General features: G+C 65.1%; 23 protein-coding genes and 1 pseudogene (2 of these 24 only partly in view). 13 read left to right on the forward strand and 11 right to left on the reverse strand.

The genetic code is table 11. The features are described from left to right. A protein-coding gene (locus ACRXBZ_RS05555) for a WXG100-like domain-containing protein (protein ID WP_433878104.1) crosses the window boundary here: on the reverse strand, window positions 1–16,877 show its 5' portion. The gene continues 6,739 nt to the left of window position 1, outside the view; the window shows 16,877 of its 23,616 coding nt (coding positions 1–16,877); the start codon lies at window positions 16,875–16,877; its stop codon lies beyond the left edge, outside the window. Between the two features lie 72 nt (window positions 16,878–16,949). Between ACRXBZ_RS05555 and ACRXBZ_RS05560 the strand changes: the two are divergent. From ACRXBZ_RS05560 to ACRXBZ_RS05570, 3 genes and pseudogenes are all read left to right on the forward strand, one after another. Next, window positions 16,950–17,194 (forward strand): annotated as a pseudogene (locus tag ACRXBZ_RS05560) (transposase); the annotation flags it as partial. A gap of 496 nt (window positions 17,195–17,690) precedes the next feature. After that, the gene (locus ACRXBZ_RS05565) at window positions 17,691–17,864 is read left to right on the forward strand and encodes a hypothetical protein (RefSeq protein ID WP_433878105.1); all 174 of its coding nucleotides are present in this window, start codon (window positions 17,691–17,693) and stop codon (window positions 17,862–17,864) included. Window positions 17,865–18,306: 442 nt separating this feature from the next. Then, entirely contained in the window at window positions 18,307–18,924 is a 618-nt protein-coding gene (locus ACRXBZ_RS05570; protein ID WP_433878106.1) for a helix-turn-helix transcriptional regulator, read from the forward strand. Between the two features lie 265 nt (window positions 18,925–19,189). Here ACRXBZ_RS05570 and ACRXBZ_RS05575 read toward each other — a convergent pair whose 3' ends face one another. The 4 genes from ACRXBZ_RS05575 to ACRXBZ_RS05590 all read right to left on the reverse strand — a co-directional run bounded on the left by ACRXBZ_RS05575 (window position 19,190) and on the right by ACRXBZ_RS05590 (window position 34,892). Further along, the gene (locus ACRXBZ_RS05575) at window positions 19,190–25,675 is read right to left on the reverse strand and encodes a beta-ketoacyl synthase N-terminal-like domain-containing protein (protein WP_433878107.1); all 6,486 of its coding nucleotides are present in this window, start codon (window positions 25,673–25,675) and stop codon (window positions 19,190–19,192) included. Window positions 25,676–25,680: 5 nt separating this feature from the next. After that, window positions 25,681–31,749, reverse strand: coding sequence for an SDR family NAD(P)-dependent oxidoreductase (locus ACRXBZ_RS05580; RefSeq protein ID WP_433878108.1), 6,069 nt, complete (start codon window positions 31,747–31,749; stop codon window positions 25,681–25,683). Window positions 31,750–32,028: 279 nt separating this feature from the next. Continuing rightward, window positions 32,029–32,367 carry a hypothetical protein gene (locus ACRXBZ_RS05585; RefSeq protein ID WP_433878109.1) on the reverse strand — a complete coding sequence of 113 codons (339 nt, stop codon included), beginning with the start codon at window positions 32,365–32,367 and terminating at the stop codon, window positions 32,029–32,031. Window positions 32,368–33,608: 1,241 nt separating this feature from the next. Beyond that, window positions 33,609–34,892 carry a helix-turn-helix domain-containing protein gene (locus ACRXBZ_RS05590; protein ID WP_433878110.1) on the reverse strand — a complete coding sequence of 428 codons (1,284 nt, stop codon included), beginning with the start codon at window positions 34,890–34,892 and terminating at the stop codon, window positions 33,609–33,611. A 538-nt stretch (window positions 34,893–35,430) separates the two neighbouring features. On the opposite strand from ACRXBZ_RS05590, the gene ACRXBZ_RS05595 reads away from it, so the two are divergent. From ACRXBZ_RS05595 to ACRXBZ_RS05605, 3 genes are all read left to right on the forward strand, one after another. Then, window positions 35,431–35,616: a hypothetical protein gene (locus ACRXBZ_RS05595; protein ID WP_433878111.1), complete on the forward strand. Its 186-nt coding sequence runs from the start codon at window positions 35,431–35,433 to the stop codon at window positions 35,614–35,616. Between the two features lie 220 nt (window positions 35,617–35,836). Continuing rightward, a complete protein-coding gene (locus tag ACRXBZ_RS05600) occupies window positions 35,837–36,136 on the forward strand; it encodes a hypothetical protein (RefSeq protein ID WP_433878112.1) in 300 nt (99 codons plus the stop codon). Window positions 36,137–36,563: 427 nt separating this feature from the next. Next, a complete protein-coding gene (locus ACRXBZ_RS05605; RefSeq protein ID WP_433878113.1) occupies window positions 36,564–36,836 on the forward strand; it encodes a hypothetical protein in 273 nt (90 codons plus the stop codon). Between the two features lie 164 nt (window positions 36,837–37,000). Here the strand turns inward: ACRXBZ_RS05605 and ACRXBZ_RS05610 are convergent, their stop codons facing one another. The 3 genes from ACRXBZ_RS05610 to ACRXBZ_RS05620 are packed head-to-tail and all read right to left on the reverse strand — an operon-like array spanning window position 37,001 to window position 43,879. Further along, window positions 37,001–38,569 carry a PfaD family polyunsaturated fatty acid/polyketide biosynthesis protein gene (locus tag ACRXBZ_RS05610; protein WP_433878114.1) on the reverse strand — a complete coding sequence of 523 codons (1,569 nt, stop codon included), beginning with the start codon at window positions 38,567–38,569 and terminating at the stop codon, window positions 37,001–37,003. A 5-nt stretch (window positions 38,570–38,574) separates the two neighbouring features. Further along, a complete protein-coding gene (locus tag ACRXBZ_RS05615; RefSeq protein ID WP_433878115.1) occupies window positions 38,575–42,087 on the reverse strand; it encodes an FAD-dependent oxidoreductase in 3,513 nt (1,170 codons plus the stop codon). Then, window positions 42,080–43,879: a fatty acyl-AMP ligase gene (locus ACRXBZ_RS05620; RefSeq protein ID WP_433878116.1), complete on the reverse strand. Its 1,800-nt coding sequence runs from the start codon at window positions 43,877–43,879 to the stop codon at window positions 42,080–42,082. The genes ACRXBZ_RS05615 and ACRXBZ_RS05620 overlap by 8 nt, the downstream gene beginning before the upstream one ends. Window positions 43,880–44,370: 491 nt before the next feature. Here ACRXBZ_RS05620 and ACRXBZ_RS05625 point away from each other — a divergent pair, with 491 nt between their 5' ends. Beyond that, a complete protein-coding gene (locus ACRXBZ_RS05625; RefSeq protein WP_433878117.1) occupies window positions 44,371–45,885 on the forward strand; it encodes a flavin-containing monooxygenase in 1,515 nt (504 codons plus the stop codon). Between the two features lie 793 nt (window positions 45,886–46,678). Here ACRXBZ_RS05625 and ACRXBZ_RS05630 read toward each other — a convergent pair. Then, window positions 46,679–48,526, reverse strand: coding sequence for a hypothetical protein (locus tag ACRXBZ_RS05630; RefSeq protein ID WP_433878118.1), 1,848 nt, complete (start codon window positions 48,524–48,526; stop codon window positions 46,679–46,681). A 16-nt stretch (window positions 48,527–48,542) separates the two neighbouring features. Next, entirely contained in the window at window positions 48,543–48,854 is a 312-nt protein-coding gene (locus ACRXBZ_RS05635) for a hypothetical protein (RefSeq protein WP_168584162.1), read from the reverse strand. Between the two features lie 1,594 nt (window positions 48,855–50,448). Here ACRXBZ_RS05635 and ACRXBZ_RS05640 point away from each other — a divergent pair. Further along, on the forward strand, window positions 50,449–50,574 hold the full coding sequence (locus ACRXBZ_RS05640) for a hypothetical protein (protein ID WP_433878119.1): 126 nt from the start codon (window positions 50,449–50,451) through the stop codon (window positions 50,572–50,574). A 941-nt stretch (window positions 50,575–51,515) separates the two neighbouring features. Here ACRXBZ_RS05640 and ACRXBZ_RS05645 read toward each other — a convergent pair. Beyond that, window positions 51,516–51,935 carry a cold-shock protein gene (locus ACRXBZ_RS05645; RefSeq protein ID WP_168584165.1) on the reverse strand — a complete coding sequence of 140 codons (420 nt, stop codon included), beginning with the start codon at window positions 51,933–51,935 and terminating at the stop codon, window positions 51,516–51,518. A gap of 700 nt (window positions 51,936–52,635) precedes the next feature. On the opposite strand from ACRXBZ_RS05645, the gene ACRXBZ_RS05650 reads away from it, so the two are divergent. From ACRXBZ_RS05650 to ACRXBZ_RS05670, 5 genes are all read left to right on the forward strand, one after another. Continuing rightward, window positions 52,636–52,830: a hypothetical protein gene (locus ACRXBZ_RS05650; protein WP_168584166.1), complete on the forward strand. Its 195-nt coding sequence runs from the start codon at window positions 52,636–52,638 to the stop codon at window positions 52,828–52,830. Window positions 52,831–52,924: 94 nt separating this feature from the next. Continuing rightward, complete coding sequence (locus tag ACRXBZ_RS05655) at window positions 52,925–53,542, forward strand: helix-turn-helix transcriptional regulator (protein ID WP_168584167.1); 618 nt, start codon at window positions 52,925–52,927, stop codon at window positions 53,540–53,542. Window positions 53,543–54,069: 527 nt separating this feature from the next. Further along, window positions 54,070–54,315: a hypothetical protein gene (locus ACRXBZ_RS05660; protein WP_433878120.1), complete on the forward strand. Its 246-nt coding sequence runs from the start codon at window positions 54,070–54,072 to the stop codon at window positions 54,313–54,315. 729 nt (window positions 54,316–55,044) lie between these two features. After that, window positions 55,045–57,114: an acetolactate synthase large subunit gene (locus ACRXBZ_RS05665; protein WP_433878121.1), complete on the forward strand. Its 2,070-nt coding sequence runs from the start codon at window positions 55,045–55,047 to the stop codon at window positions 57,112–57,114. After that, window positions 57,077–57,671: the 5' portion of an alcohol dehydrogenase catalytic domain-containing protein gene (locus ACRXBZ_RS05670; protein ID WP_433878122.1), read on the forward strand. 539 nt of this gene lie beyond the right edge of the window; the window shows 595 of its 1,134 coding nt (coding positions 1–595); it begins with the start codon at window positions 57,077–57,079; its stop codon lies beyond the right edge, outside the window. The genes ACRXBZ_RS05665 and ACRXBZ_RS05670 overlap by 38 nt, the downstream gene beginning before the upstream one ends.

The following is a 57,671-nucleotide window of genomic DNA, read 5'->3' on the forward strand; positions in this document are numbered from 1 at the left end:
TCCGTCGGGGCCGTAGACACCGTCTGCGGATCGGCCGGAGTAGTCCCCGGTTCGAGACCACTCCGACGAACCGATCCCCGATCGGTTTCCCCGCCCCGCTCGGCGGTTCCGCCATCGGTGGTGCCCGTGTCCGTCCGGTCGTCCGCCCGCCACGACGCACGGAACACCCCGTCCCGGTTCTGGCGGGTCCACCCGGATCCGCCAGTAACCGGCTCGCCTGCGCCGGCCACCGATGCCGTCTCCGGCCCCGAACCCGCACTCACGGCCGATTCCGCGCGCCTCAGACGCTGCAGTCGCCGCAGAAACTCCCGCGCATCGTCTAACTGATCTCCATTCGTCAGCAGCCGATGCGCGACCGCATCCCGCAATTGAGTATCATCCCATATTTCCCTGAAGTGCTGACGGAACGTGCTGACCACACGATTTAGACCGTACTGACCTTGCAGATTCGCGAACCCGCCGCTCACTATAGCGTAAATCGCCTGCAATTCCTGTGTCGCGTATTCTGAGTACTCCCTCTGCAACTTCTCAACATCAGCGGCAGCCTCCGATACCCGACCACGGATCGTTTTGATCTGCACCGAATCTAGATACAGCAACCACATCCTAATCTTGGCTTTATATTTGTCCCGCAGGCCACTGTTCATCTCCGGCTCCGCCAAAATCTGCTCCAGCGACTTCACCGTAGCCTTCAAATCGGAGGCCAGCTGCTCCCGGACCTTCTTTAAAACATTGCTACCCCAAGTCCTAGATCTCGCGAACCGAGCTGCCAAACGGGCGGCGGTGTATTCCGTGCGAAGCGCCTCCGCAATCGCCTCGTTTCGCAGCACCCTGTTGGCAGCATCCGTGTCCCCCAAACCACTAAGCTGCGCGCCAAGCTGCACGCCCAGCGCATAAGACTGCCGTCCGTCAACTCGATCGGCTCTAGGCTCTGAGGTCACCGTGGTGTCGGCAGTGCTCGGTTCCGGACGGCCACTCAGGTCACCAACCAGGTAACAGATCAGTTTCCACCGCAACTCCTTCACCTGCTGATCAGCCGGCGGTTTCATCAACTCGCGTGCCATCACATGCCGGAACGGGATCGACTCCGCGAGAGGCCCCAAGACCTCCTCCGCATCAGCATACAAACCGTTCACGCGAGCTCGATCTTGTTCGCTGGCCAAAGCTTGATCGTCCAACGCTTGACCGGCCTCCGCGAATTCCCGCATTATCAGGTTTCCCTGCTCTTCCGTTCTCACCGCCTCGATCTCGTCGTGAGACAGACCACTCACCACCACGCCAAGGTCACCAAGGTCACCGGCCAGGTAATCGGCCATTTCCCCCCGCACCGCCTCAGCACCGCGCGGGTTGCCCGGATGCTCATCCAACCAGTGCGCCAGCACATACCGGAACCGCCCCGACCTACTCAACGGCCCCAAAATCCTGACCGCATCAGACAACAACCCGGCCGCACGATCATGACCGGCGCTCCCGAGCCACTCACGCAACTGCGCCTCGGCCCGGTCGTATCGCTCGTTCCAGTCCCGCACCGCCAACTCACGTAGTTCTTGATACAACTGCGGGTCCCGCACCACGAGATTACGTAGTGTTTGATGCCTCTCCTTGATGCCGGCGTGATTCTCCGGGTGACTCATAATGTAGTGCGCCATCACACGCCGGGCTCCGTCATGGACCCCAATAGCTCCCATGCTCGGCTTCACTCCATCGATCAGATCGTCTACTGATTGCCCCTTCTTATCGCGCATCCTCTTCAGCCCAGCGTCCGCCTCAGCGATCCACGCCCTCAGCTCGGCCACCGCAGAAGACTCCCCTGAGCCTGCCACCTGATTCAATCCACCGGAGCCGAGCGGCTGCGACGGATCCTCGCCATGAAGCCGCTCAAGCTGCTGTTCCGTCTCGTCAACGATCATCTCGTCGACGATGGTCTCGTGGTCATCGGCATCCGCATTTCCCCACACATAGTCAGACTCCGGCTGCATGTCCCTACCCGGCTCCGGCCCCGCGCCCTCATTCACGGCGAGGCTCGGAAGATTCGGTCGCTGCAGGAACTGCTGCGCATCCGCTATCCGATTCTCCTGACCTCCATGCGTCACGAGCGCACCTTGCAACCGTTGAAGAGCATCAGCAGCTTCCGATGCCCGATTACGGACCGAGTTGGTATACGCCGAATCTATGTTATTCAACCACTCCTCGATCTTGGGATCATATTCTCTCTGCAGGTCAGTGTTCTCCGGCTCCGCCAAAATCTGCCGCAGCGACCCCACCGTAGCCTTCAAATCGGAGGCCAGCTGCTTCCGGACCTCCCTTAAAACACTGGAAGCCCAAGACTCAGATCTCGCGAACCGAGCTGCCAAACCGGCGCGGTTGGTGTTGGTGTATTCCGTGCGAAGCACCTCCGCAATCGCCTCCTCCCGCAGCACCTTGTTGACATCCGTGTCCCACAAACCACTAAGGCGCGCGCCAACCCACACGCGGTGCGGATAATCCTCCCGTCCGTCAGCTCGATCGGCTCTAGGCCCTGAGGTCACCGTGGTGTCGGCAGTGCTCGGTTCCGGACGGCCACTCAGGTCACCAGCCAGGTAACAGACCAGTCTCCACCGCAACTCCTGCACCTGCTGATCAGCCTGGGGGTTCGTCATCAACTGCTGCTGCTCCTGCGGTTTATCCCCCAGGTTCTCCAGCTTCTTCAGCAACGCGTGTGCCATCACATCCCGGAACGGCTTCGACACCGCGAGAGGCCCCAAGACCTCGCCCGCGGCAGCGTACAAACCGTTCACGCGATCTTGATCTTGTTCGCTGGCCAACGCTTGACCGGCCAACGCTTGACCGGCCTCCGCGAATTCCTGCTTTATCAAGCTTACGGCCGCAACCTCCCCCTGACGCCGAGCAAGATCCGCCTGCCAAGGCTCCTGGACGCTCGGCCACACCAGGCCCCTACCCGGCTCCGGACCCGCGCCCGCACTCACGGCCGACGCCGCGAGCCTCAGATCATGCAGTCGCTGCAGAAACGCCTGCGCATCCTTTAACTGACCGCCATTCGCCACCAGCCGATGCGCGACCGCATCCCACAATTGACTATCATCCTGCAGTTCCCTGAAAATCTGGTAGAACTCGCCGTCCTCAACCTCTCGACCGTACCGAACTTGCAGTTGCGCGAACCCGCCTCTCGTTGTCTCGTAAATCCACCGCAATTTCTGCACCGCGTAGTTCCGGTACTCCCCCCGAAATTCCTCAACAGCAGCGGCAGCTTCCGATGCCCGATCAAAGACTGTCTTGGCGTGCGCCTTATATGTATTATTCTCCCACTTCTCAATCTTGGCGCGATAAGCATTCCGTAGTTTAGTGATTGTCACCGCCGCCGCCGCCGCCTCCGCCGCCTCCGCCGCCGCCGCCGCCGCCTCCGTCTCCACCTTCGCCAAAATGTGTCGCAGAGAATCCACCGAATTTTCCAAATCGGAGGACAGTAGCTTCCTGACTACCTCAAGAACACTGGCACCCCAACTCCTGGCTCTGTTGTACCGTTCTCCCAAACGTTCGGAGGTGTACCACCTGCGACGCGCCTCCGCAATTGCGTCGTCCTGCAGCATTTTGTTGACAGCAGTATCGTCCCTCAAACCACTAAGCGCCTTGCCGACCGCTATGTTCCGCTGATAAATCCTCAGTGCTTCAGATCGATTTTTTTTAGGCGCCCGGGTGGCCGCAGCGGGGCGCGAGTTGTCGGCAGTGCTCGGTTCCGGACGGCCACTCAGGTCACCAGCCAGGTAACAGACCAGTCTCCACCGCAACTCCTGCACCTGCTGATCAGCCTGGGGGTTCTTCATCAACTGCTGCCGCTCCTGCGGTTTATCCCCCAGGTTCTCCAGCTTCTTCAGCAACGCGTGTGCCATCACATCCTTGAACGGCTTCGACTCCGCGAGAGGCCCCAAGACCTCGCCCGCGGCAGCGTACAAACCGGTCACGCGATCTTGATCTTGTTCGCTGGCCAACGCTTGACCGGCCTTCGCGAATTCCTGCCTTATTTCGCTTTCTCGAGCGTGCCACTCTGCATCACCATCGACCCCGCCATCTTGACCCGCGATCTTGCCTCGCTCAGACAACTGCTCTGCGGCCCGCTTGGACGGCTTTCGGCCCAGCGACTCAACAGCAGCCGCAACTTCCGCTGTCCTACGACGGATCGTTCTGCGCTGCGCCACTTTTAGATCCAACCAGCTTTTGATCTTGGCTTCATATTCTTCCCGCAAGTTAGTGTCTGCCTCGCCCTCCAAAACCTTCTCCAGAGACGCCACCGAATTTTTCAAATCGGAGATCAGCCGCGCCCGGGCATCACCAAGAACTTTGTCACCCCATGGCCGGGATCTGTTGTAACGCTTCCCCAACTCGCTAGCGTCGTAATCCTTGCCAAGCGCGTCCTTAAGTGCCTCGTTTCGCAGCAACTCTCTGATTTCACTGCCCTTGAAGCCACTCAGTGCCGTGCCCACCGCCACGTGCCGGTAATCCATCTGGCTCGCTGTAGACTGAGTCACGCCGATTCCAGTCGTCGGAGTCACCGTGGCGGAAAGCAATTTTTCGGCATATTTCTGGTTCTCACCGCCACTTGTGTCACCAGCCAGGTATTTGACCAGTCTCCACCGCAACTCCTGCACCTGCTGATCAGCCTGGGGGTTCGTCATCAACTGCTGCCGCTCCTGCGGTTTATCCCGCAGGTTCTCCAGCTTCTTCAGCAACGCGCGTGCCATCACATCCTCGAACGGCTTCGACTCCGCGAGAGGCCCCAAGACCTTGTCCGCGGCAACATACAAACGGTCCACGTCATCTTTATTTTCTACGCTGGCCAACTCGTGACCGGCGTCCGAGAATTCTTGCTGTACCGAGCTAATCCGAGAAATAACTTCCAGCGCTGATTCATAAGCGTCCCCGCGCACCATCAGGGCCACAGCCTCCGCCTGGTTCCCAGCACGAGCTGCCTGCTCTTGTGCTCTCGCCGCCTCGAACGCGTCGCGAGGCAAACCACTCACCGCCATGCCAATGCCAGAGTCACCGCCCAGATAGCCGGCCATTTCCACCCGCACCGCCTGAGCACCGCGCGCGTCATTCCGATGCTCACCCAACCAGTGCGCCATCACAACCCGGAACCGCCCGGACGCCTTCAGCGGCCCCAAAATCCCGTCCGCATCAGCCGACAACCGGTCCACAACATCAAAACCCACGATCTCGGCCCACTCACCTAACCGCTTCTCAGCCCGCGTGTATCGCTCATCCCAGTCCCGCTCCGTAAGAAGCGTGTCCACCTCCGCCTGCACCGTCTCGATACGCTCCTGCAGGGCCTCCAACTCCCGGTGCTGAACCGGATCCCACTCCCGCCCCTCCAACATCGCCTCTCGGATCGGATCGAACTTCTGCCCCGGGAACGACTTCTCCAACTCCGCCTTCTCAGCGTTCAACTCCGCCAGCTCCGCCAGCCCTGCCGCAATCCGCTCAGCCCGCTGCTCCCGCTCCGTCTGGTGCCCGGCAACACCCGCGCCCTCATCCACCGGCACCGCAGCATGTGGCTGTGAAAGCCCGCCCGCCTGGCCCGAACCCCCACCCGCCGCAGAAGACTCCCCGGACTGTCCCGCTGCCTGACCCCCCGGCCCCGGCTCCGGACCCGCGCCCGCACTGATATGCGCCAGCCCGATCACCTGGCGCTCCCGCTCTACACGCAGTCGCTCCGCAACAGTTCCGTCATCCGGGGACATCAGGTACTGATGCGCCATCAGCACCCGAGCCGTCAGACTCTCCCCAGACAGCTCGCCCAAAACCCGGTCCGCGTACGCATACGCCTTGGCCCGGCTGCCCGGGTCAGCCCCCTTCAACTCACGCAGCGCAACCCCGAAAGCACCACCGTCCACACCAGACCCCTCGACGGGCCACGTGCCCCCCGACGGCGAGGCTACGCTTAAGCGACTAAGCCGAGCCAGCAGCGCTGCCCGTGCCTTCTTGCCGAGACCGCCCCCAGCGTCATCGGTCCCCGCATCACGCACATCCACAGCGGACTCTGGCCGCAAGCCCCCACCCGTTCCGCCCACGCGCTTAAGCCGCTCCAGCAACCCTGGCTGTTCGTTGTTCATGACGGTATCGAATTCGTCGCTCACCGCTTTATCGATCGCGGCACCGTCAGTGGGTGTGCCAGCGCTCGACTCGGCATCCCACGCAGAAGCCCTCGGGCCGTCGACCTGACCACGCAGCACCCCGCCACCATCACGGCCCAACGCCCGACGGAGACCATCACCACGGAGAAAGGCGATCTCAGTCAGCCACGATTTGAACCGCTCCTCGGAGTCCGGACTCCCGCGCCCGAACGTCCCCGCACCCCCACCACCATCGCTCCCGGTGGAACCCACCACATCCTCGGTGGACTCCGACCGCGGAGCGGTCGCCGGATCACCCGACGCATCCCCAGTGAACTCCGGCCGCACATCCCCACCCAGTGCGGGCACCACGCCCGCATCACCGACCGATTCGGACCCCGCACCCCGGCCCGTCCCCGGCTCGGGCCCGGCCCCCGCACTCACCGCCGTCAAGGCCACCAACATACGGGCCAGTCTGTTCCGTACCCGCGCGATCTCACCGTCCCCGACACCACGCATCATGTGATAGGCCAGCACGCTTACAGCCCGCTGCGAGCCATTAAACGGCTCCCCCAATGCTATGGATGCGCGGTCCAACAAGATTTTCCGTGCCGGGCCAGACAATTCCTCCAACGCCACATCGGCCTCATCGCTCGACCAAAGCAGTTCCCGCTCCGCAGCAGAACGACTCGACAAGCTCGCCAGGCCACGCCATTTCTTCTCGACCGCCCGCATCCCAGGCAACCCGTCCTTGACCCACTGCAAATCCTCTGCGGTCCAGGCCCCCTGCCGTACCATGCGTTTCGCAACGTCGACGTTCCGTTTACGCTCACCGTCCGGATCGAATCCCGGCATCGCTTCCAGATGCTGCTCCATCCGGCCCGCCAACTCGGCCACCTCCGCGATCCCGGCGAGGTTACCGAGCCGCTCCCGCCGCACCGACTCCGGCAAATCAAGCACTCGCGGCAACCCGCCATCCAACGCCGCCTGCACCGGCCCACCCAGAATGACGTCGCCGGCCGCAGGCTGCAAACCCTCCCCCAGCAACGCGGACGCTGCCGGACCACCACCGTCGCTGCCCCCCGCAGGGGCGTGCAGTCGGCCAGGCCACCAAGCCACAGCATCGCCCGCGTCCGCCATCACACCCAGCGTCAACGTCGACCCGGGATGGATCCTTCTGCCATCACCCTGGACCGCGTCCACGAAATAATGCGCCGGACCGTTCTTAAAGAAATAACCAGAGGCCAGGAACGCATTCGTCTCGTCGTTGCCGTTCACATACTCTGCCCGCGGGACATCCTGCGAGGTCTCTGGCACCTTCAGCACAAGGAAATGAACGTCGTCCCCCGCCCACTGGCCCATGAACTCCCGCACCGCAGCGGGGCCACCGGTCAGCCGGGGCTGCGGGACAACACCCCCGGTCGCGGCCTGGAACAGCCCACTCGCCGCACCTCCCACAACCCGCCGCAACACACCAGAGTGCAGCATGCCGTCCGCGGCACGGACGCTGTCGGCGATCTGATCCAGCAACTCCGTGGCCGCCTTCGGACCCGGGGCGGGAACCACGATGCCCGAGCCCGCCACCATGGCCTTCGCGATCTCATTGCCCAGCAGAACCTGAACAACGATGTAGTTGACCGAAGCCCTCAGCGACTTCCCCAGCCCATCCATGACCGCTCGCGATTCGGGCCGCAGAGACCGAACTGAGTCCTTCACCTCTTTCCACTGTTCCCAAGCCTCGGACGGGAACTCGCTTCCCTTCTTGGCATCGGCCCACGCGAGACGGCGCTCAGCCTCCCGTATCCAGCTCTCGCTCCAACCCAACCGCCTGAACGGCGCTGGCGGGACGAACCCATCCCGGATAGCCCGCAGAACCTCCAGGCGCAGCTTCCCGGCTTCCCCCGCGCGGGGCTCGACGAACCCCATCAGCCACTCCCATACATCCGACTCGTCTCTAGCAAGCCAGCCGGTGTCGGTCACCTCGATTGCTCGGCCCGGACCGAGGTAACGCACCACCTCCGAGCTCGGGAGCCGGACATCCTCGCGCATCCGCTGCAGATGCTCCGGCTCGGGCTGTTGCCTGCCGTCCAGCCACCTCTGAGCCGTGGACTCGGAAACTCCGGTCACCAAGGCCGCTCGGGCCGTGCCGAGGCGAGACACCAATTCCCCATCCGGGACTCCCGCCGGAACAGCACCCCCGGCGACGTACTCCACCAGATCGCCCAGATTCCACGGCAACGAATCATCCATCAGCAAAAAGAGAACCGTCTTCGCGGTTTGCGGGTCCGGCTGCCCTTGCGAGGCCACCTGCACGCCCCTCCGGGGGTCCAGCTCCCCCTCCAAGGCCATCTCCCAGCCCAGCTGCTTCAGGGGACCCCGGCCCAGCTCCCGCAACCGGTCAGCCAGCGCGACCGCCCCTTCCGGCCCGCCGAACGCCTCGACAAACAGGTCGAGCAAGATCCCGCGCATCACCGCACGATCGCCGCCGCGACGCCACTCATAATCGCCGATCGCATCGCCCACCATGGCGTCCGTACCGAAGAAGCGCAGGAGGTAGTCAACCTCACGACCGTCCAGGGCATGCACCAACTCCTGCAGCACGTTCAGCTCCCGCTGGCTGGGCTGCCCGTCCCGCTCACCGGCACGCTGCGGTGGCGGACCCTCGAGCACCGGCACCTCCACCTCCACCTCCATGTCCTGGTCCAGGCCACCGAGCCCGGCCACCATTTCCCGCAGCTCGGCGCGGTACTCAGCTGCGCTGCGGGGGACACCCAGTTGGGCACGCCGTTCCTCGCCCCACCTCCCCCGCAGACGGCGGCGATCCGCCAGGCGCACCATGAACTGCCCCAGAACCTGCAACCGCCCGTCGTACGGCGGACCGTCCGGCAGCAGGTCTTTGACCAGATTCTTGACCTCCTCCCGCCCGCCGTAGGTGCTGACCGTCGACCCGGTGATCGCCCGGCGCAACGCCGCGGCATGTCCTTCGGGCAGGTAGGACCACATCCGCCACACCTGCGCCGTGGCCTCATCCACCCCCAACGCCTGAGCCAGATACCGGCTCTCACGCACCGCCGGGTTGACCCTATTCATCAACTCCGCAGGCCGCCCCTCATCCTGCACAGCCGCGAACAACCCACCCCATTCGACCTCACGGCCACGACGCCACAGCCCCGGATCCGCCAGCCCATACTCCACCCTGACACCAGCCGAATCCACCACATGCACGAAGAACTCAAACGACTCCCCGATGTTCTCCAAGTCGGCGTCATCGGACGAAAACTCCCTGTTCGGGTCCAGCTCCGAAACCGTCGCCTGATCCGGCGCCCCCAGGGTCAGGGGCCCCCACAAGTCCTCCGGCCGCATGGCGCCATCCGGCCTCGCCCCTGGCGCGTACTCGCCCATCACATACCAGGCGTCGATGCCCTCCTCCACCAACTCCCGACCGTCCAGATCCGACCACGTGTGGACTCTCCACGTCGTCTTCCGCTTCCTCACCACCACCGCACGGTCCGCAACGCCCAACAAGTCCAGCCGCATCCGCAGGTGCGCCAAGACGTTGTGACCATCAACGTCGGCCAGCCTCGGCTCCGCAGCCACTCCGGTCGCCGCCTGGAAAGCCTCCAGCGCCGCGCGCCCCTCCTCAGAAAGCCCCGCCAAATCCTCCGCGCCCAGCACCACACGCCGGCCATCCACCACATCCGGCAACGACCCCCGCGACCCATCCCGCCCGTACTCCGCGTCGCCGCCACGCAGCTCAGACCCCCCATCCACCAGAGGCGTCAGCGGCGTCAACGGCTTCAGCTCACCGAAGGGCACCGGGGCGGGCTCCACACCGGACGGCTGTGCCGGTCCGGCTCCGGCGTGGATGACCGGTTCGCTACGCCGCGTACGCAGCAAGTCCGCCAGCGCCCCGGAAAACTCCACCACCTCGGCCCGGTGCTCCGGGCCGACGTCGTGGTACTTGGCCGCGACCAGCGCAACCACATACCTCAGCGGCACGACGGCATCCCCGCGAGCCAACCGCTGGACGTCATGCGTGCTCTGCACAATCTGCCCGGCTTTCTCCTTTTCGTCGCTGGACAGGTCCAGCTTCTTCGCCTCGGCGATCGCGCGGTCCAGATCCTCCTGCGTCCACTGCCCCACCGGTATCTCACTGGTATCCCGTACCGTGCCCGCCCCGGCACCGGGCGTGGTCGCCGCAGGCTGTACCCCCGCGGCCACCGACCGCGCCTGGGCAGACCCCGTCCCGGTAGCCGATGCCTCACCCCCGGCCACCGTCGTGCCACCAGAGGCGGCCGGAACCAACACGGGCTGCAACAGGGGCGCCGGTTCGATCGCATCCGGAACCGGACCCGGCTGCCCCGTAGGACTGGAAGCGATGCGGCCGGGTGGGGGGCCGCCGAGGCGAAGAAGGGTCGCCCGTTCCAGGCCCGCACCACCAGGTTCGTTGCCAGCGGCGGAGGCGGAAGCGACCTCCTCCGGCACCACACCAGGCCAGGCCAGGCGACGACGACGTTTCCCACCACGAGCGGAATCATCAGGGTCAGCCGGATCAGCGGAGGTGCGTCGCTTCCCCTCGCCGGTCGCTTCCCTTGCCCGGGACGCCAGATCGCCCCAGATCTTCTCGACCTTCCGCATCTCAGGCAACCTGTCCGCGACGGTCTGCAGATCCGTTGAGGTCCAGGCTCCCCGCCGTACCATGCGTTTCGCAGCTTCGACGCTCAAGGCGCGCTTACCGTCCGGATCGAATCCCGGCGCCGTCAGATGCTGTTCCATCCGGCCCGCCAACTCGGCCAGCTCCGCAATCCCCGCCAGGTTACCGAGCCGCTCCAGCCGCTCGGACTCCGGCAAATCAAGCAACTCCGCCACCCGCGGCAACTGGCCATCCAGCCACGCCACCTGCTCCGGCCCACCCAGAATCGAACTCTTCCCCCGCAACACAGGCGCCGCAAAACCACTGTCATCGCTGCCGCCTGCGCGAGCGTGTAGCCCGCCATGCTGAACCCACCAGGCCACATCGGCACCCGCGTCCGCCACCACCTCCGACGGCACCGACTTGGGGTCGATCCTTCTGTCATCACCCTGGACGGTGTCCAGGAAATAGTGCGCCTGCCCGCCTTCAAAGAAATCACCCGAGGCCACGAACGCATCCGCGTCGGCGCCCTTCACATACGCTGCCCGCAACGCATCCCGCGAGGCCGCCGACGGCACCCTCACCACAAGGAAATGAACCTCGTCCCCCGCCGCTGTCTGCCGCATGAACTCCCGCACGGCACCGGGGCCACCTGTCAGGCGAAGCTGCGGGACAACACCACCCGTGGCCTCCTGGAACCGCTCACTCGCCGCACCTCCCACCATCCGCCGCAACACACCAGAGTCCAGCATGTCCTTCGCCGCGCGGAGATGGTCGGCGATCTGCTCCAGCAACCCCGTGACCGCGCCAGGATCCGGGTCCTGACCCGGGTCAGGAATCACGATGCCCGAGCCCGCCACCATGTCCCTCGCGTACGCATTGCCCAGCAGGACCTGAACAACGATGTAGTTGACCGAAGCCTCCAGCGACTTCCCCAGCCCATTGAAGACCTCTCGCGATTCGCGCGGCAGAGACGGATCTGGGTCGTCCACCTTCTCCCACTGTGACCGTGCGTCAGACTTCCACTGTTCCCATGCGTCGGACGGGAACTCGTCTTCCTTCGTGGCATCGGCCCACGCCAGACGGCGCTCAGCCTCCCGAATCCCGTTCCCACTCCACACCACCCGCCACAACGGCTGCGGCCCCTGCATGAGCCCATCCCGGATAGCCCGCAGCACAGCCAGGCGTAGCTTCCCAGTGTCCTCCGCGTCGGGTTCGGGGAAGCCCTCCAACCACTCCCATACCTCCGACTCGTATACAGGCCCCTGGTCGGCGTCGGTCACCTCGAGTGTCCGGCCTGGACCGAGGCAGCGCACCAGCTCCGAGCTCGAGAGCCGGGCAGCCTCGCGCATCTCGTGCCGTTCCAACGCGGTGGGCTGGCTTCTGCCGTCCAGCCACTCCTGAACCGTGGACTCGTCAACGCCGGTCACCAAGGCCGCTCGGGCCGGACCCAGGTGACGCACCAATCTCTCGTCCGGGACTCCGGCGGGAACAGCATCACCGGCGACGTACTCCAGCACCTCGGGAAGAGTCCACGCCCCCCACTCCTGCATGATCGGCAAACCGAGCACCGTCCGCGCGGCGATAGCTGCCTCCTCCGGCCGCCCGTCCGCGAACATCCGCAGTCCCATCTCGATGCCCAGCTCCCGCAATCGGTCCGCCACCGCGACCGCCCCTTCCGGCCCGCCGAACGCCGCGACAAACGCGTCCAGCAAGATCCCACGCACGGCCGCACGATCACTGCCACGGCCAAGCCGCAACGCGCGCACGTCCCCCAAATAAACGCCGACCGCCCGGGCAACGTCAACAACGTCGCCGAAGAAGCGCGTGAGGTAGTCAAGCTCACGACCGTCCAGGGCATGCACCAACTCACGCAGCACGTTCAGCCCCCGCGGACTGGGCCGCCTGCCCAGCTCACCGGCACGCTGCAGTGCCGGACCGGCGAGACGGGTCGCTTCCACCCCGGGCTTACTCTCGGCCATCTGATCCAAGCCACCGAGCTCGTCCACCTTGTGCTGCAGCGCGCGGCGGTAGTCAGCCGCGCTGGGGGTGGCACGCGTTACCTCGTTCCACCTCTCCAGCCGACGGCGGCGATCGGCCAGGGTCATCATGAGCTCACCCAGTGCGCGCAACCGCTTCTGGTACCGCGGACCGTCGGGTACCAGGGTCTCGACCAGTGTCTTGACCGCTTCTCGCCCACCGTATTTGCTGACCACCGACCCGGTGATCGCCCGGCGCAACGCCTCGGCATGCCACTTTTCGGGCAGGTAGGACCACATCCGCCACACCTGCGCCGTGGTTTCGTCCACCCCCAACGCCTGAGCCAGATACAGGTCCCGGTACACGTCCGGGTTGACCATATTCATCAACTCCGCCGGACCTTTATCGTGCAGGGCCGCGAACAACCCCTCCCATTCGGCCTCGCGGCCACGAAGCAACAGCCCCTGATCCGCCAGCCCGTACTCCACCCTGGCACCCGCCCGGTCCAGCACATGCACGAAGAACTCCACCGACTCCCCGCGGTTCGCAAGCCAGGTGCCCGGCGGAAATTCCCCGTTCGGATTCAGATGCGGCGGCACCTCCTTCAACGCGAGCGGCCCCTGGGTCAGCGGGCCCCGCAGGTCGTCGGGCCGTTTGGCGTTATCCGGCCTTTCCCCTGGCGCGTACTCGCCCATCACATACCAGACGTCGGTACCCTCCTCCACCAACTCCGGACCGTTCAGATTCGGCCACCTCATGTGGCGGGCACTCCACGTCGTTTTCCGCTTCTTCACCACCACCGCATGGTCCACAACACCCCACCGGTCCAGCATCCACAGGAACGCCAGGACATGGTGACCATCAACCTCGGCGTGACCATCCACCCCAGCCAGCCTCGGCCGCGCGGCCACTCCCGTCACTCCCACGAAAGCGTCCAGCGCCCCGCGCCCCTCCTCAGAAACCCCCGCCAAATCCCCCGCGCCCAACACCACACGCCGACCATCCACCACATCCGGCAGCGACCCCTCCCCGCCACGCTGCTCAGACCCCCACGCATCCACCGGATCCCTCAACGGCTTCAGCTCACCGAAGGGCACCGGGGCGGGCTCCACACCGGACGCGGACGGCCGTGCCGGTCCGGCTCCGGCGTGGATGACCGGTTCGCTGCGCCACGTACCCAGCATGTCCGCCAGCGCCCCGGAAAACTCCACCACCTGATCCCGGTGCTCCGGGCCGAGGTCGTGGTACTTGGCGGCGACCAGCGCCACCACATCCTCCAGCGGCACAACAGCATCCCCGCGAGCCAACGCCGCGACGTCATGCGCGGACCACACAATCTGCCCGGCTTTCTCCTTTTCCTTGCTGGACAACTCCAGCTGCTTCGCCTCGGCGATCGCGCGGCGCAGTTCCGACGGCGTCCACTGACCCACCGGTATCCGACTGGTATCCCGTACCGTGCCCGCCCCGGCATCGGGTGCAGCGGCCGCGGGCTGTCCCTCCCCAACCACCGACCTCTGCTGGACAGCCGGTGCCTCACCCCGGGCCACCGGCTCCCCACCGGAGGCCGGGACCGTTGCCGAGGCGTCCGCCAAGCCGGCCACGCCCCCACTCCGCCCGGCGGCGAGCACCGCGGCACCAGGCCCAGCCAGCGGCTTGGGACGAGAACCATCCGCGGGGAATACCGTTAACTGCGGCTCGCGCCCGGCCTGTCCCGGCGTCATCGCGACAACGTTGCGGCCCAGATACTGCGCCAGTGCCGACCCTTGACCCGATGGCACCACCACACCCGCGTCCGGATCACGTTCGGACACCAGCAGCACAGGCCCGCCCGGGGAACCCGCGACACCCTGCACGAACTCCGCCAACCCATCACCAGCAACCACCTCCGCGGACACCGGCACCCGCACCGTGTCCGCCGGCAAGCCCGCCAGCAACACCGCCGCCGGATCCCGATGCAGAGACGACGCCGCCTGCGACCCCTCCCCCGACAGCGTCACCGAATCCGGCGACACCACCGCCTCGTCCACAGCGGGATCCCCATCACGGCCGGCCACCCCACCCTGCGACCCCGGATGCCCCCCAGGCACACCACTGCCAGAAACAGACCCGGACCCGACAGCCTCCGATGCCGGATGCCCCGCAGGCACACCACCGCCGGAGCCCACAACAGACCCAGACCCGACAGCCCCCGACACCTGATGCCCCGCAGGCACACGACCGTCGGAGCCCACGACAGACCCGGACCCGACAGTCCCCGGACGCGCGGCATCCGCAGGCACACCACCGGGGCCCACGACAGCCTCGGACCTGACAGTCTCCGGGCGCGGGGCATCCGCGGGCACATCAGAAGCATGTGGGGTCACCGTCGGGGAATCCGGTGTCTTCGAGGCAGACACCTCCAGCGGCCGCTTCCCAGGCACGGCCTGATCGCCACCGGCAACCGGACTGTACGGCGGCGGCGGTGTGCCCGGCCGGTCCGAACCAACACCCGGTACCCCACCGAAATGTGCGGGCAGCGGTGTGCCCGGCCGGTCCGGGTCAACACCCGACACCCCACCGGAATATGCCGGTGGTGGTGTGCCCGGCCGGTGCTGCCCGGAACCCGGCACCACCGGAACATCACGAGCCGGGGTCCCGCCCGGCACACCGCCATCGGCACCCCGCTTAGCGTCCGTGCCGTCCGTGCCGTCCTTACCGTCTGTGCCGCCCACAACAACGGCAGACACCACAGCGGAACCGGGCACCACCAGGCCCTCACCAGAAGACACCGACACCGCAGCCGAATCCACCGACCCGGTACCCGAGAACACAGAGTCCACATCAGACACACTCGAAGAATCCGAGCCAGCCCCCGAATCCGAGCCAGCCCAGCCATCCGATCGCGAGGCATCCGAGGCATCCGATCGCGAGGCATCGGAGGAAGCCGATTGTGAGGTATCGGATGGGATGAACGTGCTGTCTTTGTCTAAGGAGCCAGGGATGTTCCCTGTCTGCGACCCGGACCCTGCCCCCAGCAGCGGGGCCTTTTCCCCACCGGACCCGCCACCATCGTCGCTGCCGTCCCCGCCCCCGCCGGTGCCCTCGAGGTACGGGCTCGGGCCTTCCGGGTGCAGCTTGCCCCGCAACGCCAAACCCGCCAGGTTGCCCACACCGCTGAACACCGTCTCGAACAAACCCGCCGTCAAACTAAACGGGTTCCAGGTCACCTCCTGGCCCGTGGCCGCCGCATACAACGCCTCCCCGAAAAACTCCGACAACGAGCCCGCCACCGCCTCCCCCACGCTATGCCCGAACCGCGCCAGCCACATCGCCCCCACCGACATCCCCGCATAGTCATCCAGACTCTTGCCCACCGCGTCCGCGAACTTCGCCATCGCCGACACCGGATACAACTCCGCGTGCTCGGCCACCGCTTTCTTCACCGCCGCCTCCAGAATCGCCGCATCCACGTCATCGCCCAGGCCCTTCACCAGCACCTTCGTCAACATGTTGCTGACCAGACCGCCCACCGCCGACATCGGCAGCGCCACCAACGCCGAGAACGCCCCCATCCCCGCCGCCTGCTCGGTCAGCGTCCTATCCCACTTCTCAGCCGATTCCTCACCCCACATCTGCAGCTGGGCCTGCACATCCGGCAGCACGTTGAACACCACACCACCAGCCGCCATCATCGCCAACCGCATGAACAACTGCCTCCACCAGCTCGTCAACAAAAACCGCATCACCGCCATCCGCGCCGCCAGCCACGCCAGCGACGCACCAGCGGTCGCCCCCGCAAACTGCATCGCCCACGACATCTCCACCGCCAGCAATTCCAGGCTATAAATCGTCACCAGCTTCAGATACCGCACCTGCTGCGACGTCTTCCGCACGAACACCGCTAAATCCAGTAACCCCGCCTGGCCCGAGGACAACAACCCATCAAAAATCCCCAACCCGTCCGCGAACCGGTCCGCCGCCTTCCCCGAAAACTCCGTCCGCACCTTCCCCACCAACTCCGCCACCAACGCCCGCACCTCACCCAGCCCCGCCGCACCCGCCTCCAACGCATCCGCCACCGCGAACAACACACCCTCATCCGCATCCGTCATATCCTCACCGGTCAACACCTGAAAAAGCCGCCTCACCCCCTCCGGCACCATGATCGACGAAAACATCACACCCACCCAACCCTCAAACCAGCGACTAGAAATGCCCCGGAGCGGTCAGCCATGCAGACGCTGGCCGATCCACCAGGTGTCGGGACAGCCGAGACGGTGCGCAGATGGGTTCGCCACAGCGAGACCGACACCGCGGCGCGTGCGGGTGTAGCGTCCGAAAAGTCAGCGGAGTCGCAACGGCTACGCCGGGAGAATACGGAACTCAAGCGCGACAACGCGATTCTCACGGCGACGTCGGCTTTCTTCGCCGTCGAGACCGACCGGCCACATCGCTGATCACGGAGTTCATTGCAGACCACCACGACCTCCGCAAGACGCGCCTGCGGTAGCGCGTCGAGTCGACCCGTGCCGCGCTCCTGAACTTGGTGCGAAAGCCCGACGCCCCGCACAGCTGTCCCACAAGTAAAGGTCTCCAGCCCCACCTGGGCGATTCGCCCTGAGCGAGGTTGGCGAATCCAGTCGAGAAACCTGTCCGTGACATCAGGAAGCGGATGTGGGGCTGCCAGCAGAAACCAACGTTCCTGACCAAGCATCGCCCCTCACCACTTCTCGTCATGCGCGATTCAACATCGCACACGCAATCGGAGCGATGTTGCCAGACAACACGGCACTCCACCACGGAAGCCCGACAAGTGTGCCCCTTTTAACCCGGGCGATAGAAGAAAAGAGGCATCGGCCTCGCTCCGACACCGAGCTTGTTCGTGACCTCCATCGCGACCGGTACAGGGTGCCGTTGCCGCAGGCCGGGTGTCGTGAGTGCAAAAACGGGCTCCAGCCCGTTTTCGCACTCACGACTGGTGACCAGGCACGATGGCTCTACACGTGGGCTCACCCACCGCGCAGGCCGGTGATCTCCACCTGCCCGCCCACCACACTGGTCATCGCCTAGCCTTCTCCCGCAGCCGCGGCGTGGCTGTAGGGCGCGCGGCCGCCGCCGAGCTCCGCCGCGCGGGGACGGTCGTTGAGACGGTCAAGCGGCTGTGACAGGCGTCTCGCCACAGGCCGACCTGGGTTGAAACGGGGGCAAAGAGGGTTACACGAAAGGTCAGTTCTCCTTGCGAGGGCCACAGTCGGCACGATTTTCGGGCATGGTTGGTTGACGGCGCCGAAATAGAGAGGGAATTCTTGGTGATGCCCGACCTGCCAAACGAAGCCGGGTACGCGGTGCAGCAGCGGTCGGAGTCCGAGGTCACGGATGCACATGAGCATGGCCGATGCTGCCATACGTTGGGGAGGAACGCGCGGCCCTGCTCATAATGCCCGGATGACCTTTTGCCGGATGAGCAGAGGCGTTGTGACCTAGCGGCACAAGACCTCTGAACAGGCTGTTCGGTTGTTTAGACGCCATGGAGACGACGTAGAGAATTCGTGAAGACAGCCTTCGCACACTGAGACCACATTGTCACGGAGCGTGTGGGAGATCCTGATGGACCAAGTGCGAGTGGCTGTGCAGGCAGCAGACCCGATCACCGTGGCCGGCCTGACGAGTTACCTGAAGTCGCGGTCGGAGTTGTTTCTTGTTCCGAGCCCAGCCGAAGCCGACGTGATCGTATTCGCTGCGGATCCCGTCAACTCGAAGATGTTGGCTGAGCTGCGAAAGTCGGCACAACAGGTGCCGGTTCCTCGTGTGCTGGTGACCAATGAACTCGACCCGTCCAATGTGCTGAGGGTGGTCGAAGCCCGCGTGGTGGCGGTGTTGCCGCGAACCGCCGCGACCGGGACGAGACTGGTCAACAGCGTGATCGCCGCGGCAAGAGGCGGCGCCATAATGCCGCCCGACCTGCTGGGGGAGTTGCTGAAGCAGGTCGACCACCTGCAGCGCGAAGTGCTGACGCCGAAGGGTTTGAACGCTTCCGGGCTGACCAACCGCGAAGCCGACGTGCTGCGCTTGATGGCCGGCGGTCTGGACACCGCGGAGATCGCGCAGAAGTTGTGCTATTCGGAACGGACGGTCAAGAACGTCATCTACGGCTTGACCAGTCGCCTCAACCTGCGCAACCGGCCGCACGCGGTGGCCTTTGCGATGAGAGCCGGAGCGATCTGATGAGGGTACGGGGATAAGGGCAACTGCCGATTGCGTCCCCCGTGACGGCACGCTTGCAGAACACCAGGCCGTCTAGACGAAATCGGGCCGTCTCGGGCAAAATCGGGCTTTCTTGGGCAAAATCGGGCCGTCTCGGGCGAAATGGGCGGGTCCGGCTAAGCGGGAAACGGCTGAGAATTGGCATCGGTCTCGCTCGGGTCCAAGGCTTGGGGCCGGCCAGTAAGCCGTGAATCTTCTGGGCTCAGTTGTAAAAACGCCCAAGGGCTCACGGGTTCTGCTCAACGACGCGGAGTGCGAGTTCTGGGACGTGGTAGATGCGGGCGCCGTCGACCCACAGCGAAGCGTCGGCCACCGCGAAGCGGCCGTCGGGGTCCTCGCCGAGTTCCAGCACGTCCAGCTCGACCGTCACCGTTTGGTTGGCCGGCGTGACCTGTCCCCGGTATTTCCAGGTCAGCGGCCGATCGGTCACCAACGAAAACCGCGGGTCGGTCAGGCCGTCGCCCAGCCCGCGGTCGATCATGTAGAACCTCAGCAGCTGGCACATCGCTTCCACCCCCAGCGAGCCCGGTTGCACTGGGTCCTGGAAGAAGTGGGCCTTGAAATACCACTCGCCGGGCCGGACGTCCTTCTCCGCCACCACTCGGCCGAGCCCGGCCTTGCCGCCGTCGGGCCAGTACCCGGTGATGCGATCCAGCACCAGCAGCATCGGACCAGCCAGTCGCAGCGAGCCGTGCCCGTCACAGGGAACCAGCTCTCGACACGAGTCGCCCGAGAGTCGCTCGCTGCTGGCAGAGGGCAGGCCGATTTGCTCGGCGAATGCCTGTGTGGGAAAGAAACCGAACACGCTCGAAGCATGCAGCAACCGTTGCCCATCGGCCTCGACGTCCACAGCGAACGAGACGATGATCGTCCCGGAATACCGGGAAATGTCAAGCAGGGTAACCGTCGTGCGTAGCGTCTGCACCGACCGGTCCACCTCGCCGAGAATAGTGGCGCTGCCGTCCAGATTACGGAAAAGAAGGTCCTCTTCGGACGACAGCGTGCATCCCGCGTAGGAGGCGAACCACCCGCACGGCTGCAGCGCCACTTCCATCAATACCGCCAACGGCATCACCGGATACCCGTTCTCCGCCCAGTACCAGGCATCCGCCGGCAGGTCGTATTCGGCGACGGCTTGACCGCCCGCGGTCATCGCGCCCTGCGGCGCGTCGACCGAGACGATCCGCGAGATGAAGTGGTACGGCGGCCCCGGTAACCGCGCCGAACGCCGGACGCCATCGAACGGGGCGAACGCGGGGCCGAACGCATCGGTCGGCTTGCCCCAGGCCGATGCGAGAAGCCCGGAATGGCCGAAGATGCCGCTGCCGACTTCGGCATCCTGAACGGGAACCAAGGTCGCCAGCGGCCAATCCGGCACTAGGCGCAGCCCGGCTCGTCTCGCGTGGAATGCCTTGACCCCGTCCACCGTGCACAGCACGTCGGCGATCAGGGTCGGTACCGGACCCGCCGAAACTTCGGTGACGAACACTTCGTAGGTGATCGACCGGCTGTCCGGGGTCACCTGGCCGCGACAGCGCATTGCCACCGGCTCGCCGGTCACCGGCTCGAACCGCCAGCCGTCGGCGTCCACGGTGTACCCGAGTGCCGCAAGGTAGAAGGCCATTGCCTGCAGGCAACCTTCGTACATCAGGGTGCCGGGCATGCACGGGTCGTCCTTGAAGTGGCCTTCGAAGAACCAGTCGGCAGCGGAGACCGGTGTTTCCGCCCGCAGATAACCGCGTTTCCACGGACCGCCGGCCGGATTGAACTCGGTGACCTCGCGCAGCAGCAGCATCTTTCCGCCGGCGATGCGCGGGGTGCGGACGTGCGCCTGGGTGCACAGCCATTCTGGGCCGAAGCAGTCGTCCGGCCGACCAGCCGCAAATGCGGCGACCTGCTCGGCGGCGAAGCTGCGCGCCGAGCACACCACCTGCGGTTCATCGAGCCAGCGAGCGGGTTCCGGGGTCTCGCCGGCCGGATCCCACAAGACGCCGCTGGTGTCGGCAAGCTCATGGTCGCTGAAGAACCCCGCCTGGCCGCCGCGCACGCTCAGCCTGAGTTCGCCGTCGACCCGGCAGTCGTAGTGAAAGAAGAAAAGGCGCGTGCCACCGTGGTCGCCGTGCCCGTCGATGTGGATGTCGAAGTCGAGCATCTCACCGGGCGCGGGTGGGCTACCGTGAAAAGTCAGCTCGCAGCCCAGCAGCCGGTAAACGCGTTCGCCACGGTTGAGCAGATCCACCCCCATCCAGCTGATCAGGAGCAAGTCCGCCTGTCCTGCCTCGATCACCAGACCGGCCGGCATGCGCCCAGCCGGATCGAGATACCACGCATCGGCGGCCACGTCGGTCTGGGTCCAGATCGTGCCGGTCCCCAACCGCCCGCGCGGCGCATCGATCGCGGTCACCCGGTCGGCCAGCAGCATCGGAGGCTGGGGCATCCGGACCTGACGCCGAAACCCGTCCTGCGCCCGGAACTCCGGCCCGAACACCTCCGAAATCCGCCCACTCGCCAACTGCACAAGCTGCTCCCGACCGAAAAGCGGGCCGCTCAACTGCCCGGTCGGGTGCTGGGTCAAGGGCGCCTCTGACCAACGTGCTTGGTCAACGGTGCCCTGCACCTCGCCCCGACCGGGCGTACCGGGGCGGCGCATCAGGACCATGCGTGATTTCTCGAGCAGGGCGAGGTATTGCTGATGCACCTGGGCATGGCTTTCGAGGAACTCCTGGTGCATCGAAGCGACGATGCGGTGCCATTCGCCGTCCGCGTGGAGTGCCGCCCTCTCGACCGGAGTCCGGACGGGTGCCGGAGTCCGGACGGGCAGTAGCGGCTCACCCGCCGGATCCGGGACCGGTGCCAACATCTCGCCCACGGGAGGAAGCACCGGTGCCGGATGCATTCGCTGCTCCGGGTGCGGTTCCGGTAGCACGATCGGCGGTGGATGTGCCGCGGTGGCGAAGGCCTCGACCACGGGGCGTGGCGCGGGCCGACCGGTCGCCAGCGCGCCGAGGAGCCGTTCGTGGTCGAGGATGACACCCGCTGCGACCAGTTCCGCGACCGCGCGTGTTAGCTGGCGCAAACTCCGGCCGTCAGCCGAATCCAGCGCTACGGCCACATGTTCGCGGTCGCCGAGAATCCGCTGGATCCATCCCGTGCACAGCCCGCGCGGCCCGTGCTCGATGAACACCCGGACCCCGTCGCGCCACGCCCGCTCGACGGTCCCGATGAAATCGATTGTGCCGGCCGCCTGCGCGGTCACGGCGTCGGCGGCATTCTGCGCGGTCACCACGTACGGCTCCGTGGTGGCGCAGGAGTAGAAGCGCACGTCCGGCAGATCGAAGGTGGGCCGGCGGTGCAGCTCCCAATACTCTCGCCGTACCTCGTCGACCTCTGGGACGTGCGCGGCAATGTCGTAGTCGAGCCGCAGAGCGTTCGGTTGTCCCAGCCGCCGCAGCACCCGCCGGCACCCCTCGGATTCGCCGCCGAGAACACTAACCCCGGGCGCGTTCATCGCCATCAGGTGCACGGCGGGTTCGCCGGCGACGGCCTCGCGGACGGCTTCCGCTGATGCGCTGACGATGTAGGCGGCCCATTTCTCGCCCGTAACGCCGTGCCGCCGCCACGCCCGGCGAACGGCGGCGAACTCCCCGGCGAGCGCGCTGGTCAACACCACGGAGTCCTCGACCTCCGCAACCAGCCGCGGTACGTCGCGCCATGCGCCCATCGCGACCAGTGCGCTGGACTCTCCCGAGGAATAGCCGATGACCGCGGTGGGTTTCACGCCGAGCAAGCCCCGCGTGATCTCCGTGTGCAGCTGGCCGAGTACTGACGCGCCCCAAATCTGGTCCAGCGCACGTGGTGCCGTCCCGGCGTACGCCCATCCGATCAGTTCGGTCAGCGACCCACAACGCTGTTCGACTCGTTGCCGGATATCCGGCAGCGCGAGCATGACCTCCCGCCCCATCCGCGGGTAGCTGGCGGAACCATTGGAGAACACGAACGCCGTTTCGCCCGCGATCGGTTCGTTCCGGAACGCCACCCCTTCCGGCTGGAGGCCGTGCCCGTCCAGCCAACGTTCGGCGGCCCCGATCCGATCGTGCAGCTGAGTCCGGTCGGAAGCCAGGATGACCAGTCGCGCGGGTCCCGTGTCGGTTTCCCGGCCTGCCCGCGCGGCAGCGAGGGCTGTGGCTGCATCGGTGCCGGAAAACACGTGCAATCTGCCGACGTCATCGGCGATCCACGCAACCGCGGAGTCAGCCCGGAGTCCGAGATGTCGCTCCTGCGACCCCAGCGTCGACACCGCCACAGCCGCGCTCCGACGGCCAACGGACGGATCGGCCGACTGGTCGACACGCGGGCCAGCCGACTGGTCGACACGCGGGCCAGCCGGCTGATCGACACGCGGGCCAGCCGACTGGTCGACACGCGGATCGGCCGACTGGTCGACACGCGGTATCGCCCCGTGCCGCACGGCCACGGCGGCGCACGCCACGGCCAGCAACCCCTTGGCCGCATGCGGCACCCCGAAAACCCCGGCGGGGTCGAAGGATTCTCTGCAGCGATGAGCCACCTGGTTCTGCTGGTCCGCAATTTCAATGGAAATCGAATCCCCGATTTCCATTGAAATTGCGCCGTCACCCACGACGAGGCTGACATCCGGTTGGGGGTCCGTGAGGACGGCGAATATGTCGTCGCCGTCTCGGCGCGCGTCGTCGAGGCGTTTGAGGACCAGCACGACGGCTGCATCGCCGGGTGGGACGTCGATGTTCAGGTCTGCGAGAGCCTTGCGGTGGACCTGCTCGTGGGAGAGGTCGACGGCACCGACCAACACCGCGTCGGCCTCCCGCGTGCGCAAGGCTCGCTCACCGATTTCGAGCGCCACCAGACCGGATGCTTCCTCCGCCGAGACGGTAAAGCTCGGTCCGGCCAGGTCCAATTGGGCATTGATCCGGTTCGCCACGACGTTCGGCATCGTGCCGACGACCACGGAAGCGTCGAGTACCGGCGCGAAAGCGTCCGGATACCGCTCGCGAAGGTCCGATTCGCCGAGGTTGCTCGCCACGCGGGTGCGGGTCGGATAGCGGGCCACCTCGGCATCGCAACCCATGCCGACCAGCACCATCGTCCGATCCCGGACCAGACTGACATCGCGCACCGCCTCGCGGGCGGCCTCCAGAATCGACACCTGCTGGCCCAGTGACTTCTGCAGGTCCGCTGGTGGCACGCGAAGTTCCGGGACGGCGACCGCGTAGTCGACGGCAGGGCTCAGGCGGGGGGTCCCACGCAGTAGAGCATCGCGGAACTCGTCGAAGTCCGCGCAGTCGGCGACTCGCGCGCCGATCCCCACGATCGCGACCTCATCGGGTCGTGAGTGCGAAGACGGGCCAGAGGCCGTTTTCGCACTCACGACCACGTTGTCACCTGTCCATTGTTCGAGGACCAGGTGGGCGTTGTTGCCGCCAAAGCCGAACGCGCTGATCCCGGCACGACGGCGGCCTTCCCACGCTTCGGCTTCGTGCAGCAGGCGCAGCGGGGTGTCGCGCAGCGCTTCGACCGGCTCATCGGCTCCGAGCGTTGGAGGGCGAATGCCGGCGTCCATCGCGGCAAGCACTTTCAGCACACCGGTGGCTCCTGCGGCCGTGATGAGGTGGCCGGTGTTCGACTTCGCCGAACCGATCGGCAGATCCCGCGCCCCGGCGAAGGCCCGCGAGGTGCTGCGAACCTCGACCGCATCGCCGAGGCTGGTGCCGGTCGCGTGGCACTCGAGAAGCGACACCGACTCAGGCGAGATCTCAGCGTCGGCATAGGCCTGCTGGAGCGCGCGAACCTGACCCTCCTCGGTGGGCACCAGGATGCCCTTCGACCGTCCGTCGTTGGACAGTCCGACACCCCGAATCACGCCACGAATCCGGACCTCCTCGGCGAGGGCGTCGGACAACCTCATCAGGGCGACGAAGGCCGCGCCTTCCGCCGGGACCAGGCCGTCGGCATCGCGGTGGAAGGGACGGCTGCGTCCGGTAGGGCTCAGCGCGGACAGCGCACTGAACGCCTGGTGGATCGCGAGATCGTCGGTCCGGTTGACCGCGCCCGCCACCATGAGATCCGCCGTGCCATCGTGCAGGCGATCGCACGCCAACTTGATCGCGTAGAGCGACGATGCGCACGCCGCGTCCAACGCGAACGCGCCCGCACCCAAGCCGAGCGCGGCGGCCGCGAAATGCGCCGGGATACCGGAGGAAAACCGGTTCAGCGCGCTGGGTTCGGGCCCATCGAGCAGGCCGGACAAAACCGCCCGGACAGCGGGCGTCTGGTCGGACAACCACACGCTCTCGGCAAAACGCACCATGCCGTCCGTGGGCAGCGACAAATTGCCGAGCACCAGTCCGGCACGTTTGTGGGGCTGGCCGACGCCTGCTTCCCCCAGTGCTTGAAGCACACCGTGCAGTACCCAGCGATACGACTCGTCCAGCACGCCGACCCGCGCGGCATCGACCTGCAACCCGTCAGGATCGAAGACATCGGCGAAGCCGGAGACATAACCGCCGACGTCACTGCTGATGCCAAGTGGCACGTCGCCGGCGGGCAGTCTCCAGCGGCCTTCGGGAACCCGGGTGAGGCTGACACGGCGTTCGATGATGTTGTCCCAGAACGTATCCGGGTCAAGTGCGCCCGGTAGTACGCACCCACGACCGACGATGGCGATCGGCTCGAACACGCCCGTCACCTCCCGCTCGGGGCGCCATCGGGGCGGGCCACCAGGCGAAGCCGGTGCAGCTCCGCGACGGGTGTGCCGTCGGCGGCGCAGAGCTGGAGATCGCACTCAGCATGAGCGCTGTGCACCTCGCCCGCCCGGATGATGCTCGTGCCCGCACCGTCTAGCATTCCCGGACGGTGCAGCCGGAATTCGCCGACGCCCATGGGCAGCGCGGCGGTCCCCAGCGCCCGCTCAGCCCACAAGGTCGCCAACTGGATACCGCCGTCCACCGCCGCCGGATCGGTGTAACGGTGCTCATCTGGCCAGCCCAGCACACGCGCGCCGACAACCGTCCCAACCGCTCCGGCCGCGGAGACCCCGTCGACGCCGCGGAGGGCCTGGAACGCCGGACCGTGGAACAGCAGGTAGCCGTCGTAGATCGGCCTGTCGCCGAAGGCGTCCAGGCGCGCCGGGATGTCCCATCGGCGCGGTGCGCCGACCGCGGTTTCAATTGTTGTTTCAGTTGTTGTTTCAGTTGTTGTTTCAATTGTTGTTTCAGTCGAAACCGCGGTCCGTCCGCAGTCCAGTTTCGCTCGGTAATGCGGCAACTCGCCCGTGCCATGCAGGACCAGGGATCCGCCGGGCTCGCAGGTGATGCGCACGATATCGCCGTCTCCGGCAAAGTGGTCGAGGGTGATCTTGCGGAGTACGTCGAGGTCGCGAAGCGCGGCGGTTTCGCACGTTCCGGCCAGGTGCGCCGCGGCGGTGAACCACTCCAGCACCATCGCGACCGGAACCACCGTCGTGCCGGCAACGGAGTGGTCCGCCAGATACGGATGCGACCGGTCGGTGACCACGATCTCCCCGGCTGCGCTGGGCTCGGCTTTCGGGAAGGTGCCCGCGGCGCACACGACATGCACAGGCTCGTGCGCGCCCAGTACCTCGTCGACGAACGCTTTCGCCCCTGCTTCGATCGGGATCAGCTGGACTCCGGAGGCCCGCAAGCGGTCGGCCAGCGACGCATCCACCATCCCGCCGTCCCACGGGCCCCACGCAATGGTGCGGACCAGGCACCGCGGTCGTTTCGCGCGCTCTGCCGCGGCGATCTGGGTGATGACCTCGTTGGCCATCGCGTAGTCGCTCTGCCCCGCGTTGCCGTAGCAGGCGGCGACCGAGGAGAACACGCAGAGGAGATCAAGGGGATCGTCCGCTGTCACGTCGAGCAGGGTGCGCAGACCGCCGACCTTCGTGCCGAAGACGTAGTCGAGCTGTTCGTCGGTCTTGTCCTTGATGGTCTTGTCCGCCAGCACCCCGGCCCCGTGCACGACCCCAGTGATAGGCCCCCACCGCGCGCGCACTTCCGCCAGAGCCTCGGTCAGCGCCGCGCTGTCGCGGACATCCACGGGAAGATAGCGGGCCGGCGAACCGCAGGATTCGAGCGCGTCGAGCGTCGCCCGGATTTCGCGGCAGGAAAGCACTCTGGCGGTTTCGGACCTGATCCGCTGCGGTGCGGTTGACTCACCACTGGTCCGCAGGTGCTCGGCCACCGCCTCCCGCACCGCTGCCTCGCCGGACACGCCACGCAGGTAAGACGGCTCTTCCGCCAAGGGCGTGCGGCCGAGCAGGACGACCTTGGGTTTGCGTGCGGCGGCGAGGGCTCGCGCCGCCATCGCGGTCACACCGCGCGCTCCACCGCTGATGACGATCACGGACTCGGGGCCGATCACATCGGTCCACGAGTCGCCGAACGGCGCCTCGGCGTGGTGGAGCACGGTGCGGGCGCCGTCAGCGGTCAGTCCCACATCAGTCACCCCGCCGCCGGTGAGCAGCTCACGAGCGATTGCCCGGGCCAGCTCGACGCTGCTGCGCCCACCCCGCTCGCAGTCGATCGCTTTGACCGCCGTGCCCGGCCATTCCTTCGCGGCGGTACGCGCCAGCGCCGCGACCCCGCCGAGCCACACGCGTTCCGGCGCGGAGCCGGACAGCCCGAAGTCACCACCGGTGTCCTGCACCGTAACGAAAACCCCGGGTGTTTCCGGACGACCAGCGACCATCGCGCGAGCCACCCGCAAAGCGTCCCGGTTGACCCCGATTGCCTCATCTGCCGAGCCAGAGCGCAGGCCCCCGAGGAAGATGACGCCGTCGGTGTCGCCCTGGACGTCCGCGGTGACGAACGCGCGCACACCGTGCTCGACGAGTTCGGCCGCCAGCGGCTCGGCCACGCCGGTTCCGTCCTCGGTGATCGCTATCGACGCGCCGATCAACCCGGACAGCGCGAACCCGGCCGCCGATGCCCGCCGGGCCGAAATGGCCAGTCGCGTCAACTCGGTTGGCTTGTCACTCGGCGTTATTTCCTGGGATACGGCAGGTTCGGCTCCGACGGGCACCACGCCGCTGTCCCCGGCGCCGAGCAGTTCAGCCACTTCGCCCAGCGTTCCGGCGGCACCCAGCAGCGCCGGATCAACCTCTGCCAGACCGGGAACCCGTTCCCGCACCGCCGAAAGAATCTCCACCCGCTTGATCGAATCAATGCCCAGATCCGATTCCAGCTCCATCCCCGCATCAAGCACGCTCAACGGATAACCCGTCTTCTCCGCGACCACCTCCAACACCAACCCCACATCAACACCACTCGACTCCGGCTCCGCAGCCGGGTTCTCAACCGGGTTCTCAACCGGGTTTCCAACCGAAGCCGGGTATGCGTCGTATGCGTCGTATGCCGGTGCTACAGAATCAGCAGCGGGAACCGAATCAGCAGCCGGAACCGGAACACCCACGGGTTCCGGTGGAGGCGATGGCGTTTGGGGCACGGTGTAGCCGGCATGGCCCCACGGGGGAACCGCGGGCTGCACGGCAGCCGCTTCCGGCACGCCGCCGGAAGACAATCCACCGGACGCTGCTTCCGGCACGCCGCCGGAAGAGAACCCGCCGGACGCTGCTTCCGGCACGCCGCCGGAAGACAATCCGCCGAGAGCCGCTTCGGACATGCGGAGGAACGCCAGGTGCGTCTCGGCCATCACGCGCTGGTAGGTGGCATGCGCTTCGCTCGCCTGCCGCTGCGTCTCCCGCAACGCATCCAGCCAGGGGTCCGAAACGGGATGCGGGGCACTCCTGACCAGGTTGCTTGGTGAAGGATGCCCCTCACTCGGCACCCAGTCGGGGGGAGGTCGATGTCCGTGGACGACAGGTTCGTCCACGGGTTCGGGAACTGGGGTGGTGATCTGGGCCTGCTGTGGTGGGTTGGGCGGCGGGAGTTCGTGGGCACCGCCGGGCGGCGGATACGGTTTGCCGTAGTTCGCGCCGAGCAGGTCCACTGTCATGCCGGGTTTTTCGTCCATTCGGGGTTCCTCGATCGGCGTGAACGGGCACCACAGTGCCTCGAAGTTCAGGGGAATGCCGCGCACGGCGAGCTGGGCCAGCCCTTCGTGCAGGGCGGTGACCCCGTCGGTACGGGCGTGATCCAGGCTGACCGACAGGTGTTCGCGTCCGGCCAGGATGTCGCTGGTCAGTCTCGCGAGGGTCGCTCCCGCACCGACCTCGACGAACGTACGGACACCGTTGGCGTGCATGGTCTCGATCTGGTCTACGAACCGGACCGGCCGCTGAAGGTGGTCGGCGAGGCGGTCCCGGATCGCGTCCGGGTCGGACGGGTAACGGTCGGCTTCCGCGTTCGAGTACGCGTCGATTCGCGGCGGCTCGACGTCCACTGCCGTAAGGAATTCCCGCAGCGGTGCGCGGGCGGAGTCCATGAGCGGGCTGTGAAAAGCGGCGGCCGTGTTCAGTTTCCGGGCAGCTCGGCCGGTTTCGGCAAGCCATTTCGCCAGCCGGTCGATCGCCTCGGTGGTGCCGGACACCACGACCTGTTTGGGTGCGTTGTGGTTGGCGAGCCACAGCTGGTCGCCGAGATCCGCAACGACCGGGCGGACGTCGTCGATGGAGCCTGCGACCGCGAGCATAGCTCCTTGTGAAGTGGCGGCGTCCCGCATCAGTTCGCCGCGCTTGCGTGCCAGCCTGATGAGCGTCTCGGCGTCGTAGCAACCGGCGACGTGCAACGCGACCAGTTCTCCGAAGCTATGCCCCGCAACGGCATCCGGCGAGACCCCCAAGGTGCGCAGAACTTCCAGCAACGCAAGGCTTTGCACAGCGAGAGCCGGTTGTGCCCACTCCGTGCGGGTCAGCAGGCGGTCTTGCGCACCCCGCTCGTCCTCGGTGAAGGCGGGAGGCGGGAATACCAAGCGGTGCAGCGCGACACCGTCGAAGCAGGTTCCAGCGGCCGAGTCCCACGCACTCCTGGCGGCCGGATGAAGCATCGCGACCTCTGCGCCCATCCCGACGTACTGGCTGCCCTGCCCGGAGAACAGGAGTCCCAGCTTGCCGGGATCGATACGACGAGGCGCATAGTAGACACCTCGCGGGGCGGACAACGCCGTCTCCGGATCCGCTTCGATCCGGGCCGCTGTCGCTGCCAGCTTCGCGGTCAAATCGGCTTCGGTGGTCGCCACGATTGCCAGTCTGGACTGGGCGGTGTGGTCGAACGCGCCTTGCGTCTCCCGCGCGATCGCGGCCAGCGGGCGGGAGACACCTGTGCTTGCCCGGCATGCGCTCACGAGCGCCTGCGGGGAATCGGCCGAGAACAGAACCAGCTCGGAGGAGGCGGCCCTGGTCAACTCGGGCGCACGGCTCTCCGACCCCGGCGAGGGCCGGTACTCCTCCAACGTGACGTGGAAATCTGTTCCGCCGAAGCCGAAGCTGGACACCGCAGCGCGCCGCGGATGGCTGCCGTCGCTGATCCACGGACGTGCCTGGGTGTTCAGGTAGAACGGGCTGCCAGCGAATCCGAGTGCCGGATTGGGGCGGTCGACCTTGATCGTCGGAGGCAATGCCTTTTGACTCAATGCGAGCGTGGCCTTTAGCAGACCGGCAGCGCCCGCCGCGTTCTTGGTGTGGCCGATCTGCGACTTCACCGAGCCAAGCGCGCACCACTGGGCGTCGGAGCGTCCGGCCGCGCCGAACACGGCCCGAAGCCCGGCGAACTCGGCAGCGTCCCCGGCGGCAGTTCCAGTGCCGTGCGCCTCGACGAGCTCCACCGTTTCCGGACCGTAGCCCGCTGCGTCGTAGGCCCGGCGCAGCGCCCTGGCCTGTCCTTCGGGCACCGGCGCGTAGATGGAGCTGCCGCGCCCGTCCGAGGCAGTGCCGATGCCACGGATGACCGCGTGAATCCGGTCGCCGTCGCGCTCGGCATCTTCGAGGCGGCGAATCGCGAACAGGACAATCCCTTCCCCGAGAACCATGCCGTCGGCCTGGTCCGAGAAGGGACGGCAATCGCCAGTTGGAGAAAGCGCGGGTGTCTTGCTGAAGCAGGTGTACATCACCGGATCGTTGAGTGTGTCCACCCCGCCCGTGATCACCAAGTCAGCCTGACCGGTGGCGAGTTCGTTCGCCCCGCTGGACAACGCAGCCAGCGAGCTCGCACACGCGGCGTCCGTGGTGTAGTTGCTCCCGTGCAGATCGAACCTGTTGGCGATCCGCCCGGCCACGACGTTGCTGAGTAAGCCGGGCAGGCTGGCCTCCTGCCACGGGACGTAGCTGGCTGCTATTCGATCGCAGATCGCCTGCGCCTGGTCCTCGGCGATGCCGCTCTCCCGCAACGCCTTCAGCCACACCGGCCGCTGGATGCGACTGCCCATAGTGGTCAGCAGTTCCAGCGACGACGTGCCGAGGATTACGCTCACCCGCTCGCGATCCACACCCGACAGGCCGGTAAGGCCGGACAGCAGTTGTTCGGCTGCCACGAGTGCGAGCAGTTGACTGGTGTCGGTGGCTTCCAACACCTTGGGGGGAATGCCGTGAGCGAGCGGATCGAACGGCACCGGCGAGAGGAACGCGCCGCGATGCGCATAGGTCTTGTCCGGTGCCGCCGGATCCGGGTCGTAGTGGTCCTCGACCAGCCAGTGCGTCGCCGGTACCTCGGTGACCTGGTCTTCTCCCGTCACGACGGTGCGCCAGAATCCGCCCGGATCGGAAGAACCCGGCAGCAGCGCGCTGACCCCGACAATCGCGACCGGCGGCATGGTTCTCGTTCTCGCCTCGGGCATGGCCTTGTCCTCAGTGTCGATGGTCCCGTGAGTCTATTGGGGTGCTATAGCGAGTGGTCTTTTGTTGCACCACTGTTATCCAGCGACTTCCGGTAGTGCGGCTTCAGCAGTCTCTCACCGTAGGTAGTTCTTACCCACGGTGAGAAGGGCGGCGTCCACATCCCGTCGACCCGCTTCGCGCTCAACGCTTGTGCGGTCCAGCTGAGTGCAGGCGGTTCACAAGAAGCCCTGCTTCGGTCGAACGTTGAGCCGAAACAGGGCGAAGCGCTGTAGAGGGTGTCAGACTTCCTTACTGTGATCGATTTTCTGGTCAGGCTCCCAGAATTCCATCACCTCGGTGTCGCCTTTCTTGTCGGGATCCCAATATTCGATCACTTCGTCGAGATCGTAGCCGAAATAGATCGGCTTGTATTCGAGATTCTTCAACTTCGAGAAAACTTCCTGTGCGATCTGTTTGTGTTTTCCGTCATCTCCGCGCGGGCCACGTACTGTCAAGCCGCGAGGCATTTCCCTGAACGGTATCCCCGCGTCTTCGTCTGTATCGCGGTCAAGATTGTTCCTGATGGCCAACGAGATTCCGGCCTCCAGGCAGGTCTGGTTCACCGACCCGGTGAGCACGTAGGCCGCTTGTCAACATCGGCACTTTTCCTTTCAGCGCAACACGAATCGCGGAATCCATCCCCAGCGGATCCGGTGCAAGAAAAATCCCCTTGATCTCCAGGGTAAGGCGGAATCAAGGGGCGAAGTAGTTGATCAGCGGACGGCTTTCGCTGCTACTTTTTCCGGCCACCGCGGTGGCCGGGATGTGTCTTCCTGGTGAGGTACCAACCCACGGACACCTGTTGGACAGGACGTGGCAGGCCCGTACGTTCCCCGGTCATGGGTGGGGCGTCAGCCCCCGTTGTTGCCGGGTGCTGTGTAGTCCCGGGCGATGCGGTGAATCTCGGTGTCGTCGGTATAGCCCGCGAGAGCCCGCAGAGGCTCCCGGATCCCTTCCTCGATGACGTACCCCAGGCCCGGGCCAGGGCGTGTGCAAGGTTGACCTGTCCGGTTTAGGTAGTTTCGGATAGGGAGGTGGGTGGCAGGTTGGCCAGGTGGTGGACCGTTTCGATACCGGCGACCTTGCCGTTCGGGCGGCGCCAGCGCCATATTCGGATGCCCTGCCGGGCCCCCGAGCAGATCGGTTCGCAGGTTTCCGTCCAGAACAAGGACCTTCCAGGCTGCGGGCCCTGGCACGTCCGTACCCGCCCACGATTTCCATTGAAATTGCGGAGGTTGTCCACAGGCATCGGCGTGTCGGGGTGCGACACGCCGACGGTCCGCAAGTTCCATTGAAATCGAAGGTTCGATTTCAATGGAACTTGCGGGTTCTCTCCGCCGAGGCGGACTCGATGAACGTCTTCGCACCGGCGGTCACCGCCAGCACCGCCAGGGCCGGCAGCAACGGCAACCCATACAGGATTCCCCGCCCACAGCCTCCAGAGCCCGCCAGAGACCGTCCACACGACCCCGCAAGGACTCGACTGTGACGGTGGGCCGGTCAAGCACAACCCGAATCAGGGAAGCCAAGAACACAAGAGCGCGGCTCCTGGATAGACCGTCACGGCTTGGACAACCCGATGATCTCCCACCGGAAACCGCGCCCTCGTCTCGCATCCCACCTGGACAGAAACCCGCCGCAACCCTCAGATCAACCTTGCACACGCCCTGGACCCGGGGCAGAGCGCTTGATCCGGTCAGCCCACGCACCCAGTTGCCAAGCCTCGTCACCAAGCACCATGTCCACCTGATTCGGCGAGTCCAGCCTCAACGCGATCCGGTACGGGAACAGGCCCCGCATTGGGACCACTACGACGCGGTTATGCGCCCGGTAGCGCCTCGTAGGCTTCTCGTAGCTCGCCTGCTTCTGGCAACTGCCGGGTCTCGACTGCTCTGACGACTTCAAGAGCTCGCCAGTGGTTCGACGGAACCACCCTGCCCGATGCAATCGCCCGCATGGTCACGTCGCACGCTTCGTCAAGCCCGCCGGAAGCGAGTAGTGCCAGGCCCAGATCCAGGTTCGCTGAAGCCACTCGGCGTGGCCACTTGCTGAAGTCTGAACTCGGCCCCAAACGCTTGATGACTTCACGTGCGTAGCTTTCGGCCACTGGGTCGCCGAGCCATGCCAATGTTGTTGCGGTATAAGAAATCGATTTGTCAGGATCGTATCGGTAGTGATGTTCCGGTCGATCCGGCCGTTGCATCGGTGACACCATCTTGTGAACCGCTTCGATAGCGGCATACGTTTCTTCTGCTTTTCCAAGCCGCGCGTTGGCACGGCCAATTTGCGCCGTTGCCTGGATAGCGACCGAACTTCCATTCGGAGCGATCTGCACAGCCTTCTGGGACAACTCCACCGCGCGTTCATAGGCGCCAACGGTGAGGACCCGCCACGCCTCGGTCTCATAGCACCACGCATGAATTTCGCGATGATCTAGATCGCACGCCAAGCTCGCCGCAACACGTAGTCGGGCAGTAGCCGCCGAATCTTGCTGAAGATCGATATGCACAGTTGCGCACAGCAACGAAAGCCACCCGCCAACGGCTAGGAGCCGTCGGTGCTCCGCCAGCGTCATGCGACCATCGAGAAGCTGCTGAACATAGCGAAGGTGCTGCCGAATCCTGGGAAGCAACACGCTTGGCGGCGTCTTGGAGTATGCGCAAGCCAGGTCATCAACAACGCTTTCCATCATCATCAAAGTTTCGTTTCCGACATCGCTCGCTCTAGCACGCCTAGCTAGCTCTAGCGCATCCTGCTCGTCATCACTGAACGCAACAGGAATCGAGAACCATGAGCCAGCAGGCGTTGTAATAGCCTCCTGCCTGGACGCCAAATCGGCTAGTTTCCGCGAGTTCTGTTCCGCTTGGATCGCATCGAACTGTGCCACCAAGCTCCCGTGCGCGTTGCAGATCTCATCTACTTTTGTCCAGAAATCACGTCCGGGAAATTGCCGCCCCGCCTCGATATGCGAAATCGATGTGCGCGAGTAGTGCGTCAGGCTGCCAAGTTCCCCCTGATGGAAGCCGCTGGCTTCCCGGTGGCTGGCAAGCGTTGCGCCGAGGGCGCGGCGCAACTCCACGACGCTCTCTGCCTCACGTGCCATGACGCACTCCCGACGTCCGCTACTGGCGGTTCCATGTCTCCCGTAAGCGTAGCGATCTGTACGCCTGAAGTGATCGCATCAAGCCTGTGGGAGTTGTTCCCACACTATTTCCCACCCCGGCTCCACACGGTTACATGACGGGCACAGTCAGCAAGAATAGCGCGGTGACCTGCCCAAACAGTTACCGAAATGAACTGCCGAACCGAGATCGGGACACTCATATGCAGTGGTTGTTGATCGCCGTCGCCGTCCTCCTGCGGACCGTCCTCTATGGACCTGGGTTACTTCTGTGGTGGTCGGTCCAAGCGAAATTCGGGCCCGAGGTCCGGCCGGCGATGATCCATCCGTGAGCCTCGACGTGGGTGGACTGGACGGGTGTTCGCCACTACAGCACCGACGCCCTCACCACCCGATGTGGGCGTGTGATCGCGCTTCCCGACGCCGGTACCGCAACCGCCGGGGACTGCTGGCAGTGCCGGCCGCCCGATCACCTCGTGTTCCAACCCGAACCCGCTGACCAAAACCTGTGAGGCTTTGAATGCCACACCGAACGTTCGCGCCCGACTACGCCACCACGTGGCGGTGCTCCGCCAAACGATGCCTGTTCACCGACTCGGACCCCGCAGTGGTCAGCCAGCACGAGCACGACGCCCACGGCCCCGCATGGATGGCCGCCGACCAGGCCCCGCAACAACCCGCAACCGGGGTGGTGAGCCCGCAGTGAGCTCCCTCTCTTTCCGCACGCTGGCCATTGCGGGGTGTCGCTGAAGCGTGTGGCGAGCCACCCCTGGTCGCCCCATGTCGTAGCAGTAGTCCCGAGGGTCACTCGCGATGCCTCATGTCACACCTGGCCGATGTGGGCATTGCCCACTTGCCCACGTAAGTGCATACTCGGATACACCACGACCAACACCACCTAGGGGGGCGCAGGGGAGGATGAGCTCATGAACGCGCTACCCGAAGCCGCATCCGGCTTCGAACGCGTGACCGAAGTCGAAGCTGACGAGCGTGCACGCATCGCTCTTGGCCGCGCAGGGGTCCACCGCAAGGATCGCTTCCTCGTCTTCAAGAACAGGGCCACCGGCGAGATCCGCATGATCCCGATGGCCAGCATCCCCGCACGAGAAATGATCATTTGGGAAAACGACGAGCTCCGCGCATCGCTCCTCCGCGGACTCGCTGACGCCGCCTCCGGCCGCGTCACCCGCCGTGACGACTACTTGGAAGGCGACGACGACGAGTGAGCGCACCTCCGTTCATCCTCGCCTACTCGGACGAGGCTATAAAGGTCATGGACGACCTTCAACACCCCAATCACGACAAAAAGTGGAAGAAGGTTCGCAAGACACTTCGACTGCTTCGTGACGTGGGCCCAAGCCACCCGGGTTTGCATTCACATAAGTACCACTCGATGGCGGGGCCGAATGGCGAGGATGTGTGGGAGTCGTACGTTGAGAACAGGACGCCAGGAGCCTGGCGTATTTTCTGGATATACGGCCCGGAAGCGGACGAACTTACGATCGTTACGATCGGCCCACACCCGTAGGTCTCCTGCACGATTGGCACAGAACGTCCCGGCCATCACCGGCCGGGGCGTTCTGCTATCTGCCTCAACAACACGCCATCCAGCGGTTAACGCTTTGGCGGTTCCCGTCTGGATCCAGCATCGCGTTGATCGTCGAGATCACCGCCGCCCGCTGCGCCGGCGTCAACCGCGCGACTTTCGCCGCCAACTCGGCGCCCGTCATAGTCGGGCTCGCCTCCAGATCAGGCGCGTCCTTGATCTGGCATTGCTACCGAGAGCAGGCCACGACCTTGCAAATCGAAACCAGCGAAGGCGAAACACGCCTCGCCGCCACCTTCGAGTCCGAAGACCTGAAAGGTCAGCTAAACGTGCGCGTGTATCCACCCGTGGCCATCCACGATTCAACACTGCGCGGCTAATCGGACCGCCATAGTAGACGCCCCCGCATGCTCGTGTGGGGGCGTCTTTGCGGGCCGTGACAGACAGTGTTACGCCGCAACTCAGCCACATGGCACGCGCCGCCAGTAAACGACACGAGATAGCAAAGCCAGTTACTATGACACCCCAAGATACTCGCGGCTTCTCATGTCAACCTGCGTGGTGTGAAGCGGAAAGCGGTCGCGGGGACCGGCACCCCGTAGGTGCGCAGCTGGTGGGCTCTGGTCACCACCGCCGCACCTTCCAGCAGATTGCGGGCGACCTGCACGACACTGCGGTTCGCCGGGTCTGCGAGGAAACTGCCGGCCGCCCAGCGGTTGAACGCTCCCGTTGCCGGCCCGCACCAGAGCTGGTAATCGGCGCGGCGCGGCGTCTCGCCATGGATCGCCCACCAGCTCGACCTGCCCAGGTACCACCGGCACACCAGCGCCATGCGGTGTTTCGGATCGGCCTCGGCGCGAGAAAGCTCGTCAGGATCCCGCTCCAGCCAGTAGCGCCGCGTCTCCGCCCAGACGTCCGCGATCGTGGCGCCCAGCACACTGCGTTCGAGCTTTTCGGCCTCGCGGTCGGGCATTTCGTCGAACGACCGATACTGCCGGTAGATCTGGTACAGCTGGTTCGCACGCGGGCCGAACATGGTGCCCTTGCGGAGCACCTGCACCTTGGCGCCAAGCTCGAACATGTCTGAGGCTGGTGCCATCATCACGTCCGCGATGTCGGCCGCCGCGAGCATTTCCTTCGCCTCCGCCGAGATTCCGGCCTCCAGGCAGGTCTGGTTCACCGACCCGGTGAGCACGTAGGCCGCCCCGGCGGCAAGGGCCGACGCGACACCGTGGGGCGTGCCGAGGCCACCCGCAGCACCGATCCGAACGTTGCGCCCATGCCGGAAGCGGGTGCTCAACGCATCGCGCAGCTCCATGATCCGGGGCAGCAACGATGCGAGCGGCCGGTTGTCGGTATGCCCACCGCTGTCGGCTTCCACGGTGATGTCCTCGGCCACGGGGACGCGCTTGGCGAGTTCGGCTTCGTCAGCGGTGATCCGGCCATTCACGACCAGCTCATCCAGCAGGCGCTGCGGTGCCGGGGCGATGAACTTCTCCGCGACCTCCGGGCGGGAGATCTTCGCGAACAGCCTTGTCCCGCGGACGATCCGGCCACTGCGGTCTGTTCGCAGTCCGGATGCTGCCAACTGGACCACCGTCGGAGTCAGATCCATGAACGCGGAGGCCGAAACCGCGGGCACCTGCTCCCGGAGGAGCATGTCGACCAGGTGCCTCTCCCACGCCGGATTCTGTGGCGCGTGGATGACGTTCACTCCCCAGTTCTGCCGGTCCGGCAACGCTTTCCGGAGGTTCTGCACCGTCGCCGTCACCTTGGGAACGGGGATACCGGCGGCGCCGAAGAAGCCGAGCATGTCCGCTCGTGCCATGGCGATCACCAGCTCCGCGGTTGCGATTCCGTTCGCCATTTCGCCCGCGACATAGGGAAACCGCGTGCCATGAACCTCGTTGAAGGAGCGGTCACCCAGCCATTCCGGGTACAGCGGCGGCAAGGTGGCCAGCACACGCCGACCGCGCGGGTCGCCGACGATGGCGCCGATTCCGTTGCCGGGCGTCGCGACGATCCGGACTTCTTCACGAATCCTTGCCACCACGTCGGCAAGCGGCTCCGGCGCTCCGGGCTGGACGACGCTGGGGGCCGTGGTCGAGGACATCTTCATCACTTCTCCAGCAGCGTCTCGTCGAGCACTTTCCGCAAGGTCGCGGCCAGCCCGCGCAGGTCAGCCCCGCCGATGATGGTGAAGTGGTTGCCGGGCACCTCATGCACGCGCAGTCGAGCCATCTGCACCGACGCCCAGCCGTTGTGGGGATCCCCCACCGGTATCGCTGGTCGCCGCGCCTCGCCGAACACTGGCGGAAAAGGTTCGACAGCGCTAAGCAACGTCATCGACAGATCAGACGGCTGAGGCCGGTAGGCGATGTTGGCTTCCAGATTCGACTGGAACACCGGCAGCAGCTGATCGAGTAGTCGATCGGCCGCTGCCGCGCCCATGATCCGAAGCTCCCTGATGACCAGCTCACGGCACTGCGCCGAAGTCAGTGCGGGATCCACCTTCAACGCATCCCCTTGGGCTCCCGACATCGCCCGGTGCACCGCCACCAGCTCCTCCAGCGCGGCACGCTCATCCCAAACCGGGGCGGTCTGCCCCCCGCGCGGAAGGTAACTGTCGATCCCCACCACCTCGGCGACCTCTGCCCCATCACGCCGCAACCGGCAGCCGATCTCGTACGCGACCAGACCACCGAACGAGTAGCCACCAATGACGTAGGGCCCACGCGGCTGGACCGCGTAGATGTCCTCGAGGTACCGGTCGGCGAGTTCCTCGACGGTCTTGAGGGCCGGCTCGCCGCCGTCATACCCGGGGGCTTGAAGCCCGTAGAACGGGTATCCTGGACCCAGATCATCGGCGAGAGCCTGTAGCTGATGCGCTGCTCCGACCGCGCCGCCGACGCAGAAGAAGGGCCGTGGCGGAGTCAGCGCAACGGCCAACACCGGTTTCCGCTCCGCCTCAAGCGTGTCGGCGTGCTCACCGTCCATCAGCATGACCAGTTGGCGTGCAACCGCTTCCAGCGTGGGATGTTCGAGCAACAGCGTTGGCGGGACGCGGAAGCCAAGCCAGTCGGATAGCTCGGCCTGCAGTCCGGTCGCGGTCAGCGAGTCGAGCCCGTAGTCATCCAGTGGGGCCTGTGGGTCGATCTCGGCCACGGGACGGCCGAGTTCGGCCGCGAGCTGCCGGGTCAGCCACTCCAGCAGCTCGGCACCGGAGCGCACCTGGTATCGCGGTGCGCCGAGCCGGCCTTGCCCCCGGCTGTCGTCGGCCACTGGAGCTGCGAAGTAGCGGCGCGCGAGATCCTGAGCATAAGCCACATTGGTCTCGATCAACTCGAAACCCAGGAGACTCCCGACGTGGTAAGTCTGCCGGTCTCCTTGCATGCGCTCGAGACGATCGAGAACACCTTCCTTGAGATCCGCGGCGCTGAAGTGCGGCATGAACGGCCATCGTCCGGCGACCAGCACCTCGGTAACCTGACCACCCATCGCGGCCACATCGGCACGAAGCTTCCGGACGATGTCCGCGGTGTCCAGGCCCCGCGCCCCATAGGAGTAGCAGGTGTAGACGTCCGTGTCGGCATACCGGTTGTGGTAGGCGACGCAGTGGCCAGGTGGCGGTGCCGCCTCCTTGGAGCGCACGAGATACATGCCGGCTCTGGGGAGTCCGGAAATCCGGCAAAGCACGGTGTAGTAGTCGATCGTGCGAACCCTCGACGCGATATCCCGCTCGTCGGCGGTGGCGTCGAGCACGTCGACGACCTGGTCGAGCGGAACGGACAGGACGAGCGAATCCGCATGTACCGGACCGGAATCGGTGTGCACGACGACGCCGCCGGAGGCGCGTTCGATCGATGTGATGCGCGTACCGGTGCGCACATCGGAAAGACTGTCGGCGACCCGCTGCCACAGCCTCCCGAAGCCGCCGGATACCGTGAAGGGTCCGGCATGGCCGGTGGTTCGCGGACCAAGGGAAACCAGACCGGTCATCTCGACATGTTTGACGAAGTAGAGCGCGGGGATATCGTCGTGCGGATAGCCGTATCCCGAGGCGGTGTAACCGGATCCGAGCGAATCCGTCATACCCAGAAGATCGTTGCCGACCACCCATTCCGATATCGGCTGAAGCAACGACCCTGCAGAATGCGCCAGACCGGCCGTCGCGATGCCCGGAAAGGACTGCTCCCGCAGTTGCGTGTACCGGGAGAACTCCGATCTCCGGAAGAATGCTGCACCCGGCGATCTGCGAAACCACCGGTCGGCGTCATATTCGTAGGTCGCTGTGGCTTCTTCAGTGTCGACACCGAATTCCGCCGCCAGTTCGGCAAACCGCTCGTAGCGCGGTGTGCAGATGTGGGCACCCAGATCGTAGGCATGCCCGTCGACGTCGATTGAGACGGCCTTACCACCGACGACCGGCTCGCGCTCCAACACCACCACGGTGTGCCCGAGTCGCTCCAATTCGCGCGCGACAGTCAGCCCGCTTGGGCCCGCACCGACGACACAGACTGTTGAGGTTAGGGGCCCCCTCGACCCGGTTACTTGGTCACGGGTGCCCCTGGCCTCAACCGTGGCCTCAACCCTGGCCTCAACCGGCGCCGTTCGCGCGGCGTGCATCTTCCGGTAGATCAGGGCACGGGCGTGGTTCACCGAGGCCGCTTCAAAGGGCGACCGGGCGAGCGCGATGCCAAGACCTTCCGGGGCCTGAGCCGGGTCGAACACCAGGGCTTTCGCCGTCTCGGTGTCGAGAACGGCGTCGAACCGCACTCGCGCGATCGTGTGGTATCCCGCAGACCACACGACCGATGGATCGAGCGCGGCCCGATTGCCGTCGGCGGAGTCGGTCACCGGATGCAGCTGGATTTGCAGCAGCGCACCGAATCCGCCGTTCGAAACCCGCTCGACGAGCTCATCCCGGAGGGCAGTCGGCGGTCGCCGATCAGAAGCAGACCTGGGGAGGAAATGCGGTGACACGGGCGGGAAAAGGCGATGGCCGGCGACGTGTCGTCCGCAGTCGGCGCTGTCTTCCGCCGGTACGAGCCGGTAACGCGCCAGCCAAGGACGCCCGGTGGCGTCCACGTGCACGCGCGGCGCCTGCGAGTGGTAGTGGTACCGCATGAACGAGACCGGATCGCGGACCTGCTCCCACAGCAGTTCCCCGGCGCGCGGGCTGGCCCGCACCATGTCCTGGCGGTCCTGATCGTTTCCCAGCAGGAAGCGCACGAAGGCCGCGGCGTTGCCGGCGAAAAGTGCGCGACCGGTGTTCAGCGTCAGATTGAACGGCGACTCCCCGGAACCATCGGGATCCAACCACAGCAGCGACACACCGCGGGTTCCGGGCGCGATGTCGTCCGGCGATTCACCGTTGCTGTACCTGGCAATCAGCGGGTACCGCTTGCCCGCCGCGAAGAACGGGTGCACGGCGATCCCGGTGCCGTCGACGAACTCGACATGCCCGCGCATGCAAGCGCCCGCACCGTGGAAGAGGCGTTTGCCGGTCGAGGTCACCGCGGTCTGGAATTTCCGGAGCAGTGCGGTGAAATCCGCGTCGACGTCGTGCAGTCGCGGATCATCCGGCCCGGTGCAAATCCGCAGCCCCGGGGCCAGAAGTTCACTACTCATCGGGCTGCTCCTCTGAACGCTGAAGGTACTGCGTGCGGCACGCGGCGCGGCGCACCTTGCCGCTGGTCGTCTTGAGCACCAGCCCAGGCGCGCCCACGACCACCTTGTCGCATGCGATCCCGTAGGAATCCCGGACCGTGCGACGGACCACCCGGGTTACCTCCCGGGCAGTGCCGGTAGCAGGCTCACCATCCGCCGTTTCCACGAAGACGATCAACCGCTCGCCCTGGCCAGATCCAGCCGAAGGAACCGAGAACGCGGCAACCCCACCCGGGCGGATCAGCGGGTGACACCGGCGAACGGATTCCTCGATGTCCTGCGGATAGTAATTATCGCCCCGGATAATAATCAGTTCCTTGAGTCGACCGGTAACGAACAACTCTCCATTGTGGAAGAAGCCGAGATCGCCCGTCCTCAGATACTCGCGTGGGTCCCCGCCGGAGACGCGAGCACGGAAAGTCTCGCGGGTCTCATCCGCCAGGCCCCAGTACCCGAGGGCCTTGGTGGGCGAGTCGACCCAGATCTCCCCCACCTGGCCGGTATCGCACGGGTTGCCGGTGCCGGGGTCGACGATGCGAACGTTGGCATCCTGCTTGGTAACCCAGCCGCTGCCATAGAAACCGGCGGCATCCCGGGTGGAGCCGTCCTCAACCGGCTCCACCCGGCCCTTCTCCAACTCGCGCTTGTCCACCCACAGCTGACCACCGCTGCCCATGCTCAGGCTCAAGGTGTGCTCGGCCATGCCGTAACCGGGGTGGAACACCGCAGGTCTCAGTCCGGTCGGCAGGAAAGCGTTCCAGAAACGCTCCATGGTCTCCGGTAGCACCATTTCTCCGGAGGAACCGAGAATTCGCACGGAGCTGAGGTCCCATTCGGCGCGCTGCTCCGGAGTCGTCTTGCGGACCATCAGGTCGTAGGCGAAATTCGGCGCCGACGTGTGCGTGGCGCGCACCCGGGACATGACATCGAACCACACCGAGGGCCGCTGCAGGAAGCTCAGCGGAGACATCACGTAGGTCCGCCCGGAGTTCCCCGCGATGGTGTTCAGCAGGAAGCTGATCAGTCCGAGGTCGTGGAAGTGCGGAACCCAGGTGACCGCGACCGTGTCGTCACCCAGGCCCAGATCCGCTGCCAGGAACTGCAACTCGTGGCCGATGTTGCGGTGGCTGACGATGACGCCCTTGGGGAACCCCGTCGATCCGGACGTGTACTGCAGGAAGGCCGGCTCGTCCGGGTCTGCCGGGTTGTACCAATGCCGCGGCACGACCACGTCCACCTCGCCGCCGTGGCGTGAATCGGTGGCCAGCCACGGAATCCCGGGTATTTCGGGCGCTTCGGGCGGCAATGGGCGTGCTCTCAACGCCGCATCGATCGCCCCCTGGTAGGCATCGTGAGTGAGCACGACACGCGCACCGGAGCTGGTGGCGACAGCCGCCAAGGCCCCGGTGTCCTGCGCGAGTTTCAGCGGGTTTGGCGGTGCGACCGGAACCGGAATCACTCCGCACGCCAGACAGCCGAGGAACGCGCTGATGAAATGCAGCGATGGCAGGTACACCAGCAACGCCCGGTCGCCACGCCGGACGCCCTCTCCTTCCAGGAGCGACATGACCCGCTGCGCCTCTTGAGCCAGCCGGCGCACCGTCATCGACTCGGCATCGCGGCCGTCGTCGTCGACGAACACGAAGAGCTCGCGGTCCATGTCACGCTCGTGGAGATCGATGAACGCCGACAGAATCGTGCCTGCTCCGAGGCTCGGGGCCGGGTTCGGATCCGGCTCAACTTCCAAATGCATGGCGAGTCTCCCTGTCTACGGCCGGGCCGCGAACCCACTTGATCCGCCCAGCCGCTTATGCTGGCATCTCCCCTGACGCCCCGGACGCCCTGTGCGGACGGCCTTGCGCCACAACCAGCCCAGTCCGACCTGGACACCAAAATGCTAGGAACCTCGGTGCGCGGACGAAACGTCACCATCCCGGAGCTGCCTGATCCGACAGCCCTTCCTGCCTACTCGTCCAGCAGCGTAATCTCGTCAGCTGTTCGGCTGCTATGAGACCCAAGAAGCTCACGACGAGCACCCAAGACATTTCGGCAAGTTGGTGAGCTCTGCCCCACGCCGCCACCCCGGAGGTGCCGCTTCCGAAAGATGTCTCATAGGCATGTTTTCGTTGCCCTTTAGTTCCCACCCCCGGGCGGTCTCTTGCCGAGAGCACGCCCGGAAGGTTAAAGATTTGAACAGGACAGGCAACCGCGACAGTGTGAGCGGGTTGGCCCTGCGAGGAGCGCATGAACCAATACGTCAAGGTCGTGATCGTCGGTACCGGCTTCGGAGGACTCGGACAGGCCATCCAGCTGGAGAAGGCCGGCATCCGGGACTACCTCGTCCTGGAAAAGGCCGATGACGTGGGCGGCACGTGGCGGGACAACTCCTACCCCGGATGCGAGTGCGACGTCGAGTCGCACCTGTATTCGTTGTCCTACGAGCAGAAACCCGACTGGTCACGCAATTTCGCCGCCCGGTCCGAAATTTTTGCCTACCTGAGCAACATCGCGGACAAGCACCGGCTGAGGTCTAAGATCCGATTCGGAGTCGGTTTGACCGCGGCGACCTGGGAGCCGGACCGATGCAGGTGGCGGCTCAGCACCACGACAGGCGAAGAACTCTGGTGCCAGTTCCTGATCTCCGCAGTCGGCGGACTGCACGTCCCCCGGCTGCCCGAGCTTCCTGGCATCGAAACTTTCAACGGCCCGGTCTGGCATTCCTCGCAGTGGAACCACGACTTCGACTTCGCCGGAAAGCGGGTCGCTGTCATCGGCACCGGGGCATCCGGGATCCAGCTCGTGCCACCGATCGCGGCCGGCGCAGCCAAGTTGTACGTCTTCCAACGCACTCCGCACTGGGTGCTGCCCAAACGCAACCGAGATGTTCCCGGATGGCTGCGGGTGTTGTTCAAATACATCCCCGGTGTTCAGCGCGTCTACCGCAACAGGATCTACTGGCGCCGGGAGATGCGCGCGCTTGCGTTCAACGGGCGCTTGGACCTGTGGCAGGGGCCCGAGTCGATCGCCAAGCAGCACATCGCCCGGCACATCAAAGACTCTGCTCTGCGGGAGAAACTGACGCCCAAGTACACCATGGGCTGCAAGCGGGTATTGTTCTCCAATGACTACTATCCGGCCCTGGCCAGGGACAACGTCGAGCTCGTCACCGACAGCGTGGCCGACGTTCGGGCCGACTCGGTGGTGGACGCGTCCGGCGTCGAGCGCGAGATAGACGCGATCATCTACGCGACCGGCTTCCGCATCACGGATGCGTTGGACTACCTCCACATCGTCGGCACCGACAGGCGGTTCTTAGCCGAAGAATGGGCAACCGGTGGCATGCGTGCTCATCTCGGCACCACCGTTGCTGGATTTCCGAACATGTTCTTTCTGCTCGGGCCGAACACCGCTGTCACCCATACATCCGTGATCTTCATGCTCGAGGCACAAGCCAGGTACGTGGTGAACGCGATCAGGTTGGTCGACAAAAGCGGCGCTGCGGCACTCGATGTTCGGCGCGACGTGCAGGAAGGGTTCCAGACAACGATCCAGCAGAAGCTGGTTAAGGGAGTCTGGGCCCGGGGTGGCTGCACGAACATCTACCACGATGTGGCAGGCGTCAACCGAGCCATTTGGCCGGGCTTCACGTGGCAGTTCTGGCTGGCAACCCGAAGGGTGCGGCGCGAAGACTACCGTCTGCTCCATCGCGCACCGCAGGATAGGCGCCTCGAGGCCAGCGAGAGCACCCCGGCTCGGTGAAATCCGCCAAGCCAAGCGCTGTCGGTGGATCACGCCGACGAAGCGGACTGCCGCTCTGCGATGCTCCTCCAGACTTGGAAGTCTGGCGGCTGGAGGTGCCACCTCATCCGGAAGAAGTTGAACGCGCTTCCTCCCCGCCCTGCGGACGGGGCATCCGCGACACATCCTTGCGGCGATAACCCGCCGATGCCCTTCCGTAGGTATTGGTCTCGATGCTCGAACGCGCGTGGATGTCTGCGGCCTTACTCCCGATCCCAACCCAAAACCACAACAGGCTCACAGCCGCTCAACATGCCCCCTCACCTCTCACCTGACGGTGTGGTTCAGGCACGGACGTGGTGCCACCCGGTGGGCTCGTCGAAGTCGTCCGGGCCGCCGGGGCGGCCCCGACCAGAACATCGGTGGTTGCCACTCGGTTGGGCGAGGGGTGTGCGGTTGGGCGAGGGGTGTGACAATTTCGCGAGAAATTGACGTTCACCCGGGTGACGGTCAATTTCTCGCGAAATTGACACCGTCCTCTCGGGCCGAACACCGCTTTCACCCAGCAGACGATCGAGTGGCACGCGGACATCCGTGATCTTCATGCTCGAGGCACAAGCCAGGTACGTGGCGAACGCGATCAGGTTGGTCGACAACAGCGGCGCTGCAGCACTCGATGTTCGGCCGCGAAGCCAAGCGCTGTCGGTGGATCACGCCGACGAAGCGGACTGCCGCTCTGCGATGCTCCTCCAGACTTGCGAAAGCGGCTCTCGCGAGAGCGGCTCAAGGAAGTCTGGCGGCTGGAGGTGCCACCTCATCCGGAAGAAGTTGAACGCGCTTCCTCCCCGCCCTGCGGACGGGGTATCCGCGTTACATCCTTGCGGTGATGACCCGCCGATGCCTTTCCGTAGGTATTGGCCTCGATGCTCGAGCGCGCGTGGATGTCTGCGGTCTTACTCCCGGTCTTCCACAGCGTTTCTCCGATACCCGACCTCGGGAACGCGGTGTTGCTGGCCGCTGAATTGACCCCGCCGCGCAGCGCGCCGGTCGCTCCCTGCAGCAGCACGCCCTTCCACATGTCACCGGGCTGGCCGTTGCCCCTGGCCACCTCGATGCCGGACTTTACCGCGCCGCTGGTCATACCGTTGATGGCATCCTTCGGGACATCGTAGAAGAGAATTTCCTGCCAGCTATTGCGCGAGCCGAACGAGGCACCCCACGCATTGTTATTCCGCACGAACGCCAGCCGCTGGCGGAAGGTGGTCTGGTCACGGGCGGCGATGCGGGCCGCATCAAGCTGGTCCCAGGCGTCAGCCCGGAATCTCGCGAGGTCGTGAGCGGCTTCGCTGCGCGCAACAGCGTCTCTGGCGGTCTGCACGTTCCGCTGCCATTCGAGGAGGCCCTGCCGGGAGGTGTCCAGTGCGTTCTGGGCCTCGCGTAGACCACCGGAGGCCTCGGCGAGCGCGCGGCGGGCGGCGTCCAGCTGCTGAACGCCGTCCTGAATCCACTCCGGGTTGCCGGACGCCCGGTACAGGTCGAGCGTCCTGCCGACGGCGCCGACCCGGTGCATGGCCTGGTCGACCGCCTCGCGGTGCACCAACACGGCGCGTTCGCGCGTCGCCACGTCCGTAACGGCTCGAGAGAGTTCGTCGACGGCTATGGTGTGCTCTGCGAGCGCGTGCCTGTGGTTGTTGCGTGCCAGGGTGAGCTCGTCGGCGAGGCGCCTACCTGCATCGGGCGTGTCCTTAACGCCGAGGTTCGCCGCGTTGTCGTACGCGGTCTTGACGTTGTCGAGCAAGCGTTCCGACTCGGAAGGCGGTGGATTGGGCGGCTTCTGCTTCGGTGCCGGGCCTATTTTCATGACGAAGTTCTTGGCCTGACTCTCGAAGGTGACGAACTCCGGCAGGCCGTCGGACCCCCGTCTCGCGTTGCCCGCACCGTCCAGCACCTTCGATATACCGCTCTTTTCCAGACCGCCGACGAACGCACCGCCCAGACCACTGACTCCAGCGCTGATGAACACCTGAGCCGGGTCGATCTTCTTGCCCAGGAGACCCGACGCCGTCAGGTTCGCCGCCAAGTCGATCCCCATGTCGCGGACGCCCTCGACCAAAATCCGGCCGTAGCCGACGCTGAGCCGTTCGCTCTTCCAGGTCAGCTGCGAGACCTCGACAATCCACGTGCGGGTACGCACCAGGAAGTCCACCAATACCCGCAATGCCTGGGCAAGCAATTGCAGCACGCGGACGCCAGTGCTGACCAGATACGCAAGCCAGGCCTGTGCCCAGGCTAGCAGTGCCGGAAACATGGCTGCTGCGGCGTAGAACGCCAACGTCGCGGCGATCAAAACAGCCAGCTCAACGATGATTTGCGTTACCCTGACGTGCTTCCTCGCGTGCTGCTCCTGCTGCGCGGCCACCACTTCCGTGGTCTGCGCCATTCGTTCAGCGCGATGCACAACCCCCCGCATGCGGTCGGTGAAAGCGTCCGCCGCATCACCTGTCCACTTCTGCAGGCCGACGCCGGTAATCTCGGCTACCCGAGCGCTGTGCTCGCACAGGTAAGCCGACAGGTCGGCCCAGCCCTGGGCACTGCGGTACAGAGCCTGCGCGTCACCCCCGGGGTTTCGGAGACCGACCTCGGACAGCGCGTCCTGCGACATTAATTCGCGTCCTTCATCAAGTTTTGTCGGCCGTCTCTGTGGCCGTGGCGTCCACGTCGGAGAAGTGCCTGGCCTCGTCCTCCAAGGCGTCCGCAACCTCCACGACTTCGCGGTGCATCTTCATGAGCTGTTCCAGCGTCTGCGCGGTGGTTTCCCGGTACTCCCGTTCGGATTCCACGGCGTCCGGCGTCGCGCCGTACGCTCCGCGCGTGGGCTCCGCCTCGTTTTGGAACTTCAGAATCCGCGCCCTCAATTCGTCGGCCGTGGCCCGGAGCTCCTGGCTCATGCGCCGCAGGTTCTCCACGTCCACACCGACAACGTTGGACACGGTCTTACCTCCTCCGATCGGTGGGCCACGCAACCGAAGATGCCAGACAACAAGGCCGTTGAGGCCCAACTTCACCAAACCGACCGAAGCCAATCGGCAAATGTTCACTCGCGGTCCTTCACCGCGTTCCTTAGAGCAGAAAGGACACCGACACGTCGTGCCCGCGCGCGGACGACTTGCGGACGCGCCAACCCCTCGACTCGGGGAAGCGTGCGTGGCGGCCAAAAAAGAGGGTGCCGCATACGCGTTTGTCGTAAGTCACATTCTGATTTCCTCACCGGCCTGAAGCTGACGGCCGATGCGCATGGAAAGCTGGTGATGGAACTCACGGCGCGCATCGGCGACCCGCGCATGAGCGCGAGCCACCGTGATCCCTGCCCCATCCCGTTCCGGCTGCCTTTCTCTTCGCGGAGAGGTTTCGTTGTGCCCGCTTGAGTTTCTTCTCCGCTTTGGCGAAGGATCTTAGGCGCAGTGATCTTCGTAACGTCAGAGAGACCGCAGCCCGGTATCCGGCAGGCACGTCCTCTGTGGATTGATTGGGTGGCAGGTCCGCTCCATGTTCGTTCCGACGATGCGGGCCTTGGTGAGTGCACGATCATGCATGACATGTCGGACAAAGAGACCGGGCCGCGCATCCTGATGCGCATGGAACGTAAGAACTTGATTTCGCGCGTCGATTCCCCGGAAAGACTAGACGAGTTATAAACAACCTGACCGGCTGGCGCAAGTCGATCCGGTCCGCACAGCAGACAGCGTGTGCGGGACGGCCGACCCGCTCCTGATAGTACCGAGCGCTGTAGGCATGACCAGGGAACTCGCCGGGCACGTTGCCGACTCCCACACACCCGTGTGCCGCCTGCGGGACGGTCCCGTTCGCAGGCGGCCCCTGGCTTGTTGATCCCGAGTAGGCACGCTGTTTCACCTGCTCGTCGACGACGCGACCCTCAGCTGCGGGGTGGTGCCGCCAGGCCTGTGGGTGTGCGTGCAGGTGCGGGCGAGGTGTCGATTTCGCGCGAAATCGGCGTCCCACCAAGGCGGCCCGGAGGTGGTGCGCTAGCGGTTGCGGCCTCTTGTGTGCACCGGAATCGGGGGGGACCGCCAGTCAGGTTGATCTCCTAGACGCGGCTCGGTTCGTATGTGTGCTGCGCCCCGGCACGCCGCGCACGCCTCCCCCTTCCGAACCGAGCCGTCGCGGCCGGTTGGCAAGTTGTTTGGGGTCCTTCCTGGCTTGCCAACCGGCCGCACCCGCCTCACCGGCAGACCCCCGGACGGTCGATTGATTTGATACGGAAAGTCCGGACGATCGATCACGAAGTGAGAGTGTTCAACCACCGTGCCGAGCCCAGGGCGTGTGCAACGTTGATCTGAGGGTTGCGGCGGGTTTCTGTCCAGGTGGGACGCGAGACGAGGGCGCGGTTTCCGGTGGGGAGATCATCGGGTCGTCCAAGCCGTGACGGTCTATCCAGCAGCCGCGCTCTCGTGTTCTTGGCTTCCCTGCATCCGATTGTGCTTGACCGGCCCACCCTCACAGTCGAGTCCTTGCGAGGTCGTGTGGACGGGCTCTGGAGGCGGTGGGCGGCGAATCCTGTATGGGTTGCCGTTGCTGCCGGCCCTGCCGGCCCTGCCGGCCCTGCCGGCCATGGCGGTGCTGGCGGTGACCGCCGGTGCGAAGATGTTCATCGAGTCCGCCTCGGCGGAGAGAACCCGCAAGTTCCATTGAAATCGAACCTTCGATTTCAATGGAACTTGCGGAACGTCGGCGTGTCGCACCCCGACACGCCGATGCCTGTGGACAACCTCCGCAATTTCAATGGAAATCGTGGGCGGGCACGGACGTGCCAGGGCCCGCAGCCTGGAAGGTCCTTGTTCTGGACGGAAACCTGCGAACCGATCTGCTCGGGGGGCCCGGCAGGGCATCCGGATGGCGCTGGCGCCATCCGAACGGCAAAGCCGCCGGTATCGAAACGGTCCACCACCTGGCCAACCTGCCACCCACCTCCCTACCCGAAACGACCTAAACCGGACAGGTCAACCTTGCACACGCCCTGGTGCCGAGCCGAGGAGTAACCGAGTATGGCAACCGTCCGCATGCACCCGATCCAGCTTGAGTACAGCGTTACGAAAGACGACACACAGACATCGCCGAACACGATTGCCGAACCATTCAAAGGCCAGCAGTGAGGCCAAACCAACGCACGAGGAAATTCAGTACTTAAATCACCGTCACCTTGCCCATTCGCGCAATGAGTGCTCGATTGCCTCTTGACAAATGCACTCCCCATGAGCTTTTTCAAACCTCTTCTTGCGTTGCGGTGCGGGTAGCCAGGGTAGCGAAACCTCAGCGGCCTCTCGGCTGTGGGATCCCGGACTTGTGATGACCAGGACTTGCATATGACCAATACGCGGAGTCCGGGGTGTCCTCGCGTAGAAGTCCGCTGGCGGTGCCGGTTGCGGGGGTGGGCCAAGGCGGCTACGCCGCTTGCGGCAGCCTCGCACCGTGGGCCTTCCACCTCGCGGCTACGGATAAGGCTTAATGGAAGACAAAAAGATTGGCCGGCCTGAGCCCAAAGCCGTTGAGCTGTGATACGGCGCTTAGCGCCGTATGCCCGGCCTGGACACTCTGCGTCCCGGCCGGGCATACGGTTCTAATTCAGTGTGCCGTCAGGCTTCCACCCAGCCGTTACGCTGCGCGAACGCCACGAGCTGACTGCGCACTTGGAGGATCTGCCCGCCCGTCATACTGGGCGCAGCCTCGATCAGCACATCCGTGATCTTCTGGGAGAACTCGGCTGCCGACAGAACTTCGCACAGCTCCTCGTCGTCACGTTCCTGTTGTTTGACGGGCAGGATCTGCGGCGCAGGTGTCTGCGAAACCGCGCCGAGCAACCGCACAGCCACGGCCTTCGTGCCCTGGTTGCTGGAGGCTGCCTCGAACTGCACCCGCATGCCACCCTGGAGGACCTGCTTCAGTTGTTCGTCCAGAATCGACGCGTGCAGGAACACGTCCTCACCGCCAGCATCCGGTTCGATGAAACCGAATCCCCTGGTCCCGTCGTACTTTACGATTGTTCCTGTCTTCACCGCTTCCGCCCCTTAAACCGCTAGTGCCTACCGCACCGCCAACAATTACCCCCGAAGTATAAGGCCCCCCGCGCAAAAAGCAAAGACCGGGTCCAGGCAACCGGCGTACTCCGGGCCGGATAAAGTACGAGAGCGCCGTCACGAGTCCCCGAATCGCCCGTGACCGCCGTCCCGTGCCGGTCTTCCCTGAGCGCGGCCTGCTGGCGCGCGGAGACACCGAAGCCGGGCACTTCCCGGCACGAACCGCAGTCGATCCGCCCGGACGGGCACCGAAGTTTGCCCTTGTTGCTCTTGCGGATTCATCGACGCCGGCAACTTATATGCGATTCAAGCGAAATTGATCAGTATTTCGCGGGTTGCCGACACGGTCGGTGAGCCCGGCGGTGCGCTGCACGTAATCCCCCGACGTCGTCGCCGATGGGATGGCACGGTGCCCCGGTTCGTGCCCGGGTTCTGCTCAGGCTGGTGGTTCCTTGGTGCATTGCCGCGATCATGCCCGATCGCCGTAGCGGGTCTGGCCGGAACGTAGCGCGCCTGACTGCTCCTGTGACGCGTATCGCAGCAACCCTGCGCTGGGCGAACGGACGGGGGAGACGAGGCAAAGTCGCTGAGCCGAATGGTCAATCCCGGTTGTTGAGACAGATAATGGCGCCGAGTTTCAGGCATGGTAGGTCGACGGGTTTGGACGGAGGAGGGAACATTGGAGAAGGTCGATCTGCCCGAGGACGCGGTATCCGTGCTGCGGCAACTGGAGACCGAGATGTCGGAGGCTCGCGAGTACGTCGTGCGATGCCGCGCGGCGGGCAATGAAGAGGCTGCCCATCTCCACGACGTGTGGATCGACCTCCTCCTGGAGGAATGGGGCCGGTGCCGACTGTTCACGCAACCGACCTGATCAGGCAAGCAGGCGTGAAGGTGGCGTAGAGAATTTGTGAAGGGGATCTTCCGACACTGAGACCACATCGTCGCGGAGCGTGTGGGAGATCCTGATGGACCGAGTTCGAGTGGCTGTTCTGGCCGAAGACCCGATCACCGTAGCCGGTCTGGCGAGTTGCCTGAAGTCACGGGAGGAGTTGTTCGTGGCGCCGAACCCGGCTGAAGCCGACGTGATCGTATTCGCTGCAGACCGCGTCAACGCCAAGGTCCTGGCCGAGTTGAGACTGTCAGCACAACAGGTGTCGGCGCCCAGAGTGCTGGTGACCAACGAGGTCAACCCGGCCGATGTACTCAGCGTGGTCGAATCCCGCGTGGTGGCCGTGCTGCCTCGAACCTCCGCGACCGGTACGAGGCTGACCAACAGCGTGGTCGCTGCGGCCAAAGGCGCCGGGACGATGCCCCCGGATCTGCTTGGTGAGTTACTCAAGCAGGTCGACCACTTGCAGCGTGAGGTGCTGACGCCTCGGGGTTTGAACGCTTCCGGTTTGACCAACCGGGAAGTTGACGTGCTGCGGCTGATGGCCGACGGCATGGACACCGCGGAGATCGCGCAGAAGCTGTGCTACTCGGAACGAACGGTCAAGAACGTCATCTACGGGGTGACCAGTCGACTCAACCTGCGCAATCGGCCACACGCGGTGGCGTATGCGATGCGAGCCGGAGCGATCTGACCAGGAACAGGAGGCAGGTCGACGCGTGTCCGGCTGCGGGCAGCACTGGCCGAGCACGAAGTCCTGGTTTAAGACGAGTGGTCACCCGCCGTACTCCGCTCCACAGGCCAGGAGGTCTTCGACGGAGCGGTGTCCGTACCACCCCTGGACGTCGGGCAGACCACTACCGTCTACTTCCAAGTCGACTCCACCCGAGCGAGGCCCGGCGATCTGTCGATCGAGTTCGAACTGCGTCAAGAATCCGACGGTCAGACCGTGACCAGCCGCGGCACGGCGGCGATCACAGTGCAAGGCGGATCACCCGCTCGCCGGCCAGACGACCGCGCCATGCCCGGCTGCCGCACAGCCATTACTCCAACGCAAAACCTGCCCCGGGCGGCCACCACCTTCGTCCAGGAACACCCCGGTGCAACAGCCAACGGGCAATAGGAATTAGCGCGTCACGGCTACCTGATGCTTTCTTCAGACGTTGCGAAGTGTCAATTGCCTCAAACCGTAGAGGGTTGATTTTGTAGGGATGTTGTCCGATGTTGGTCAGCGCCGCGCTGCTGGGGCGGGCGGGGCCGTGGGTTCAGCCCGTGCCGCTGCGCGGACGTGGTGCTGGTCCAGCCCCAGCCGCCTACGCCGAGGCCATTCGCTTCGTACGCCGGGTGATCTGGGCCACGCCCGCTGACGGGACCGATTTTCCCGGTGCCGGACACGTGCTCCGCATCCGCCGCGACACCTTCGACCACCTCAGTAGCCGGATCAGCAAGGAAGCGCGCACGGCGTAACCAACCCGACCGGCAACCGGACCCGCCCCGAACGCCGCTCCCGGATACAAGGAAATCGAGAACAAAACGTACTGGGTTTCGCGACACCGTCCACCGCGAAGACGACCAGAACGCGTACTCCGGAACCCGGTTCCCAGGCCTTGCCACTTTGCGCAACCCCGCACTCGGCCTGCTTGGCCTGGCCGACATCAGCCAGGTCACCCGTTCGCCGCAACACGTCGCCGCCGACCGCACCGGAATCCTCTCACCATAGCGGAATCGACCAGCCGGAACCGGCTTTGACGATCCCGTCCGGCTGACTGACTGTCCGAATGGTCATGCATTAGTGGTCATTAGGGCACTGTCGCGACCAAGCGGTACCGTCTCTGACGAAAAGAGGGTCAGAATTCGCCCCGTAACGCACTAACGACATTTGGCCCGGTTGGCGGCAGAATCAATGCCCCAAGCGCACACCTGGGGTAGGCCGATTTCCGCATGCCGAAAAAGAGAACGTTACTGGAGGTGGAAGCAGAGGAGCACCTGGACCAATCCTCTGGTTTCCCTGCAGGTTTCCTTGCGATCCCGTTGATCGCACGTGAAGCGGCGGCCAATGGCGCTCATTTACTCTAAGAATACTTGCACGGAGCGGCATCTGCCATGTCGTAGGCGAATAACCCTTGGCTCGGTTCTCGCGTGGGGGCACGCCGGTGCCGGTTGCATTAAATGGGTCTTCTTTAGGAGGCTTTCTCGATGACCATCCCCTCGCCAAGGCATACCGGACAGATAACCGGCGCCCAAGCCCTGGTTCAAAGCCTGGAACTAGTCGGGGCGGAGGTGATCTTTGGTTTGCCGGGGGGCGCGATCCTGCCAGCATATGATGCACTGGTCGATTCGAAGAGGCTACGGCACGTATTGGTACGGCACGAGCAATGCGCCGGCCACGCGGCAAGAGGATACGCCCAGGCGACCGGGAACGTTGGGGTTTGTCTGGTTACCAGCGGACCCGGCGCGACCAATCTCGTCACTCCGCTGGCCGACGCGCACCGAGACTCGATTCCGCTTGTGGCGATCACCGGCCAGGTCCCCAGCACTGCGATCGGAACAGACGCTTTCCAGGAGATTGACGTCCTGGGGATCACTCTTCCCATTACCAAACACGGATTCGCAGTCACCAACGCCGAACAGATTCCCGCCGCGATCGCCGACGCATTTCGGATTGCCAGGACCGGCAGACCTGGGCCGGTGGTTGTCGACGTGTGCAAGGATGCCTTGCTCGCCGCCACTCCCTTCACCAAACCACGAGCGCCAACGCCTCAGGCGCCCACCATGTGTGACGAGGGATTGCTGCGTAGCGCCCTAAATCTGTTGCGTTCGGCATCGCGGCCGGTGCTATACGTCGGCGGCGGTGCCGTTCTCGGGGAAGCTGCCCCGGAACTGTTGCGCTTCGCAGAGCATGCCGGGATACCTGTGGTGACCACGCTCATGGGTCTCGGCGTTTTCCCGGACAGCCATCCATTGCACATGGGCATGCCGGGTATGCACGGATCAGTGGCGGCCGTCGGCGCCCTGCAGCAGGCCGACTTGCTCATCGCGGTCGGGGTTCGCTTCGACGACCGAGTGACCGGACAACTGTCCACGTTCGCTCCCGGAGCAAAGGTCGTCCACATCGACATCGACGCCACCGAGATTTCCCGGGTCAGGCACGCCGACGTGCCGCTGGTCGGCGATTGCAAACAGGTCCTCGGCGAACTCCACCGGCTAAGCGCCGCAGAAGCCCTTCGCTACGACTTCACGGCCTGGACGAGTGTCTTGCAGGGATATCAGAAGACCTATCGCCCGGCCTACGAACAGCCCGCGGACGGGCTGTCTGCCCCACACGTGCTACGCCGGCTGAGCGAACTGGTCGCGCCGGACGCGGTCTACGTGACCGGGGTTGGCCAGCACCAGATGTGGACTGCCCAGTGCATCGGCTTCGAACGTCCGCGCTCGCTGATCACCTCGGGCGGGCTTGGCACGATGGGAGTGGCGGTCCCTGCGGCCATGGGTGCGAAATTGGCTTTGCCCGAACGCGAGGTCTGGGCGATCGACGGCGACGGCTGCTTCCAGATGACGCATCAGGAGCTGGCCACGTGCGTAGCCGAACGAATCCCCATCAAGATCGCCGTGATCAACAACGGTAGTTATGGCATGGTCCGGCAGTGGCAGAACCTTTTCTACGACGAGCGGTACTCGCACTCCGAGTTGAACGCCGTTGGGGCAGCGCCGGATTTCGTGCGGCTCGCCGAGGCATACGGCTGCGTCGGCCTTCGATGCGCGAAGGCCGATGAAATCGACGAAGTGATTCGGGGCGCTCTGGAAATCACCGACATTCCCGTCGTCATCGATTTCCAGGTGCCGGCCAACGAGTTGGTGTGGCCGATGGTCGGTCCCGGCGCCAGCAACGATGACATTTCCATCGCCCGGGGTATGTCACCACGCTGGGATACGAGCATCGTTCGTCAGGAAGTCATCGCGAGAAACGCGATTCCCGAGTTGGCCGGCGCCTCGCCTCGCGCCGTTTTCGTGGTTGCACGGGACACGCCTTACGTAGTACCGCGCGTTACGGCCACTGTGCGCCGCTGTGGCCTCACCATAGACCGGATGTCGCTGGAAAACCACGGCGGACAGCAATATCTGGAACTGTCCTTGGGACCCTCCGGGGTTCGTGGCGAATCCTTGGTGGACAGCCTCCGGGACCTGGCGGATGTTCTCGAATGCAAAGCTACAGTACAGGAGGAAAGTCATGAGTACGAGCGGCTCGGTCACAACGCAATCGGGTAGCCAAGAAACTACGAGCTTGCCACGTCAGCGGCGCGCGACCATGAAAGCGCTCACCCTCGTGGCGCACAACGAGGTCGCGTTGGCAGAACGGCCGGTACCGCACCCGGGCCCGCGCGATGTGGTGGTGCGAACCACCGCATCGATGATGTGCGCGAGCGATGTACACAATCTAAGCGGCGCAATGGCCGTGCCGGTGGGCCGGATACTTGGACACGAAAGTGTGGGGATCGTGAGCCGCGTTGGCGACGCGGTGACACGAGTACGCGAAGGCGAACGGGTGGCGGTTACCTCAGTCACGCCGTGTGGATGCTGCGATTTCTGCCAGAGCGGGGCACCACAGCAGTGCGGTGGTGGGGTTGGTGGCTACAAGTTCACCACACAGCAGGACGGAAGCCTGGCTGAATATTTCGTCGTGCCGGACGCCGATTTCAACGTCGCCAGGATCCCCGACGAGCTGACCGACGAGCAGGCGTTGTACGCGACCGACTCCATGAGCACGGGGCTCGCCGCAGCCGAACAGGCCAACATTCCACTTGGCGGGACAGTTGCGGTGTTCG

This window comes from Saccharopolyspora hattusasensis, assembly GCF_050972075.1.
Classification (GTDB): domain Bacteria; phylum Actinomycetota; class Actinomycetes; order Mycobacteriales; family Pseudonocardiaceae; genus Saccharopolyspora; species Saccharopolyspora hattusasensis.

Coding starts and splice junctions, on each gene's coding strand:
- ACRXBZ_RS05595 (WP_433878111.1), top strand. CDS start 35,431: ATGCCACACCGAACGTTCGCGCCCGACTACGCCACCACGTGGCGGTGC.
- ACRXBZ_RS05580 (WP_433878108.1), bottom strand. CDS start 31,749: ATGCCCGAGGCGAGAACGAGAACCATGCCGCCGGTCGCGATTGTCGGG.
- ACRXBZ_RS05565 (WP_433878105.1), top strand. CDS start 17,691: ATGGCTCTACACGTGGGCTCACCCACCGCGCAGGCCGGTGATCTCCAC.
- ACRXBZ_RS05600 (WP_433878112.1), top strand. CDS start 35,837: ATGAACGCGCTACCCGAAGCCGCATCCGGCTTCGAACGCGTGACCGAA.
- ACRXBZ_RS05615 (WP_433878115.1), bottom strand. CDS start 42,087: ATGAGTAGTGAACTTCTGGCCCCGGGGCTGCGGATTTGCACCGGGCCG.
- ACRXBZ_RS05570 (WP_433878106.1), top strand. CDS start 18,307: ATGGACCAAGTGCGAGTGGCTGTGCAGGCAGCAGACCCGATCACCGTG.
- ACRXBZ_RS05665 (WP_433878121.1), top strand. CDS start 55,045: ATGACCATCCCCTCGCCAAGGCATACCGGACAGATAACCGGCGCCCAA.
- ACRXBZ_RS05620 (WP_433878116.1), bottom strand. CDS start 43,879: ATGCATTTGGAAGTTGAGCCGGATCCGAACCCGGCCCCGAGCCTCGGA.
- ACRXBZ_RS05660 (WP_433878120.1), top strand. CDS start 54,070: ATGTTGGTCAGCGCCGCGCTGCTGGGGCGGGCGGGGCCGTGGGTTCAG.
- ACRXBZ_RS05630 (WP_433878118.1), bottom strand. CDS start 48,526: ATGTCGCAGGACGCGCTGTCCGAGGTCGGTCTCCGAAACCCCGGGGGT.
- ACRXBZ_RS05655 (WP_168584167.1), top strand. CDS start 52,925: ATGGACCGAGTTCGAGTGGCTGTTCTGGCCGAAGACCCGATCACCGTA.
- ACRXBZ_RS05590 (WP_433878110.1), bottom strand. CDS start 34,892: ATGGCACGTGAGGCAGAGAGCGTCGTGGAGTTGCGCCGCGCCCTCGGC.
- ACRXBZ_RS05625 (WP_433878117.1), top strand. CDS start 44,371: ATGAACCAATACGTCAAGGTCGTGATCGTCGGTACCGGCTTCGGAGGA.
- ACRXBZ_RS05610 (WP_433878114.1), bottom strand. CDS start 38,569: ATGTCCTCGACCACGGCCCCCAGCGTCGTCCAGCCCGGAGCGCCGGAG.